The sequence below is a fragment of the Methylococcus sp. S1M genome (assembly GCF_051295855.1).
Classification (GTDB): Bacteria; Pseudomonadota; Gammaproteobacteria; order Methylococcales; family Methylococcaceae; genus Methylococcus; species Methylococcus capsulatus.
The window spans coordinates 227714-285384 of sequence record NZ_JBPDXO010000001.1 but is presented as its reverse complement, the minus strand read 5'-3'; the positions used below and the strand labels follow the sequence as shown (position 1 = coordinate 285384).

General features: G+C 64.8%; 49 protein-coding genes (2 of these 49 running past the window's edge). 26 read left to right on the top strand and 23 right to left on the bottom strand.

Annotation, left to right across the window (positions count from 1 at the left end; all coding sequences use genetic code 11):
* The 4 genes from ACSHWJ_RS01240 to ACSHWJ_RS01225 form a co-directional block, all read right to left on the bottom strand.
* Positions 1-83 carry the 5' portion of an EAL domain-containing protein gene (locus ACSHWJ_RS01240; RefSeq protein WP_017365681.1) on the bottom strand. 2815 nt of this gene lie to the left of the window's left edge, so only the first 83 of its 2898 coding nucleotides appear in the window; its start codon is at positions 81-83; its stop codon lies beyond the left edge, outside the window.
* Between the two features lie 134 nt (positions 84-217).
* Complete coding sequence (locus ACSHWJ_RS01235) at positions 218-796, bottom strand: YggT family protein (RefSeq protein ID WP_010960806.1); 579 nt, start codon at positions 794-796, stop codon at positions 218-220.
* A 3-nt stretch (positions 797-799) separates the two neighbouring features.
* On the bottom strand, positions 800-1624 hold the full coding sequence (gene proC, locus ACSHWJ_RS01230) for a pyrroline-5-carboxylate reductase (RefSeq protein WP_017365682.1): 825 nt from the start codon (positions 1622-1624) through the stop codon (positions 800-802).
* A gap of 70 nt (positions 1625-1694) precedes the next feature.
* Positions 1695-2384: a YggS family pyridoxal phosphate-dependent enzyme gene (locus ACSHWJ_RS01225; RefSeq protein WP_010960808.1), complete on the bottom strand. Its 690-nt coding sequence runs from the start codon at positions 2382-2384 to the stop codon at positions 1695-1697.
* Positions 2385-2439: 55 nt separating this feature from the next.
* Here ACSHWJ_RS01225 and ACSHWJ_RS01220 point away from each other — a divergent pair, with 55 nt between their 5' ends.
* Both ACSHWJ_RS01220 and ACSHWJ_RS01215 read left to right on the top strand, forming a co-directional pair.
* A complete protein-coding gene (locus ACSHWJ_RS01220) occupies positions 2440-3474 on the top strand; it encodes a type IV pilus twitching motility protein PilT (RefSeq protein ID WP_010960809.1) in 1035 nt (344 codons plus the stop codon).
* A 15-nt stretch (positions 3475-3489) separates the two neighbouring features.
* Complete coding sequence (locus tag ACSHWJ_RS01215) at positions 3490-4608, top strand: PilT/PilU family type 4a pilus ATPase (protein WP_218797746.1); 1119 nt, start codon at positions 3490-3492, stop codon at positions 4606-4608.
* 444 nt (positions 4609-5052) lie between these two features.
* On the opposite strand, the gene ACSHWJ_RS01210 is transcribed toward ACSHWJ_RS01215, so the two are convergent.
* Genes ACSHWJ_RS01210 through metH form a run of 7 tightly spaced genes read right to left on the bottom strand, consistent with a single transcriptional unit; the run spans position 5053 to position 13706 of the window.
* Entirely contained in the window at positions 5053-6846 is a 1794-nt protein-coding gene (locus ACSHWJ_RS01210; RefSeq protein WP_432539182.1) for a VWA domain-containing protein, read from the bottom strand.
* A gap of 10 nt (positions 6847-6856) precedes the next feature.
* Positions 6857-7279, bottom strand: a complete 423-nt coding sequence (locus ACSHWJ_RS01205) for a protein YgfX (RefSeq protein ID WP_017365686.1) — start codon at positions 7277-7279, stop codon at positions 6857-6859.
* On the bottom strand, positions 7273-7524 hold the full coding sequence (locus ACSHWJ_RS01200; RefSeq protein ID WP_218800094.1) for a succinate dehydrogenase assembly factor 2: 252 nt from the start codon (positions 7522-7524) through the stop codon (positions 7273-7275). Before ACSHWJ_RS01200 ends, ACSHWJ_RS01205 begins: the two co-directional genes overlap by 7 nt.
* Positions 7521-8303, bottom strand: coding sequence for a succinate dehydrogenase iron-sulfur subunit (locus ACSHWJ_RS01195; RefSeq protein ID WP_010960814.1), 783 nt, complete (start codon positions 8301-8303; stop codon positions 7521-7523). The genes ACSHWJ_RS01200 and ACSHWJ_RS01195 overlap by 4 nt, the downstream gene beginning before the upstream one ends.
* Before the next feature lie 32 nt (positions 8304-8335).
* Positions 8336-9745 (bottom strand): class II fumarate hydratase, encoded by a 1410-nt coding sequence (locus tag ACSHWJ_RS01190; RefSeq protein WP_010960815.1) that lies wholly within the window; start codon positions 9743-9745, stop codon positions 8336-8338.
* A gap of 21 nt (positions 9746-9766) precedes the next feature.
* Complete coding sequence (locus ACSHWJ_RS01185; protein ID WP_010960816.1) at positions 9767-10003, bottom strand: glutaredoxin family protein; 237 nt, start codon at positions 10001-10003, stop codon at positions 9767-9769.
* Positions 9993-13706, bottom strand: coding sequence for a methionine synthase (metH, locus tag ACSHWJ_RS01180; RefSeq protein ID WP_432539181.1), 3714 nt, complete (start codon positions 13704-13706; stop codon positions 9993-9995). The genes ACSHWJ_RS01185 and metH overlap by 11 nt, the downstream gene beginning before the upstream one ends.
* A 204-nt stretch (positions 13707-13910) precedes the next feature.
* Here metH and ACSHWJ_RS01175 point away from each other — a divergent pair, with 204 nt between their 5' ends.
* From ACSHWJ_RS01175 to ACSHWJ_RS01120, 12 genes are all read left to right on the top strand, one after another.
* The gene (locus tag ACSHWJ_RS01175) at positions 13911-14303 is read left to right on the top strand and encodes a hypothetical protein (RefSeq protein ID WP_010960818.1); all 393 of its coding nucleotides are present in this window, start codon (positions 13911-13913) and stop codon (positions 14301-14303) included.
* A 10-nt stretch (positions 14304-14313) separates the two neighbouring features.
* Positions 14314-14754 carry a hypothetical protein gene (locus tag ACSHWJ_RS01170; RefSeq protein WP_017365690.1) on the top strand — a complete coding sequence of 147 codons (441 nt, stop codon included), beginning with the start codon at positions 14314-14316 and terminating at the stop codon, positions 14752-14754.
* A gap of 48 nt (positions 14755-14802) precedes the next feature.
* Positions 14803-15015: a DUF2970 domain-containing protein gene (locus ACSHWJ_RS01165; protein ID WP_041361066.1), complete on the top strand. Its 213-nt coding sequence runs from the start codon at positions 14803-14805 to the stop codon at positions 15013-15015.
* A gap of 95 nt (positions 15016-15110) precedes the next feature.
* Positions 15111-15518: a succinate dehydrogenase, cytochrome b556 subunit gene (sdhC, locus tag ACSHWJ_RS01160; protein WP_228370308.1), complete on the top strand. Its 408-nt coding sequence runs from the start codon at positions 15111-15113 to the stop codon at positions 15516-15518.
* A 5-nt stretch (positions 15519-15523) separates the two neighbouring features.
* Entirely contained in the window at positions 15524-15904 is a 381-nt protein-coding gene (gene sdhD, locus ACSHWJ_RS01155) for a succinate dehydrogenase, hydrophobic membrane anchor protein (RefSeq protein ID WP_010960821.1), read from the top strand.
* 5 nt (positions 15905-15909) lie between these two features.
* On the top strand, positions 15910-17697 hold the full coding sequence (sdhA, locus tag ACSHWJ_RS01150; protein ID WP_432539180.1) for a succinate dehydrogenase flavoprotein subunit: 1788 nt from the start codon (positions 15910-15912) through the stop codon (positions 17695-17697).
* Between the two features lie 123 nt (positions 17698-17820).
* On the top strand, positions 17821-18399 hold the full coding sequence (locus ACSHWJ_RS01145; protein WP_432539179.1) for a DUF2726 domain-containing protein: 579 nt from the start codon (positions 17821-17823) through the stop codon (positions 18397-18399).
* Positions 18400-18401: 2 nt separating this feature from the next.
* Positions 18402-18737, top strand: a complete 336-nt coding sequence (locus tag ACSHWJ_RS01140) for an arsenate reductase (protein ID WP_432539178.1) — start codon at positions 18402-18404, stop codon at positions 18735-18737.
* A complete protein-coding gene (gene dapE / locus ACSHWJ_RS01135) occupies positions 18734-19867 on the top strand; it encodes a succinyl-diaminopimelate desuccinylase (protein WP_432539177.1) in 1134 nt (377 codons plus the stop codon). The genes ACSHWJ_RS01140 and dapE overlap by 4 nt, the downstream gene beginning before the upstream one ends.
* 390 nt (positions 19868-20257) lie before the next feature.
* Positions 20258-21112 carry a 3-mercaptopyruvate sulfurtransferase gene (sseA, locus tag ACSHWJ_RS01130; protein WP_256996449.1) on the top strand — a complete coding sequence of 285 codons (855 nt, stop codon included), beginning with the start codon at positions 20258-20260 and terminating at the stop codon, positions 21110-21112.
* Positions 21113-21123: 11 nt separating this feature from the next.
* Positions 21124-22509: a F0F1 ATP synthase subunit beta gene (atpD, locus tag ACSHWJ_RS01125; protein ID WP_218797755.1), complete on the top strand. Its 1386-nt coding sequence runs from the start codon at positions 21124-21126 to the stop codon at positions 22507-22509.
* Positions 22506-22913: a hypothetical protein gene (locus tag ACSHWJ_RS01120; RefSeq protein WP_017365700.1), complete on the top strand. Its 408-nt coding sequence runs from the start codon at positions 22506-22508 to the stop codon at positions 22911-22913. The genes atpD and ACSHWJ_RS01120 overlap by 4 nt, the downstream gene beginning before the upstream one ends.
* 1 nt (position 22914) lies before the next feature.
* Here ACSHWJ_RS01120 and ACSHWJ_RS01115 read toward each other — a convergent pair whose 3' ends face one another.
* The 4 genes from ACSHWJ_RS01115 to ACSHWJ_RS01100 form a co-directional block, all read right to left on the bottom strand.
* Positions 22915-23208 carry a hypothetical protein gene (locus ACSHWJ_RS01115; protein ID WP_432539176.1) on the bottom strand — a complete coding sequence of 98 codons (294 nt, stop codon included), beginning with the start codon at positions 23206-23208 and terminating at the stop codon, positions 22915-22917.
* The gene (locus ACSHWJ_RS01110) at positions 23192-23470 is read right to left on the bottom strand and encodes a hypothetical protein (RefSeq protein ID WP_041361071.1); all 279 of its coding nucleotides are present in this window, start codon (positions 23468-23470) and stop codon (positions 23192-23194) included. Before ACSHWJ_RS01110 ends, ACSHWJ_RS01115 begins: the two co-directional genes overlap by 17 nt.
* A 92-nt stretch (positions 23471-23562) precedes the next feature.
* Complete coding sequence (locus ACSHWJ_RS01105; protein WP_050738237.1) at positions 23563-24354, bottom strand: class I SAM-dependent methyltransferase; 792 nt, start codon at positions 24352-24354, stop codon at positions 23563-23565.
* A 104-nt stretch (positions 24355-24458) separates the two neighbouring features.
* Complete coding sequence (locus ACSHWJ_RS01100; RefSeq protein WP_256992910.1) at positions 24459-24593, bottom strand: hypothetical protein; 135 nt, start codon at positions 24591-24593, stop codon at positions 24459-24461.
* A 352-nt stretch (positions 24594-24945) separates the two neighbouring features.
* Between ACSHWJ_RS01100 and ACSHWJ_RS01095 the strand changes: the two genes are divergently transcribed.
* The 5 genes from ACSHWJ_RS01095 to ACSHWJ_RS01075 all read left to right on the top strand — a co-directional run bounded on the left by ACSHWJ_RS01095 (position 24946) and on the right by ACSHWJ_RS01075 (position 30216).
* The gene (locus tag ACSHWJ_RS01095; RefSeq protein ID WP_010960831.1) at positions 24946-25884 is read left to right on the top strand and encodes an ABC transporter ATP-binding protein; all 939 of its coding nucleotides are present in this window, start codon (positions 24946-24948) and stop codon (positions 25882-25884) included.
* A complete protein-coding gene (locus ACSHWJ_RS01090; RefSeq protein WP_010960832.1) occupies positions 25881-26615 on the top strand; it encodes an ABC transporter permease subunit in 735 nt (244 codons plus the stop codon). The genes ACSHWJ_RS01095 and ACSHWJ_RS01090 overlap by 4 nt, the downstream gene beginning before the upstream one ends.
* A 13-nt stretch (positions 26616-26628) precedes the next feature.
* Entirely contained in the window at positions 26629-28497 is a 1869-nt protein-coding gene (locus ACSHWJ_RS01085) for a GldG family protein (RefSeq protein ID WP_432539175.1), read from the top strand.
* A gap of 12 nt (positions 28498-28509) precedes the next feature.
* Entirely contained in the window at positions 28510-29670 is a 1161-nt protein-coding gene (locus ACSHWJ_RS01080; RefSeq protein ID WP_218800102.1) for a DUF4340 domain-containing protein, read from the top strand.
* A 147-nt stretch (positions 29671-29817) separates the two neighbouring features.
* Entirely contained in the window at positions 29818-30216 is a 399-nt protein-coding gene (locus ACSHWJ_RS01075) for a group III truncated hemoglobin (RefSeq protein ID WP_017365706.1), read from the top strand.
* Positions 30217-30659: 443 nt separating this feature from the next.
* Here ACSHWJ_RS01075 and moeA read toward each other — a convergent pair whose 3' ends face one another.
* The 3 genes from moeA to ACSHWJ_RS01060 all read right to left on the bottom strand — a co-directional run bounded on the left by moeA (position 30660) and on the right by ACSHWJ_RS01060 (position 34884).
* Positions 30660-31904 carry a molybdopterin molybdotransferase MoeA gene (gene moeA, locus ACSHWJ_RS01070; RefSeq protein ID WP_432539174.1) on the bottom strand — a complete coding sequence of 415 codons (1245 nt, stop codon included), beginning with the start codon at positions 31902-31904 and terminating at the stop codon, positions 30660-30662.
* A 970-nt stretch (positions 31905-32874) separates the two neighbouring features.
* Complete coding sequence (locus tag ACSHWJ_RS01065; protein ID WP_017365290.1) at positions 32875-34407, bottom strand: long-chain-fatty-acid--CoA ligase; 1533 nt, start codon at positions 34405-34407, stop codon at positions 32875-32877.
* A gap of 87 nt (positions 34408-34494) precedes the next feature.
* Positions 34495-34884 (bottom strand): glycine zipper family protein, encoded by a 390-nt coding sequence (locus ACSHWJ_RS01060; protein ID WP_026045943.1) that lies wholly within the window; start codon positions 34882-34884, stop codon positions 34495-34497.
* Positions 34885-35152: 268 nt separating this feature from the next.
* On the opposite strand from ACSHWJ_RS01060, the gene ACSHWJ_RS01055 reads away from it, so the two are divergent.
* Positions 35153-36886: a DEAD/DEAH box helicase gene (locus ACSHWJ_RS01055; protein WP_432539173.1), complete on the top strand. Its 1734-nt coding sequence runs from the start codon at positions 35153-35155 to the stop codon at positions 36884-36886.
* Positions 36887-36900: 14 nt separating this feature from the next.
* On the opposite strand, the gene ACSHWJ_RS01050 is transcribed toward ACSHWJ_RS01055, so the two are convergent.
* On the bottom strand, positions 36901-37968 hold the full coding sequence (locus ACSHWJ_RS01050) for an NAD(P)-dependent alcohol dehydrogenase (protein WP_432539172.1): 1068 nt from the start codon (positions 37966-37968) through the stop codon (positions 36901-36903).
* A 237-nt stretch (positions 37969-38205) separates the two neighbouring features.
* Here ACSHWJ_RS01050 and pbpC point away from each other — a divergent pair, with 237 nt between their 5' ends.
* Positions 38206-40347 carry a penicillin-binding protein 1C gene (gene pbpC, locus ACSHWJ_RS01045; protein WP_432539171.1) on the top strand — a complete coding sequence of 714 codons (2142 nt, stop codon included), beginning with the start codon at positions 38206-38208 and terminating at the stop codon, positions 40345-40347.
* Between the two features lie 6 nt (positions 40348-40353).
* On the opposite strand, the gene ACSHWJ_RS01040 is transcribed toward pbpC, so the two are convergent.
* Genes ACSHWJ_RS01040 through ACSHWJ_RS01030 form a run of 3 tightly spaced genes read right to left on the bottom strand, consistent with a single transcriptional unit; the run spans position 40354 to position 46562 of the window.
* Positions 40354-40929 (bottom strand): DUF4136 domain-containing protein, encoded by a 576-nt coding sequence (locus tag ACSHWJ_RS01040; RefSeq protein WP_432539170.1) that lies wholly within the window; start codon positions 40927-40929, stop codon positions 40354-40356.
* Between the two features lie 14 nt (positions 40930-40943).
* Positions 40944-42296, bottom strand: coding sequence for a GH1 family beta-glucosidase (locus ACSHWJ_RS01035; RefSeq protein ID WP_010960845.1), 1353 nt, complete (start codon positions 42294-42296; stop codon positions 40944-40946).
* Between the two features lie 27 nt (positions 42297-42323).
* A complete protein-coding gene (locus tag ACSHWJ_RS01030; protein ID WP_432539169.1) occupies positions 42324-46562 on the bottom strand; it encodes a DEAD/DEAH box helicase in 4239 nt (1412 codons plus the stop codon).
* Positions 46563-46737: 175 nt separating this feature from the next.
* Here ACSHWJ_RS01030 and ACSHWJ_RS01025 point away from each other — a divergent pair, with 175 nt between their 5' ends.
* The 3 genes from ACSHWJ_RS01025 (at position 46738) to ACSHWJ_RS01015 (ending at position 50187) form a co-directional block, all read left to right on the top strand.
* The gene (locus tag ACSHWJ_RS01025) at positions 46738-47931 is read left to right on the top strand and encodes an ammonium transporter (protein ID WP_432539168.1); all 1194 of its coding nucleotides are present in this window, start codon (positions 46738-46740) and stop codon (positions 47929-47931) included.
* 499 nt (positions 47932-48430) lie between these two features.
* Positions 48431-49849, top strand: a complete 1419-nt coding sequence (locus tag ACSHWJ_RS01020) for a sensor domain-containing diguanylate cyclase (protein WP_017365300.1) — start codon at positions 48431-48433, stop codon at positions 49847-49849.
* Positions 49850-49851: 2 nt separating this feature from the next.
* Entirely contained in the window at positions 49852-50187 is a 336-nt protein-coding gene (locus ACSHWJ_RS01015; protein ID WP_432539167.1) for a hypothetical protein, read from the top strand.
* A gap of 1 nt (position 50188) precedes the next feature.
* On the opposite strand, the gene ACSHWJ_RS01010 is transcribed toward ACSHWJ_RS01015, so the two are convergent.
* Entirely contained in the window at positions 50189-52540 is a 2352-nt protein-coding gene (locus ACSHWJ_RS01010; protein WP_218797768.1) for a fatty acid cis/trans isomerase, read from the bottom strand.
* A gap of 258 nt (positions 52541-52798) precedes the next feature.
* Here ACSHWJ_RS01010 and ACSHWJ_RS01005 point away from each other — a divergent pair, with 258 nt between their 5' ends.
* On the top strand, positions 52799-56209 hold the full coding sequence (locus tag ACSHWJ_RS01005) for a GH36-type glycosyl hydrolase domain-containing protein (protein ID WP_432539166.1): 3411 nt from the start codon (positions 52799-52801) through the stop codon (positions 56207-56209).
* A 151-nt stretch (positions 56210-56360) separates the two neighbouring features.
* A protein-coding gene (locus ACSHWJ_RS01000; protein ID WP_432539165.1) for a phosphoketolase family protein crosses the window boundary here: on the top strand, positions 56361-57671 show its 5' portion. The gene runs 1125 nt beyond the window's last position; the window shows 1311 of its 2436 coding nt (coding positions 1-1311); the start codon lies at positions 56361-56363; the stop codon falls past the right edge of the window.

The following is a 57671-nucleotide window of genomic DNA, read 5'->3' as shown; positions in this document are numbered from 1 at the left end:
GCCCGCTTGGGCTTCAGCAGCAACCCGTAGGCCAGCGCGATCGGAACGAAAGCAACACCCAAAGCAAGGATCAGGTAGTCCATATGCCGCCGCCATTTTCATGCCCGCCCCGCGCCGTCTGCCCCGGCGCGCCCCCGGACACCCAGTTTTCATGCCGGCCTCTTCCGGGAAAGAGGCGTCCTTCATGGCGGCCGGCACGGGGCCGGCCGTTGCCGCCTCAGTTCAAAAGCGCCGCCAAATGCTGGAGCGGCGGGAGGATCAACATCCGGGCCAACTGGATGCCGATCAGCGGCAGGAGGGGCGAGAAATCCAGCCCGCCTGCCGGCGGCAGCAGGCGGCGGCTGAGGCGCAGCAGTGGCTCGGTCAGGCTGGTGAGCAGCGAGGCGGCCGGATGGTAGGGCATCCGCCCGAACCAGCTCAGCAGGGCACGAGCGATGATGCAGAAGAAAAAGATGTTGAATACCAGATCGAGCAGATCGTGAACCGACCATACCGCCAGGGCCGCAACCGATACCGCGGCGGCGCCCTGCAGCAGGAATACCAGATAGCTCGCCACCGTTTGCAACACCAGCATCAGCACCAGCGAGGCGGTGTCGATCCGTCCCATCGCCGGAATGAAACGTCGCAGCAGCCGAAGCGGCGGATGGGTCACCTTGACCAGAAATTGCGATATGGGGTTGTAATAATCCGCCCCGGTCCATTGCAGCAGGAAGCGCAGGAGTACGGCGAAGATATACAGGCCGAACAGTGTTTCCACCAGAAACACCGCGGGATTGACGAGATAGCCCAGGTCCATCGCTCAAGCCCCCAGTTCCCGCGCCAATTCGACCGCTCTGGCATGAGCCGCCGCCACGGCATCTCTCACGATCTCATGCAGCCCCCGCTCCTCGAACACGCCGATCGCCCGCTCGGTCGTTCCCTTGGGAGAGGTCACCCTCTGCCGCAGCTGGGCCGGACCTTCTTCGGACTCGATGGCGATGCGGGCGGCTCCGAGCGCTGTCTGCTGCACCAAGAGGCGTGCGGTCTCGGGATCGAGCCCCAGGCTGGCGGCGGCGTTTTCCATCGCTTCCATCAGCAGGAAAAAGTAGGCCGGTCCGCTGCCGGAAATCGCCGTGACGGCGTCCAGCGCTTCCTCCCGCTCGACCCAGACGGTCACACCGACGGCGCGCAGGATGCTTTCGGCCTCGCTACGTTGGGCTGAGGTCGTCTTGCCGTTCGCATGCAGCGCGGTGGCGGAACTCTTGACCAGAGCCGGGGTGTTCGGCATGCAGCGGACGAGGGCCTGGTCGCCGCCGAGCCAGCGGTCGAGGGAGGACTCTGCGACACCGGCCGCGACCGACAGGATCAGCGGCCGGGTTTCCGCAACGATGTCGGCCAGCCCCTCCGCCACTTCCCGCAGAATCTGCGGCTTCACGGCCAAGATCAGGATTTCCGCCAGTCTCGCCACCTGCCGGTTGTCCCCGCTCACGTTGACTCCGAACTTCAGAGAAAGCGCGTCCAGCTTCGCCTCATCCACGTCCGACACCCAAATGGTCCGGGCCGGATAACCGTCGGCCACCAGCCCTCCCACCAGGCTCGAGGCCATGTTGCCTGCCCCGATGAACCCCAAGGTCTTATGCTTCATTTCCCCTTTTCTCCCGACTGAACAATTCCGATTATCATATTTAACGGTACGCCTTGCCGGAATCCCATGCTCACCCCTTGGCCGGCGGACGCCGGCCGAAAATCGCGGTTCCGACGCGTACCAAGGTTGTCCCTTCCGCCACTGCTGCCTCCAGGTCGTCCGACATGCCCATGGAAAGGGTGTCGAGCCCCGGCATCCCGAGTCCTTCCAGCAGTTCCCGCAGGCGGCGGAACGCGGCGCGCTGCTCCCGTTCGTCGGCGGTCGGCGCCGGAATCGCCATCAGGCCCCGGAGGCGCAGCCGCGGCAAGGCAGCGACCGCTTGCGCCAGCTCGGCCACGGCGGCCGGCGTCACGCCGGATTTGGTCGGTTCCCCGCCGATGTTGACCTGGATGCAGACATTCAAGGGGGCCCTCCCCGGGGGACGCTGATCGTTGAGGCGCTGGGCGATCTTCAGGCGGTCGATGCTATGCACCCAGTCGAAGCGCTCGGCGAGGAGACGGGTCTTGTTCGACTGGATCGGACCGATGAAGTGCCAGACGATGTCGAGATCGGCCAGGAGGTCCTGTTTCTCCATGGCCTCCTGCAGATAGTTCTCACCGAACTCCCGCTGACCCAGGTCGTAGGCCGCACGCAACACCGCGGCGGGCTGGGTTTTCGAGACGGCCACCAGACGCACCGAATCTTCCGGGCGCCCGCAAGCCTGCTCCGCCGCCCGGATTCTCTGCCGCACCGCCTGCAAATTCTCCTGGAGTTCCAGCATTCCATCCACCGTTGGCTATACTTTTGCGGTCTCGGATTTTACCCGACTGCGCCCGATGGATATCGCCGAACTGCTGGCCTTCTCGGTCAAGAACAAATCCTCCGACCTGCATCTTTCCTCTGGGTTGCCGCCGATGATCCGCGTCGACGGCGACATCCGGCGCATCAACGTGCCTCCGCTGGAGCACAAGGAAGTGCACGCCCTCATCTATGACATCATGAACGACAAACAGCGCCGCGACTTCGAGGAATTTCTGGAAACCGACTTCTCGTTCGAGCTTCCGGGCGTCGCCCGTTTCCGCGTCAACGCCTTCAACCAGGATCGGGGCGCGGCGGCCGTATTTCGCACCATTCCTTCCAAGGTCCTGACACTGGAGGAACTGGGCTGTCCGAAATTCTTCCAGGATGTCACCCGCCAGCCACGCGGCCTGATCGTGGTCACCGGCCCGACGGGTTCGGGCAAGTCCACCACGCTGGCGGCCATGATCGATTACATCAACTCCAACGACTATTCTCACATTCTGACCATCGAGGATCCGATCGAGTTCGTCCACCAGAGCAAGAAATGCCTGATCAACCAGCGCGAGGTGCACCGTAACACCTTGGGCTTCAACGAAGCCCTGCGCTCCGCATTGCGGGAGGACCCGGACGTGATCCTGGTGGGGGAAATGCGCGACCTGGAAACCATCCGCCTGGCGCTGACCGCGGCCGAGACCGGCCACCTGGTGTTCGGCACCCTGCACACCAGTTCCGCCGCCAAGACCATCGACCGCATCGTCGACGTATTTCCCGCCGCGGAGAAAGAGATGATCCGCTCCATGCTGTCGGAATCGCTGCAAGCGGTTATTTCGCAGGCTCTGGTCAAGAAGGCCGGCGGCGGCCGGACCGCGGCCTGGGAGATCATGGTCGGCACACCGGCCATCCGCAACCTGATCCGCGAGGCCAAGGTGGCCCAGATGTATTCGACGATCCAGACCGGCCGCAAGGACGGCATGCAGACCCTGGACCAGCACCTGCAGGAGCTGGTGGAGAAAGGGATCGTCACCCGGCAGGTCGCCCGCGAAGTCGCCGTCAACAAAGCCGCGTTCTAGGCGAGGAGCCCGCCCATGGAATTCGAATCGCTGCTCAAGCTGATGGTACTGAAGAAAGCGTCCGATCTCTTCATCACCGCGGCCAAGGAGCCCTGCATGAAGCTGAACGGCGCCATCGTGCCGCTGTCCAGCACCAAACTCTCCACCGACCAGGTGCGCCAGCTCGTCCTCGGGATCATGAACCAGCGCCAGCGCGACGAGTTCGAGAACACCAACGAATGCAACTTCGCCCTCTCCGCGGCCGGACTGGGCCGGTTCCGGGTCAGCGCCTTCGTGCAGCGGAACAGTCCCGGCATGGTACTGCGCAGGATCGAGACCGAGATTCCCACCGTGGAACAGCTCAATCTGCCCTCCGTCCTCAACGACCTGGTCATGACCAAGCGCGGCCTGATCCTGTTCGTGGGCGCGACCGGCACCGGCAAGTCGACGTCGCTGGCGGCGATGCTCAAGTACCGCAACGAGCACTCCAGCGGCCACATCATCACCATCGAGGATCCCCTGGAATTCGTACACCCGCACGCGGGCTGCATCGTCACCCAGCGCGAGGTCGGCATCGATACCGAATCCTACGAAGTCGCGCTGAAGAACACCCTGCGGCAGGCGCCGGACGTGATCCTCATCGGCGAGATCCGCACCCGCGAGACCATGCAGCAGGCCATCACCTTCGCCGAAACCGGCCACCTCTGCCTGAGCACCCTGCACGCCAACAACGCCAACCAGGCGCTGGATCGCATCCTCCATTTCTTCCCGGAAGACATGCATCCGCAGGTGTTCATGGACCTGTCGCTGAACCTGCGTGCCATCATCGCCCAGCAGCTCGTCAGGCGCGCCGACGGCAAGGGGCGCTATCCGGCGGTGGAAATCCTCATCAATACCCCTCTGGTCTCCGACCTGATCCGCCAGGGCGAGGTCCACAAGCTCAAGGACGTGATGAAACAGTCGCGCGAACAGGGCATGCAGACCTTCGACCAGGCGCTGTTCGAATTGTTCAAGGCGGGCAGGATCGGCTACGAGGATGCCCTCTACTCCGCCGATTCCAAGAACGAAGTCCGCTTGATGATCAAGCTCAGCGAAGAAGGCAGCATCGACAAATACGCGCCCAAGGACGACTCGATCCGGATCGTCGACAACTGAGAACGGCGGTCCGGAAATCTGCCGGACGCCTGCCGGACATGCCAGAAACCACACGACCCGTGTGATTTTACCTGCCAGCGGAGGGGTACTCCGCCCGTCCGTGCACCCCCTCCGCTCGAATTGTCTTGAACTCACGCCCGTGGCGCAGGGATTGCGGCGGTGTTGGGCGCCCTTTCACGGGCGGCCGGCACGTTCAGGACAATTCCCTCCGTAACCTGCCTGGTTCTCGCATTGGCAGTATCCCCCGCGGCCCATGCCAAGCCTTCGTTCCAGGGCATTGGCTTCCTCCCCGGAGGCAAACAGTCCGCCGCCGCGTCCGTAAGCCGTGATGTGATTGCCGGTTATGGCACGAATCCGACCGGCAAAACCGAGGGCTGGGTCGCCAAACTCAGGTGATCCGCCGCCGGGGTGGGCAGGGATTCGGGCCTTGGGACCCGGCGCCGGTCATTTGCAATGTTCCGGCTTCTCGGCATCCTTGGCGGCCCGGCGCACCATCTGGTCCAGGCTCATGCCCGATTGGGGGGTGAGCACCTCGCCACCGGTGGCCTTCGCGATGCAGCCGACGGCGCCGTCACCGACGATGTCCACTACGTTGATCTTGAGTTTGGGTTTGGCGGCTTTGACCGCCGCGGCGATGGCGCAGGGGTCCGCGTTACAACTGTCCTTGCCGTCGGATACGACGACCATGACCGCCGGCGCCCGCACACCATCCACCTTGTTCGCCGCCTGCACGATGCCGTTGCCCAGCGGCGTGCCCTTGCGCGGAATCAGGCCGTTGACCCGCTGCAGGAGCTGCCCCCGGCGGGCGCCGTCATACATACCGTAATCGGATGCCTGCGGGCAGTCCTCGAGGACCACCAGGCCGACGTCGACGTCGCCGGGCAGACCGCCGACCACGTTGTTGACGGCCTTCTGGGCTGCCATCAGCCGGGTCGGCCCGCGACCGCCCTGGATGATCGATTCGTAGGCGCCGATGAGGTCGCCACAGACCACGGGGGCGAGCAGCCCGCTGTCCGTCATGCAGCGCTCGAAGCGGGCGATGAGCTGGGCGCCGTTGCCGTCCAGAACAGACGGAATGCGCATGCTGCCGGAAGCGTCCAGCACGATCGCGACGTCCGGCGCATCCTCCGGCGGACGCTCGCCGGGACAGGGCGGCAGACTCCCCGCCGCCTGGGCCGGCCTGGGCGAGGGTTCCGGAATGGGCGAGACGGCAGGCAGCGAGCCCGTTTCGGCAGTGTCGCCGGGCGGCTTCTTGCCGCAGCGGTTCAGTTTGACGGCGAGCTGGGCTTGCAGAGCGGTCAGCTTGGCGCGCAGCCTGGCCGACTTGGCCCGTTCGCCGCTCAGTCTGGCGCCGCCGCATTTTTCCAGCGCGGCTTCCAGGTCCCGCTGCAGACCGGCGAGCCGGCCGCTCAATGCGTCGCGTTCCTTCGACAAAGCGTCGAGCGCCGCCTCACCCTGGCAGGTATCCAGACCTGCAGCCAGCTCGGCCGTCAGTGCTTCCAGTTTTCCAGCCAACAGCTCTCCCTCCCGCGCCAGAGCATCACGCTGTGCCTCGAGCGCGCATCGCCCCAGGGCCAGCGCCAGATCGGACTGGCGTGCGAGCAGGACACGCCGCAGCTCGTGACCGGTCTCCTTTTCAGCCGCGAGCATGGCGGCATGATCCGGCCCCCAGGGTGGCCAGCGCCACAGGTCGAAGAGAAAACCGGCCCATCCCAGACCGGCGGCCAAGATCAAGCCGGCCAGAACCGGCCACGGCTGGCGGAAAAGCTTCGCCGACGACCGGCCTGCAGGCGAAGAAGCGGCAGGCTCGGGCCATGTAGCTGTACCGTAGCCCCAGAAGGTCATTACCGGTTGGCCGTCGACCACGTAGATCGCGGACTGGTCCGGGAAACTCGCCGCCCGGCGCATCGCATCAGCCAGTTCCGGATCGGCGGCCGCCAGCCGCCCTGCCAGCGCCACCATGGCCTGGAGCCGGTCCTCCAGCAGGTTGCGCGCACGCCGTGAGGCCTCGCCGGACAGAGAAGTCAGTGGAATGGGCTGGCCCGCCAGCGAGGTGTACCACTCGATCCATGCGCCATCCTCGCTCGGCACGGGCTCGGCCAGGAGGGCCGCGGCCGCGGGCGAGAGATGGCGCCGCAGCGCCTCGCACAGCCGGGCGTGCCATGCCGCATCCGTCGGGCCCGCGGGCGGAAGCGGATAGGCGAAGGCCGGGGTACGGCAGATGCGCAGACGGCTCATCGGTGTCGTTTCAATGAAGAAGGCCGGCATTCCGGCCTCGCTGCGAAGCCACGCGGCAACGCAGATGGACGCGGAGGCGACGATAGGTTTCGGCGTCGACGCTGTCCCTGAATACAGGAACCGTCACCTTGCCGAACGCCGTCGAGAAATGCAGCACCACGCAGAAGGGAGACGAGAAACCCGATCCCTTCAGCTTCGCCGGGAATGCCTCTCCACCGGCCGTGGTCACGCTCCAGGCGCCCACGCCGTCGAGACGGGCGCCAAAACGCCGCTGGCTCCTAAGGAACGCGAGGTATCCCGCCAAACACAGAGTGAGTCCCAGTCTGACCGACAACGACATGCCCGCGCCCCAGATGCCGGCCAAAGCCAGCAGCCCGACGGCACAGACAGCCAACGAATGAATCCGCGAGGAGGCCGGCTCCACGATCAGCATGCTGCCTGTCCGACCAGAGTCCGGAGTTTGGCCGCCAGGGCGGCCAGCGCCGGGTCTTCGGGGCGGGCGAGGCCGGTCAGGCAACGCCAGAGGTCGGCGTCCTGCAAATCCAAAAGGCGCTCGAACGCCTGCCGTTCGGAAACGTCTGCCTCCTGATAGGCACCGTGCACATAAAGGGCGAGCACGCGGTCCAGTTCGGCCATTCCCCGGCGGCAGCTCCACAGCAGCCGGCCCCGTTGGCTCATTTTTGTCGCTCGACCAGTAGTTTTTTGATTTCGGCGATCGCCCGCGCCGGATTGAGGCCCTTCGGGCAGGCATCGGTGCAGTTCATGATGGTGTGGCACCGGAACAGTTTGAAGGGGTCTTCCAGCGCATCCAGCCGCTCGCCAGTGGTCTCGTCCCGGCTGTCGGCTATCCAGCGGTACGCCTGGAGCAGGGCGGCCGGCCCCAGGAAACGATCCCCGTTCCACCAGTAGCTGGGGCAAGCGGTGGAACAGCACGCACATAGGATGCATTCGTGCAGACCGTCCAGTTCGGCACGCTCCGCCTTGCTCTGGAGGCGCTCTCGATCCGCAGGTGGTGGGGTCTGTGCCTCGATCCACGGCTTGACCGAGGCATACTGGGCGTAGAAATGGGTCAGATCCGGCACCAGGTCCTTGATGACCGGCTGGTGAGGTAGCGGATGGATCCGGACCGGATCGCCGCAGTCGCTCAGCGGCTTGATGCAGGCCAGCGTGTTGCGGCCGTCGATGTTCATCGCACAGGAACCACATACGCCCTCGCGGCAGGATCGCCTGAACGCCAGGGTGCTGTCGATCTCGTTTTTGATTTTGATCAGGGCGTCCAGCACCATCGGACCACAGCGGTCCACGTCGACGTGGTAAGTATCCAGGCGGGGATTGCCTCCGGCATCCGGATCCCAGCGGTAGACCTGGACGATCTTCACGCGCCGCGCGCTTTCGGGCGCTGGATGGGTCTTGCCGGTCTGGACGACCGAATTCTTGGGCAGGGTGAACAGTCCCATGGTGCGGCCCTTCATGCCATCGAACGTGACGATCAGCCCGCCGCGCCGGCGGGTACACCGTGGATGCCGCCGGTGGTCAGGGCCGCCGGATCGAGCAGTCGCTCCAGTTCGGCGCGGTCCAGACCGCTCATTTCGATGGCCACCTCCAGAATCGGCCGCCCCGTCCGGTAGGCGGTCTTGGCGATTTCCGCCGCCTTCAGGTAGCCGATCACCGGGTTGAGTGCGGTGACCAGGATCGGATTCGTTGCCAGAGCCCGGCGCAGATTGTCCTCACGCACCCGGAAGTCGGCGATGGCCTTGTCGGCCAGCAGACGAGCAATGTTGGCCAGCAACTCGATGCTCTGCAGCAAGTTGTAGGCGATCACCGGCAGCATCACGTTGAGTTGGAAAGAACCCGACTGACCAGCCACCGTGATGGCGGCGTCGTTGCCGATGACCTGCGCCGCGACCATGCAGGCGGCTTCGGGAATCACCGGATTCACCTTGCCGGGCATGATGGAGCTGCCGGGCTGGAGCGCGGGCAGCTCGATCTCCCCCAGGCCAGCCAGGGGACCCGAATTCATCCAGCGCAGGTCGTTGGCGATCTTCATGATGCCGACGGCGATGGTCTTGAGCTGGCCCGACAGTTCGACTGCCGCGTCCTGGCAACTCAGGCTCTCGAAGAACGAATCGTTGGGGCGAAAAGGCAGGCCCGTGGCATCGGCCAGAGCTTCGGCGAAGGAGGAAGCGAAGGCCGGATCGGCGTTGATGCCAGTGCCCACGGCCGTGCCGCCCTGCCCCAATTTGTAAAGCCGCGGCAGACTCGCCCGCAGGCGGTCGACGCCGTTGGCGACCTGCAGCGCCCAGCCCGAGAGTTCTTGCTCCAGCCGCACTGGCATGGCGTCCATCAGATGGGTCCGCCCGGTCTTGACCGCCTTCGGATGCGCCAAGCCCTTGTAGCGTATCGTCGCCGCCAGGTGTTCCAGCGCCGGGATCAGATGTTCGTTGACTGCCAGCGCGGCACTGACGTGAATCGCCGTGGGGATGACGTCATTGCTGCTCTGCCCCATGTTGACGTCGTCGTTGGCGCTCACGGGCGTTCCCGCGCGCCGGGAAGCCAAAGTCGCCAGCACTTCGTTGACGTTCATGTTGGTGCTGGTGCCGGAACCGGTCTGGAACACGTCGACAGGAAACTGGTCGGCGTATGCCCCGCCGATGATCTCCTCGGCCGCCGCCATGATCGCCTCGCCCTTGCCTGCATCCAGATGCCCCAGCGCCACATTGACCCGGGCCGCGCACTGCTTGATCCGGGCGATCGCGCGGATGAACGCCGGCGGCAAAGCCAGCCCGCTCACCGGAAAATTGTCGATGGCACGCTGGGTCTGAGCCGCGTAGAGCGCGGAAACCGGAACCCGCAGCTCACCCATGCTGTCTTTTTCGATGCGATAGTCGTCTTGGCTCATTACCCTGTGTCCCCCTTCGATTCAGTCGTGCCCCAAAAACCGCCGCGCGGCCGCGGCGTCGAACGGCCAGTCCAGCTCGCGCCCGGCGCCATCCCGCAGCACCGGAATCCGGAGACCGTACCGCTGCAACAGATGGTCGTCGCCGAGGATGTCCACTGCCGTCGCCACCACCCCCAGCCCCGCCAGCAGCTCCCCGGCTTCCTCGCACAGATGGCAACCGTCCGTGCCGTATAGAACGAGGTCGGACTCAATCGGCATCGTAGCCGAGACTCGACGCCAGCCAGCGCTCGACCTCGCGTACCGTCATCCCCTTGCGCCGAGCGTAATCTTCGACCTGGTCGCGGCCGATCTTACCGACGTTGAAGTACTTTGCCGAAGCATGCGAAAAATACCAGCCGCTGACCGAGGAAGCCGGATACATGGCGAAGCTTTCGGTCAGTGAAATGCCGGTGTTGGCTTCGGCATCCAACAGGCGGAACAGCGTGGCCTTCTCGGTGTGATCAGGACAGGCCGGGTAACCCGGGGCCGGCCGGATGCCGCGATACGCCTCGGCGATCAGCGCCTCGTTGTCCAGCGACTCCTCCGGCGCATAACCCCAGAACTCACGCCGCACCCGCTGGTGCATCCGTTCCGCGAAGGCCTCGGCCAGCCGGTCGGCAAGCGCCTTCAGCATGATGCCGCTGTAGTCGTCATGGACCCGGGCGAACCGCTCCAACGGCGCCTCGATGCCATGGCCAACGGTCACGGCGAATCCGCCCAGGTAGTCGGCCACCCCGCTGCCGACCGGCGCGACGAAATCCGCCAGACAGTATGCGGGCTGCCCCCCCGGCTTGTCCTGCTGCTGACGCAGATGATGCAACACCGCCAGCCGCTCGGTCCGGCTTTCGTCGGTCCACAGCACGACGTCATCCCCTTCCGAATTGGCTGGAAAAAATCCAATCACGCCACGAGCGGTGAGCCAGCGCTGTTCGGTCAAGAGCGCCAGCATGGCACGGGCATCCTGCAGCAGTGTGCGGGCGTGTTCCCCTACCACCTCGTCGTCCAATATCCTTGGATAGCTGCCGGCCAGCTCCCAGGTATGGAAGAACGGTGACCAGTCGATGTATCCGGCGATCTCTTCCAGGGGGTAGGCGTCGAACACTTCCAGACCCAGCAGATGCGGCGCCGGCGGTACGTAATGCGCCCAGTCCGTATGGAAGGCCCTGGCCCGCGCCTGCTGCAGGCTCAGCAACGTACCCTGGATGCGGCGTCCGGCATGATGCCGCCGTACCTCTTCGTATTCCTTGCGCACCCGGGCCGTGAATTCGTCCTTCAGGTCGGCACTGAGCAGACTGCCCGCCACGCCGACGCTGCGCGAGGCGTCGGTCACATAGACGGTCGGCCCATGGTAATTGGGCTCGATCTTGACGGCCGTGTGCGCTCGGGACGTCGTGGCGCCGCCGATCATGAGCGGAATTTCGAAACCGAGCCGCTCCATTTCCCTGGCGACATGGACCATCTCATCCAATGAGGGCGTGATCAGCCCGGACAAGCCGATGATGTCGACGTTTTCCTCACGGGCGGTCTGCAAAATCTTGTCGCAGGGTACCATGACGCCCAGATCGATCACTTCGAAACCGTTGCACTGGAGCACCACGCCGACGATGTTCTTGCCGATGTCGTGCACGTCGCCCTTCACCGTCGCCATGAGGATTTTGCCGTTGGTGCCGACCTCGGTTCCAGCCTTCTCGGCGTCCATGTAAGGCATCAGATAGGCCACGGCCTTCTTCATCACCCGCGCCGATTTGACCACCTGGGGCAGGAACATCTTGCCGGCGCCGAACAAATCGCCGACCACGTTCATACCGGCCATCAGCGGTCCTTCGATGACGTGCAGCGGCCGTTCGAACTGCCGGCGCGCTTCTTCCGTATCGACCTCGATGAACTCGTCGATGCCTTTGACCAGCGCATGTTCCAGGCGCTTGTCCACCGGCAGCGAGCGCCAGGCCAGATCGGCCTTGCGCTCGCTGCCTGCGCCCTCCTCGCCCCGGTAACGGTCGGCAATGGCGAGCAGGCGCTCGGTGGCATCCTCACGGCGGGCGAGGATGACGTCCTCCACGGCGTCGCGCAGTTCCTCCGGCACTTCCTCGTAGATCGCGAGCTGACCGGCGTTGACGATCCCCATGTCCATCCCCGCGCGAATGGCGTGGTATAGGAACACCGCGTGGATGGCCTCACGCACCGCATCGTTGCCGCGGAACGAGAAGGAGACGTTCGACACCCCCCCCGAGACCAGCGCATGCGGCAGCCGAGACTTGATTTCGGCCACGGCCTCGATGAAATCGAGACCGTAGCGGTCGTGTTCCTCGATGCCGGTCGCCACCGCGAAGATGTTGGGATCGAAGATGATGTCCTCGGCCGGGAAGCCGGCCTTTTCAGTCAGCAGCCGGTAAGCCCGCTCGCAGATCTCGACCTTACGCTCGCGGGTGTCGGCCTGGCCCTGTTCGTCGAAAGCCATGACGATGACAGCCGCGCCGTAACGCCGCACCAACCGGGCATGGTGGAGAAAAGCCGCCTCCCCTTCCTTGAGCGAGATCGAGTTGACGATACCCTTGCCCTGGAGGCACTTGAGGCCAGCCTCCAGGATCTCCCACTTGGAGGAATCGATCATCACCGGCACGCGGGCGATGTCGGGTTCCGCGGCGATGAGGTTGAGAAACTGCACCATCGCGGCCCTCGAATCGAGCATGCCCTCGTCCATGTTGACGTCGATGATCTGGGCTCCGCTCTCGACCTGCTGGCGCGCCACTTCCAGGGCTTCATCGTACTTCGCCTCCCGGATCATGCGCCGAAATGCCGCCGAACCCGTCACGTTGGTACGTTCGCCGACATTGACGAACAGTGAGCCCGCCGTGATGTTGCAGGGTTCCAGGCCGGCCAGACGGCAGGCCGGCGGTATCTCCGGGATGCGCCGGGGCGGGAAATGCTGGACCGCGTCGTGGATTGCCTCGATGTGTGCCGGCGTGGTACCGCAGCAGCCACCGATGATGTTGAGGAAACCCTGCTCGGCCCAGTCGGCGATCTCGCGGGCCATCGCTTCGGGTGATTCGTCGTATTCGCCGAACTCGTTGGGCAGGCCGGCATTGGGATGTGCGGAGACGTACGTGTCGGCGATGCGCGAGAGTTCCTCGACGTGCTGGCGGAGCTGTTTGGCCCCGAGTGCGCAATTGAGGCCGATCGAAATCGGCCTGGCGTGGCGCAGTGAATTCCAGAAGGCCTCGGTAGTCTGCCCCGACAGCGTGCGGCCCGAGGCATCGGTAATGGTGCCGGAGATCATCACCGGCAGGGTATGGCCCTCTTGCTCGAAGAACCGCTCGACGGCGAATACGGCCGCTTTGGCATTGAGAGTATCGAAGATCGTCTCGATCAGAATGATGTCGGCACCACCATCGACCAGGCCGCGTACGGCCTCGTCGTAGGACGCCACCAGTTCGTCGAAGCCGATGTTGCGGAAACCTGGATCATTGACCGAGGGCGATATCGAGGCGGTCCGGCTGGTCGGTCCCAGGACCCCGGCGACGAAACGCGGCCGGTCCGGCGTCTGCCGGCTCATACGGTCCGCCACCTGCCGGGCCAGCCGGGCCGAAGCCACGTTGATCTCGTAGACCAGCGGCTCCATGCCGTAATCCGCCATGCTGATGCGGGTGGCATTGAAGCTGTTGGTTTCCACGATGTCGGCCCCCGCTTCCAGATAAGCCCAGTGGATGGCCTCGATCACGTCCGGACGGGTCAGCGACAAGAGGTCGTTGTTGCCCTTCAGGTCCCGCGGCCAATCGGCGAAGCGCTGGCCCCGGTAGTCGGCCTCCGCCAGCTTGTAGCGTTGAATCATCGTACCCATGGCGCCATCGAGAAACAGGATGCGTTCCTTGAGCAGACGTTTTAGGAGCGACGAACGCTCCATGGCAGTAACGGGGAGATTCATGGTCCGACGCCGGAAAGAAAAGCGCTCCATTGTATTCGCTTGGGCGCCATGGATAAACTTGGCGGGTTCCTTGCCAGATGCGAGTCAACCGGGAGACAATTCACCGGTCACTTGGGAACAGACCCGAGCGCCTCCCTCCGCCTCGCAGACGAACGGAAGGAGAGCCGCCACCCTGCAACGGGCACTTGAATGAGGAGGATCGGAATGAAGCGTTTTTCCACCCTGGCGGGCATCGCGCTGCTCGCGGGACTTTCGGCCGGCACCGCGGCCGCCGATGTTTACCTGAAAGATGCGAGCGAGATCGTGGGAACCTGGCAGCTCGAAACGGTGTCTTCCTCGCTGAAGGGCCCCAGGATCGAGGAGAACCGCACCTGGGAGTTCCGTCCCGACGGCGTCATCGTGACCTCGGGTTACAACCGGCATCTGAAGATGAACGACGTGCACGAATGGAAGTACCAGATCGTGGACGGCAAGATCTCCGCCGACGATCCCGGCCGTCCCGGCAAGACGATCGACTATGCGGTTCAAGAAAAAACCGCCGATAGCATGATATTGAGAGGAGGAATAGAAGGTTTCTATTTCTTCAAGAAACGCTAGGAGAAAAACAATGAAAATCAGCGACTTTTTGGAATTCGGTGAAGTAGACAAGAAACTTTGGATCGGTATCGCCGGGGTGAGCGCCGTCGTCATCATCCTGCTGTCGGTGTTCGCCACGACATCGCCGTTCTACTGGGTGGAACGATTCGTGATCACCATCCTGGAAATGTTCGTCCCGGGTTATCTGATCACCAAGCTCTTCTTCGACAAAGTGGCTTTTTCGGAGTACCCGGTCGCCGACAAGTTCATCGTCTCTCTCACGCTGTCCATCGCCACGGTTCAAACCCTCTACTTCCTGAGCACCTATGTGCGCACCTATGGCCTGAACGTGGACGAAGACGTGATCAGCAGTGACAAAATCGCCGTGGCCCTGGTGCTGCTGGTGATCGCCGGCGCTTTCGGGATCAAGTACTATCTGCTCCGGAAAAAAACTTCCACGCCCGCATCCTGACCGACGGTCCGAACAGGGACGTTCCGCCGCGAACCCGACGACACACCCATGTCCGAAAACTTCGACAAACCCAACCTGCTGCAAGTGATCGTCAGCACGCTTGCCGGCGCTTTCGGCGTACAGAGCGAAAAGAACCGGCTCCGGGATTTCCAGCACGGCTCGGCCAAGGCCTACATCGTGACTGGCATCATCGGCACTGTCGTTTTCGTCCTGACGGTGTACGGTGTAGTGAGGCTGGTTCTGAGCGGCGTTGGAAAGTGACGCCGGCGCCATGGATCTCCGGCACGTTCCCGAGCGATCCGCACGGAAACGGCTGCGCCTGAACCGGTGAGGCCATCGCGTCGTCCATGGAGAGAATGAACACCGAGCCGCCCCGCCCGTCCGTCCGCGAACGTCCGCTTTCTCCTCACCTCCAGGTCTATCGCCTGCCGGTCACGGCCCTGCTCTCCATCAGCCACCGGATCACCGGCGTCCTGCTTGGCATCGGCTTGATCGGGCTGGTGCTGGTGCTCATGTCAGTGGTCCAGGGGCCGTCGGCCTATGCACCGGTCCATGCCTTCCTGTCCGGCATCGCCGGCAGAAGCCTGCTTTGGATCTGGATCACCGCCCTGCTTTTCCACCTTTCCCATGGCATTCGCCACCTCGTCTGGGACACCGGCCATGGTTTCTCGCGGGATTCCCTCCTGTATTACGCGCTGGGCGAATTTGCGGCGGCTCTGGTACTGGTCCTGGCCGTCGCCATCGCCACCCTCGCCCGGAGCTGAGCCCGATGAAAAACTACCGGACTCCCCTCGCTCGGGCCCGTGGCCTCGGCTCCGCCCGCGAAGGACTGCACGACTGGTGGCGGCAGCGAGTGACGGCGGTTGCACTGGTCCCGCTGGGACTCTGGTTCGCCTTCAGCGTAGCCTTGCTTCCTTCCGCCAGCCATGCCGAGCTGGTGGCCTGGATCAACGTCCCCTGGAACACTCTGCTGCTCCTTTCCTTCATCCTGATCGCCTTCTACCACACGATGCTCGGCTTGCAGGTCGTCATCGAGGACTATGTCCATCTCGACTGGCTCAAACTGGTCGGTATCCTCGGTGTCAAACTGGTAGTCTCCTTCCTCACGCTGGCAGCTGTCTACGCCATCCTCCGCATCGTCTTCACGTAGCAGAAATGGGCAAGGCCTACGAAATCATCCGGCACACCTACGATGCCGTCGTGGTCGGCGCCGGCGGTGCGGGCCTGCGCGCCACGCTGGGGATGGCTGAGAAGGGCCTCAAGACCGCTTGCATCACCAAGGTGTTTCCCACCCGCAGCCATACCGTGGCGGCGCAGGGAGGCATCAGCGCCGCGCTCGGCAACATGGGCGAGGATGACTGGCGCTGGCACATGTATGACACGGTCAAAGGCTCGGACTGGCTGGGCGACCAGGACGCGATCGAATATATGTGCCGCGAGGCCATGCAGGCAGTCATCGAACTGGAGCACTATGGTGTTCCATTTTCGCGCACAGAAAGCGGCAAGATTTACCAGCGCCCCTTCGGCGGCATGACCACGCGCTATGGCAAAGGCGTAGCCCAGCGCACCTGCGCCGCCGCAGACCATACCGGCCATGCAATCCTGCAGACCCTCTACCAACAGTCGCTGAAACACGAAGCCGAGTTCTTCATCGAATATTTCGCCCTCGACCTCGTCATGGACGAAGGTGAATGCCGCGGTGTGCTGGCCTGGCGTCTTGATGACGGGACGCTGCACCTGTTCCGGGCACACATGACCGTGCTCGCGACCGGCGGCTACGGACGGACCTATTTTTCTTCCACCTCGGCCCATACTTGCACCGGCGACGGCAATGCGATGGTGCTGCGGGCCGGCCTGCCCTTGCAGGACATGGAGTTCGTCCAGTTCCATCCCACCGGCATCTACGGTGCCGGCTGCCTCATCACCGAGGGCGTGCGGGGTGAAGGCGGCTATCTCACCAATTCCGAAGGTGAGCGCTTCATGGAGCGCTACGCCCCGCATGCCAAGGATTTGGCCTCGCGCGACGTGGTCAGCCGCGCCATGACGATCGAGATTCGGGAAGGCCGCGGTCTCGGGCCGGAAAAAGATCACCTGCATCTGCATCTGGAACATCTCGACCCGGCGGTCATCCAGGAGCGGCTTCCCGGCGTCGCCGAGACCGCCCGGATCTTCGGCGGCATCGACGTGACCCGGGAACCGATCCCGGTGTTGCCGACCGTGCATTACAACATGGGCGGTGTTCCCACCAATTACCGTGCAGAGGTGTTGACTCTCAAGGACGGAGATCCGGAAACCGTGGTGCCGGGCCTGATGGCGATCGGTGAAGGTGCCTGTGTCTCCGTGCATGGCGCCAACCGGCTGGGTTCAAACTCATTGCTGGATCTGGTCGTGTTCGGGCGTGCTGCCGCGTTGCGCTGCGCCGAACTGATCCGGCCGCGCCAGATGCACAAACCTCTGCTCGAGGGCGCCTGTGATACCACCCTGGCCCGCTTCGACCGCCTGCGTCATGCCTCTGGCAGCCGTCGGACCGCCGACATCCGGCTGGACATGCAGCGCACGATGCAGAGCCACGCCAGCGTATTCCGGACCGGCGAGGTGTTACGGGAAGGGGTGAAAGCGCTGAAGCGGATCATGGACTCCTTCAGCGACGTGTGCATCCGGGACCGCTCCCTGGTCTGGAACACCGATCTGCTCGAAACCCTGGAGCTAGAAAATCTGCTTCAGCAGGCCATGGTGACCGTCGCCGCCGCACTTAACCGGGAGGAAAGCCGCGGCAGCCATGCCCGCGAGGACTTCCCGGAGCGGGATGACGTTCACTGGCTCAAGCACTCGCTGATTTGGCTCGACCAGCGGCACGAAACGACCATAGCGTACCGGCCCGTCCACCTCCATACTCTGACCTCCGACGTGGAGCCGATACCGCCACAGAAGCGTGTCTATTGATCCGCCATTCGCTCGGCGGAAAAACACTGCTTCACGGATTTTCCCTCTGCAACGGGAAATTGCGCACTGGCTCTGATATCTTTACTCGTCCCACCGATCGTTCCGCTTCCAATCGACATCCCGATGAACTGGCTCTGGTACCTCTATGGCGCGGCGGCTGTCTTGGCCGTCGGCGGGCTGCTACGCACTCTCCCCCGGCGTAAGCTCAGACGCGCCCGTACCCTCCCCTGCCAGATCAAACGGATCCTGTTTTCCCCGGAAGAGCATGCCCTGTTTGCCGTCTTGAAGAGCGCGATCGGGGACGAGTTCGAGGTCTTCGCAAAAATCCGGGCGAGCGACATCCTGTCTCCGCATCGCGGCAGTGGCCGCAGGGAAGCGGGCGAGCTTTACCAGTCGATGGCCGGCCGCCGCTTCACGTTCGTGCTCTGCCACAAGCCGGACCTGTCCGTCGCCGGAATCGTGGAGCTGGCCGAGCACGGCGCGGGACGCAAAGCTCAGGAAGCGGATGAGCCGGTCGCGCTGCTGTGCCACGCCGCCGGACTGCCTTTGATCCGCATCCCGGCCAGTCCCTATTACGACAGGGGAGAAATCGCCCGGCAGATCAGGGACGAAATCCGCCGGGAACCCGTGTTCGTCCACGGCGACGGCGAGGGCGGCCGGATCGAGCCGCGGATATCCAGTCTCGAAGACCTCAAGTTCTGAACATGACGACCCTCACCCTCTACGGCATCGCCAACTGCGAAGCCTGCCGCAAGGCGCGCCAGGCCTTGGAAAGCCGAGGATACAGCTCATGTTTCCACGACCTTCGTCGCGACGGCCTGGACCGGCTCCTGCTCGAACGCATGGTGACGGACTTGGGTTGGGAAAATCTGCTCAACCGCCGCAGCGCCACTTGGCGCGCGCTGCCGGAACCCATCCGGACACCGCTCCAGCGGGAACACGCGCTGGAACTCATGCTGAAACACCCGACACTGATCAAGCGCCCGGTCGTCGAACACGCGGGCCGATTTTTCCTCGGTCTTGCCGACCTCCTCCCATGAGCGATACCCTCGATCTCGCCGTCGAGCTGATCCGGCGCGAATCCGTGACCCCCGAAGATGCGGGCTGCATGGACCTGGTGATCGAACGGCTGGCGCCCCATGGCTTCCAGGCCGAGTGGCTGAATTTCGGTGACACCAAGAACCTCTGGCTCCGACGCGGCGAAGCGGCGCCCCTCTTCGTGTTCCTGGGCCATACCGACGTGGTGCCGCCGGGTCCCCTGGAAGACTGGTCCTCCCCCCCCTTCGCGCCCGAAATCCGCGAAGGCCGACTGTACGGACGTGGCGCGGCCGATATGAAGGGCAGTATCGCAGCCATGACCACGGCCTTGCAGCGGTTCGTGGTCCACCACCCCGGGCACCCGGGCTCCCTCGCCGTCCTGCTGACCAGTGACGAAGAGGGCTCGGCCTACGACGGCGTGGTCAAGGTGGTGGATGTCCTGAAGTCGCGAGACACGGTGATCGACTGGTGTCTGGTCGGCGAGCCGTCGAGCTTCGCCCAGCTGGGCGATGTGATCCGGGTGGGCCGCCGAGGCTCCTTGGGCGGCGTGCTGCGGATCCTGGGCGTGCAGGGCCACGTCGCTTATCCCGACAAGGCCGACAACCCCATCCACCGCTTCGCTCCCGCGCTTCACGAACTCACTACCGAAATCTGGGACGGAGGCAACGAATTCTTCCCTCCGACCAGTTTTCAGGTCTCCAACATCCGGGCGGGAACCGGCGCCGACAACGTCATCCCCGGCAAACTCGAGGTTCTGTTCAACTTCCGTTTTTCGACCGAACTGACCGTGGAGGCCATCCAGCGCCGTGTGGAAACCATCCTCGACCGCCACGGCCTCCACTATGAATTGAGCTGGCGACTCTCCGGTCTGCCGTTTTTGACCCGGGAAACGGAGCTGGTGAGCGCGACCCGTGCTGCCATCGCCGCAGTCACCGGCCTCCAGCCGCGTGCCGATACCGGCGGCGGCACTTCCGATGGTCGCTTCATCGCCCCGACCGGTGCCCAGGTCGTGGAGCTGGGACCGCTCAACGGCAGCATCCACAAGATCGATGAGCACGTTGCGGTCGAAGACCTGGAAGCACTGTCCGCGATCTACGAACGCATCCTCGGCAATCTGCTGGCGGTCCTCTGAACCGTCCGAAGCGTGACAACGGTGAGACCACTTTGTTCAGTTAACAATGAATTGCTAAATAGCCGCATTGTCAACACAATTACATCTCTATAACCTAGCACCGTGTTCCACATTCAAGGGTCGAGGTATTTCTTATGACTGCTCTCGAACTCGTTCTGTTCACGGCGCTCTTTGCCACCTTTGCCGGCAGCGTCGGCTATTGCTGGAACCATTACCGCTCGCTCGGCAAATGAGCCGCGGGCCCGATTTCACCTTCAGCGACGATCTCCTCCTCGTGTGCCATAGAGCTCACGCTTGACCTGCCTTTCCGGCGGGTCTTTTTTTGTCCGCCGGAAGGACGGACGGCAATGGTATCATGCCAGTCTCTCCCGAGATTTCAGGTCGGTACCCATGCCCGAGACCGCTTTCCCTCCACTGGTCGATGTCCGCTGGCTGGCCGGGCATCTGCACGATCCCCAGGTCGTGGTCGTCGACGCCAGTTTCTTCATGCCGGCTCAGCGCCGCGACGCCAAGACCGAATTCGGTGCCGCCCATATTCCGGGCGCCCGGTTCTTCGACATCGATGCGATCGCCGACACCACCTGTCCTTTGCCTCACATGCTGCCCGCCCCTGCGTTCTTCGCGGAGCAGGTCGGCCGGCTGGGGATCGGCAACGACACCCATGTCATCGCCTACGACGGCAATGACTTCATGGCTTCGGCCCGAGTCTGGTGGACATTCCGGGTATTCGGCCACGATCGCGTGTCGGTGCTCGACGGTGGGTTACGGTGCTGGCGGGAACAAGGTCTGCCGTTGTCGTCCGAGGAGGCGGCACGGACCGAATGCGAATTCCAGGCCCGGTTCCGCCCGGAACTGGTGTCGAACCTCGAGGACTTGCGGAAGGCGGCAGCGGAACGATCCATTCAGATCTTGGACGCCCGCTCGCCCGGACGGTTCGCCGGCACGGAGCCGGAGCCCAGGCCCGGCCTTCGCTCCGGCCACATCCCCGGCAGCCGCAACCTGTTCTTCCAACGGCTGATCGATGAAACCAGCCATTGCTTCAAATCCGTCGCCGCTTTGGCGGCACTCTACCGCGATGCTGGTATCGACCTCGACCGCCCGGTGACCACGACCTGCGGAACCGGTGTGACGGCCTCGATCTTGGCGCTCGGACTGTATCTGCTGGGGCGCACCGATACCGCGGTCTACGACGGCTCATGGAGCGAATGGGGCGGGCGGACCGATACCCCCGTCGAAACCGGCTGACCGCTTCCCCCATGCCGGCCATGCAGGAGCGAGCCCCCGTCATCGGCAGCATCGCCGAGGTCCACGGACCGGTGGTGGTGATTGCCTGCCAGACGCTGCCGCCGCTCCGACAGGCCCTGTACAGCCGGATCGATCATGAAACCTATCTATTCGAGGTCCACCAGCATCTCGATGAAAGCCATGTTCGGGCCGTGACGCTACACCGTACTACGGGTCTCAAACGCGGCATGGTGGTTCACGATCTTGGGGCGCCGCTGCAGATCCCGGTGTCCACAGCCTGCCTGGGCCGCCTGGTGAACCTTTTCGGCGAACCGCTGGACAACGGCCCGCCGCTACCCGACTCCGAGTACCGCGACGCCCACCGTCCGCCGGCACCGCTGGCCGAATCGCGCGCTGCCGGTGAAACGCTGGAGACCGGCATCAAGGTCATCGACCTGCTCTGCCCTTTCGCCCGCGGCGGCAAGACCGGCCTGTTTGGCGGTGCGGGCGTCGGGAAAACGGTGTTGATCATGGAATTCATGCACGCCGTCAGCGCCCTGCACCGGGGAGTCTCGGTCTTCGCCGGTGTGGGTGAGCGCATCCGCGAGGGCCACGAACTGTGGCGCGAACTGGCCGAGGCCGGCGTCCTCGACAAGTCACTGCTGGTGTATGGCCAGATGGACGAGTCGCCCGGCGTCCGCTTCCGGGTCGGATTGACGGCCCTCACTTATGCCGAATACCTCCGCGACACGCTGCACACCGAAGTGCTGTTCCTCATCGACAACGTGTTCCGCTTCGTTCAGGCCGGCAGCGAGATTTCCAGCCTGCTGGGCCGGATGCCTGCGACCGTGGGTTACCAGCCGACCCTGGCCACCGAGGTAGCGGAAATCGAGGAACGCATCACTTCGACCGCCGCCGGTGCGATCACCTCCGTACAGGCCGTGTACGTACCCGCCGACGACATGACCGACCCGGCCGTGGCCGCCATTCTCAGCCACCTCGACACCACCGTAGTGCTGTCGCGCGTCCAGGCAGGCAAGGGCATCTATCCGGCGATCGACCCGCTGGCCTCGACCAGCCGGCTGATGGACCGCCATGTGATCGGTGACCGTCACTACGGGATCGCCCAGGGGGTGCGGGAACATCTGGCCCGCTATCGGGAGCTGGAAGACATCATCACCATGTTGGGAATCGAGGAACTCTCCCCCCAGGACCGGCTCCTCGTGCTGCGGGCACGCAAGCTTCAGCGCTACCTGACCCAGCCTTTCTTCGTCACCGCGCAGCACACTGGGCTGGCCGGCGTCAGTGTCCCACTCGACGCCACGCTCGGCGATTGTGAAGGATTTCTGACCGGGCGCTACGACGACCTGGCGGAAGAAGACTGCTACATGCGCGGCACACTCGGCCGCGGTTCATGAGAACCTTTGTTCTGAGCCTCAGGGACACCCATCGCTGCGAGGAAATCGAGGGCATCGAAACCTTCGTCGGCGCCGACGACACCGGCAGTTTCGCCATCCGCGCCGGGCACGCCCCGCTGATCGCCGCCTTGGGATTCGGCCTGGCTCGCTTCAAGCCCGAAGACAGCCACTGGCGCTACCTCGCGGTGCCCGGTGCCATGCTGAACTTCGTCCAGAACCGGCTCGAAATCCTGACGCGACGGTTCTATCTCTTCGATGACTACCGGATCGCGGCGGCTGCATTGCGCGAAGAGCTGGAAGCCGAAGAGCGGTCGCTGGCTGAAACCCGGGCCAGCATCCGCACCCTGGAAAGGCACATGCTGAAGCGGCTGTGGCAGCTGCGGCGCGAGGGGATCAGGCTTTAGCTCACCAGGGCCCTCCCCAGTAGCCGCCGCTCGCAGATCCGGCGCTCATGTATCCGCCGCCCACCCCATATCCATAAGGTCCCACATAGGGCATTCCATAATAATAGTAGGGGTTGCCACCGTAGAAGCCACTCCCGCCCAGCGGGTTGCCCGCTTGGCCGGCATAATAACCCATGGGCTCACCGTCCTGCGTCAGATAGGCCTCGGCTCCCGGCCCACAGCCCGCCAATGCCCATACGGACAGACCCGCAAGCAGGCGTGGTAGCGGAGAACCTGGCTCAGCGGTGATGCTCATCGACGACGCCCACGTACGGATCGCCCCAGTAACCGCCCATACCATACGGCATACCATAGTAATAATAGGGGTCACCGTAGAAACCACCATAGCCGCCGTAATAGCCCATGCCGGCGTACGGATTGCCGGCTCCCACCGAATAGTACCCGAACGGCTCGTCCTTGTTCAGATAGCCCTGATAGCCGGGATCGCCGCAGCCAGCCCCGAGGGCCGCCAAGCCGCCCACCATGACCCTGTTCAAAACCTTTTGCCCGAATTTCAAGACGGTTCCCCACTGTCGCTGCAAATGGGCAGAGGATAGCCGGTTTGGCGACTGGGAGCACGCGCCGTTCACGGGCCGTACCGATTGCCGGCTCAGTCGCCCGGCTTGCGGAAGGCGAGGATACGATAGCGCAGGAGCCCCAGCCGGCTGGCCAGCTCGGCAAACAGCGTTTCCATCGTGGCGGACAACCGCAGATTCCCCAACCGCGGGCTCAAGCGGCGCAGGAACGGGTAAGTCGGCAGTGTGTGGCGGGTGATGTCGCGATCGAATGACGGTACAAACCCGGCTTCCGCGGCGAGCTTCGCGTAACGGCGTGCGGTGCAGCGCATGTCGACCTTGCCATAGAACCCGCGGGAACCCGGCCACAGTCCCGCGGCCGCGGTCGCCGGCAAAAGCACTCCGACCGGCACGAAATCGGACAATGCCAGCCGGCCACCGGGTTTCAGCACCCGCCAGGCTTCGGCGAAAAAGCGCCGCCGATCGGGGAAATGAAAGATGCACTCGACCGCGAGAACGACGTCGCAGACTGCATCGGCGAGGGGGAGTGCGCAGGCGTCGGCACACAACCATGCCAGCGTGTTTCCGGCACGGGTGGTTTTCGTCAGCCGGGCGGCGCGGGTCAGCTGACGGTGATCGATGTTGACACCGGTGAGGGAGACGCCGCTGCGTTGCGCACCGATGCTGGCCAGCGTGCCGCCGAAGCCACAGCCGACATCCACCACACGGTCGCCGTCACGGATGGCCGCAGCCTCCCAGACCTCTCGGGACAAACGCTCGGCCGCCCTTGCGAACTCGGCCGACGTCGGCGCCTGCTCCGGTTCCCGATCCCAGTAGCCCCAATGGACATGGCGACCGAAAGCCTCGCAAATCTCCGTGTCTTCCATTTCGAAACCATCCAACAAGGCGTCGAAATAAGGAAGCCTGGAATCCTGGGACGTGCCTGCTTCCTTCTGCCGGAGGGGAGCCCGGTGATTTATTTTGCCTGCTGTCAGATCAATGCCGTCAAGACGATCAGTGAAACGAAACCGACCAGGACAAAGGTGAGGGCACGTTCGTGATGCCCCGTTTCCTGGTCCGAAGAAAAATTCTCTAGCTCATCGAGCGCCTTGTCCAGAAATTTCATGGTGTTTGCATCCCCGATGCCGTACACGGAATGAGCCGTGCCTCGGAAAAAATTCAAGCACGATTCGAGCCAGACAACCAATCCCGTGAAATCACAAGGTTACGCGACAAATGGCTGGCATGTCTGGCGGTTCTTCGGTTGCTGACAACCAGGCTGGTGGCTCCCGCAACCAAGATGGAACCCCGCGCCCACCCTGCCGCGGGACATTTTCCTGACCGCCTCCCGCTGCCTTGAAAAACCCGGCTCCGTCCCTATGAATCGACGCGGACTCTCAAGCAACTGCAACCCATGAGGAGGTAGAACGCATGCTTGCTCCGTTGGCCCCGTCCCCCCAACCACCGAGGTACCCGTCATGATCGAAGCCTCGGCGCTCACAAAACGCTATGGCCGTTTCACAGCCGTCAACGCCGTCACCTTCGAGGTCCGAGTCGGACAGGTGCTCGGTTTCCTCGGTCCCAACGGTGCCGGTAAATCCACCACCATGAAGATGATCGCCGGCTTTCTCTCCCCTACGGCCGGCCGCGCGAAAGTCTGTGGTTTCGACGTCGAGACGCACCCGATCGAAGCCAAGAAGGCATTGGGCTATCTCCCGGAAGGCGCTCCCAGCTATGGCGAAATGACGGTCCGCTCGTTTCTCGAATTCATCGCCGGCATTCGGGGACTCACGGCAGAGTCGAAACGACGCCGGCTGGACGACGTGATCGGACGTCTGCGCCTGGAAGGCGTGCTGGAGCAAACCATCGACACGCTCTCCAAGGGCTTCAAGCGCCGCGTCGGTCTGGCGCAGGCCATACTCCACGATCCCCCCGTCCTGATCCTCGACGAACCAACCGACGGCCTCGATCCCAATCAGAAGCACGAAGTCCGGCGTCTGATCAACGATATGGCTGAGAACAAGGTGATCGTCATTTCCACCCACATCCTTGAGGAGGTGCACGCGGTCTGCAACCGCGTCGTAGTGATCGCCGGCGGTACACTCCTGGCCGATGCCACGCCGGGCGAGCTGGAGGCCCGTTCCCGCTACCACATGGCGGTGTCCCTGACCACCGATGAAACCGCGAAAGCCAGGGAGACTCTGACGGCCATCCCCGAGGTCGAGACCGTCGAAATCGATCCTCAGAACCAGCGCATCACCGCCTTCCCCCGCAAAGGCCAGCAGATATTGATGGCCGTCGGCGACGCCCTGAGAGCGCAGGGCATCGCCGTCCGCGAACTCCAGCTCGAAACCGGACGTCTGGATGAGGTGTTCCGGAACATCACCCAGTCGCACCTGCGAGAGGCCCACGCATGAAGCCGATCCTGACCCTCTTCCAGCGCGAATTGCGCAGCTATTTCGCCACGCCCGTGGCCTACGTCTTCATCGTCATCTTTCTGCTGCTGTCCGGCGCCTTCACATTTTACCTGGGCCGGTTCTATGAACGCGGCCAGGCCGATCTCGAGCCGTTCTTCCAGTTCCATCCCTGGCTTTATCTGTTCTTGGTGCCGGCGGTGGCAATGCGGCTTTGGGCCGATGAACGCAAAAGCGGCACCATCGAGCTGCTGCTGACGCTGCCCGTCACCATGGGGCAGGCCGTGCTGGCCAAATTCCTGGCGGCTTGGTCCTTCGTCGCCTTGGCCTTGGCGCTGACCTTCCCCATCTGGATCACGGTCAATTATCTGGGCGATCCGGACAACGGAGTCATCGTTACGGGCTATCTCGGCAGTCTGCTCATGGCAGGGGCATATCTCGCCATCGGCGCCTGCCTGTCGGCGGCCACGCGCAGCCAGGTCGTCGCTTTCATCCTCAGTGTGGTGGTGTGTTTCCTGTTCCTTCTGGCCGGTTTTCCGCTGGTGTTGGACCTGTTCCGCGCCATCGCCCCCCAAAGCCTGGTGGATGCGATCGCCGGCCTGAGCTTCCTCAGCCATTTCAACGGTATTTCCCGTGGCGTGATCGATCTGCGCGACCTGATCTATTTCCTCCTCACCATCGGCTTCTGGCTGTATGCCAATGCCGTCGTCATCGACCTGAAGAAGGCCGATTAAGGAGCAAAGGACCATGACCCTGAATCGCAAGACCCTGAGCGGCAGCGCGCTCGCCGTCCTGGCAGTGCTTTTCGTGTCCCTGACACTGATTTCCAATGCCCTTTTCCGCGGCGTCCGGCTCGATCTGACGGAAAACTCGCTGTACACCCTGTCTGATGGAAGCCGTAACATCCTGGCGAAGCTGGATGAGCCCATCCACCTGCGATTGTACTTCTCCGACAAAGCGACCGCCGAAAGCAATCGCCCCGATGTACGGGGACTCCGGCTGTACTTCGACCGGGTTCGGGAAATGCTGGAAGAGATGAGATCGCGCGCCGGAGGCAAAATCGAGCTCGAGGTGATCGATCCCTTGCCCTATTCAGAAGCGGAAGACCGGGCGGCAGCGGCCGGACTCCAGGGTATTCCGCTCGGACCCTCCGGGGAAAAGGTATTCCTCGGCCTGGAAGGCAGCAACTCGACCGATGGGCGGGCCACCATCCCGTTCTTCGAGCCCGGTAAGGAAGCGTTTCTGGAATACGATCTGGTCAAGCTCGTCCATGATCTGGCCACGCCGAAAAAACCGGTGGTGGGACTCGTTTCCAGTCTGCCTTTGGCGGGCGGCTTCGACCCGCAACGCGGAGACATGGGCGCACCCTGGACCGTCTACGAACAGCTCTCGCAATCGTTCGACGTCAGGTCCCTGGACGCCGACAGCCTCAAGGCCGTCGCCCCCGAAATCGAAGTACTGGTCGTCGTCCATCCCAAAAGGCTCGGCGAGGACGCCCAGTACGCCCTGGACCAGTTCGTTCTGCGAGGCGGGCGTCTGATGGTGTTCGTCGATCCCCATGCGGAGAACGACGGCGTGGGCGATCCCCGCGATCCGATGGCGGCCATGGTGACTCCCAAGGCTTCTGACCTTCCCGTCTTGTTCAAGGCCTGGGGGGTGGAGTACAAACCCGATGAAGCGGTGCTGGACCGCGCCCGTGCGGTCACGGTCAATACCGCCCCTGGCGCTCCTCCGAGCCGGCATCCAGCGATCCTGCGGTTGGGCAAACCGGATCTGAACGCCGCCGACGTGATCACCGCCAACCTCGACACCATTCATCTCGCCAGCGTCGGCCACTTCAGGCCGACGACGGACGGCGGGAGCCGGCTGACTCCCCTGCTCCAGACCAGCGACCAGGCCATGGTCGTCCCCGCAGACCGCATCCGCTTCCTCGGCGACCCCTCCAGCCTGCTGCAGGACTATAAGCCGGGTGGCGAGCGCCTGATCGTCGCCGGCAGGCTGGAAGGCAAGTTCAAAACCGCCTTTCCGCAACGCGGCGATCCGGGCCACTTGGCCGAAGCCAAGGGAACCGGGGAGATACTGCTGATAGCAGATACGGATCTGCTCAGCGACCGGCTGTGGGTCAGGTCTTCCAGCTTCTTCGGCCGGAAGCTGCTCACCACCTTCGCCGGCAACGGTGACCTGTTCGTCAATGCGGTCGACAATCTCGCCGGCAGCTCGGATCTGATTTCGATACGGGGACGAGGCACCTCGGCACGTCCATTCACCAAGGTCGAAGAACTCAAGGCAGCAGCGGACGACCGCTTCCGCAGCAAGGAGCGGGAGCTCCAGCAGGAACTCGGCGAAACCGAACGGAAGCTGGCCGAGCTGCAAAGGGGCAAAACCGGCGACGACACCTTCGTCCTCAGCCCCGCACAGCGGAAGGAGCTGGATGACTTTCTCAGGCGCAAACTCGAAATCCGCAAGGAACTGCGCGAAGTGCGGCGTCAACTGGATGCGGACATCGACGCACTGGGAGCCCGGCTGAAGTTCATCGACATCGCGCTCGTGCCCCTCCTGCTCACCCTGGGCACGCTGGGTTTCATCGCCTGGAACGCCAGGCGAGAAAAGGCTTGAAGGAGACAAACGATGACTCATCTCGATGCCAGGGCGGTGCTGGGACTCGGCGCCGCCGCCGTTCTCGCCGTTATCGTCGCCCTGACGATAGCCTCGGGCCGCCAGCCCGTCAGTGAACCCAAGGGCGGGGGCTATGCCCTCCCCGAACTGCGGGATCATCTCAATGAGATCCGATCCATCACCATCATGGGTCCGGAAAACAAGACCTTGGTCAGCTTGCTGAAGGAGGAGCAAGGCTGGAAGGTCCGGGAGAAGGACGGTTACCCCGCGGACGGCGGAAAGTTGCGGGAAATGCTGATCACGCTGGCAGACGCAGAACTGCTTGAGCCTAAGACTGTCAACGTCGAGCGTTACGCCAGCCTGGGCGTTGAAGACGTCCAGGCCAAGGAGGCCCGCGGCGTCGAGCTGCGGCTGGAAGGACTGAACCAGCCCGCCCGTCTCATCGTCGGCAAGGTCGATGACGACAATGGCGCCACTTTCATCCGGAGACCGGAGGAGAAACAGAGCTGGCTGGCGAAGGGGGTGTTGCACATCGAGCGGGACCCGCTCCGGTGGCTGGACAAGGCACTCACCGACATTCCTTCGAGCAGGATCATGGAAATCAAGCTATCCCGGCCGGGAGGCAAGAGCCTGCGCCTGTTCAAATCGAAACCCGAAGACAGCACCTACAACGTTGCCGATCTACCGCCCGGACGGGAAGCCGATTCCACCATCAGCGGGCTCGCATCGACGCTCGCGGGTCTGAACCTGGTCGACGTCTTCCCGATTTCTGCGGTCGCCATTCCTCCGGAAAGCAATCTGCTCAAAGCCCAATACCGGACCTTCGACGGACTGACGATCGAGGTAAAGGCCTGGAACCAGGACGGCAGGCACTACGCCCAGTTTTCGGCGAAACTGGATCCCCAACCGGCCCAAAGCCGCCTCCCGTCCGAAGGGGACACGCCTTCTCAGGCACCGGCCGCCGGAAAGACCCCAGGTTCCCCGGCCCAGGCGACGCCCGCTCCCGATCCGGGGCAGCGGCTGGAAGCCTTGGACAAGGAGGTGGAACGGCTCAACCGGCGTTTTGCCGGCCGTGTCTTCGCCATTCCGGCGGACAAATACGGCAACATGGACAAATCGTTGACGGACGTTTTGCAACCGGCTGCGACCGGAACGAGACAAAAGAAGAAATAGCGTCGGACGCGGTCCCTAAAGAGCGCATTCCCCGCTCGGAGAAACACCGGCCGGATCGCCTCTGGTCGGTGTTTCCACAACCGCAGCGCGATGAGGTGACCGTGTGATAGATTGTCGCCAACCATGGCGACTCGCTGCACCTCATCCATGAGCACTCACCTTCCCACCGAAGAGCAGATCGCCGAAATGGTCCGGCGCTTCTACCGGCAGGTCCTCGCCGACGACAGGCTGCGGCCCATCTTCGATGCCGCCATAACGGACTGGGACACGCATCACCGCGTGGTCCAGGATTTCTGGTCGCGGACCCTGTTGGACACGGACAGGTACCGCGGGCATCCCTACCCCGTCCATGCGCAGCTTCCGCTGCAGCCGGAGCATTTCGACATCTGGCTGGAGCTGTTCCGCAAAGCGGCGCGGGAAGTGCTGCCGGCCGATTCCGCAGCCAGAGCCATAGCGCGCGCCGAGCACATGGCCGAGAGTTTCAAGGCGGGCATGTTCAGCTTTCCTCGCTACGATGGCCCGAAACTGTGGAAGCCGGCGCGGTAGAGTCGCGCACGGGTGCAGCCCCGTTTCCAGATTTGTCCCTCCATCCCCTCGGTTCGCCCCGCTGTTCGTGCGCCACGCCCCGGGCAGCGTATCGACTCCGCATCCCTCCCGTTGCCGTCAAAGAAGACGGCACCGATCAGGCGCCAGATACCGTCCTGCGATTGCGCCTTGGGCATGCAGGCGCACGCCGGCCTGGGGATTCGGGTCCGGAACGCCGGCGGTGGCACGGAAATTCCCGCGCCGGGCGGAATTCCGAGGACAGGGGTGAACATCATCGAACCCGCTTCACCACCCTCGACCCGGCGCATGAGGAAGCAGGCACGGAAGGCGGCTGGTGTCGCCCCATCACGGAGCTCCACGGTGATCATCCGGTGGAAACGGTCATACTCCTTTGGGCTCGAGAAGCCCTGCTCGGCGGTCGAATCTTCCTCGATCCGACGAAATCAGACCAGGCCGAAGAACGGTTGTACGTCCACCAGGCTGCCCGGTTCCACCGGCCCGCTATCCAGTGGCAGTACGATGAAACAGTTGGCCTGGCTCATCGAGGTCAGAATGCCGGAGCCCTGCTGGCCCGTCTTGCGGACCACCATCCGGCCCTCGCCGTCCAGCTCGACGATGCCGCGCTGGAATTCCACCCGGCCCGGTCGCTTCCTGAGTTTCGACCGACAGACGGCCTTGAACACGACCGGGGCCGACAACGGCCACTCGCCCGTCATCCGGCGCAACGCCGGCTGCACGAACTGGTAGAACGCCACCATGACCGCTACCGGATTTCCGGGCAGGCCGAAGAACGCGGTGCGGCCGATGCTGCCGACCGTGATGGGCCGCCCCGGCTTCATCGCGATTTTCCAGAATTGGATGCGTCCGACCCGCTCCAGCGTCTCTCGCACCAGGTCGAATTCGCCGACCGAAACACCGCCGGTCGAAACGATTGCGTCCGCTTCGGCGGACGCCCGTATCAACACGGTTTCCAGTCGCTGGCCGTCGTCAGGAATGGCACCGAATTCACGTACTTCGATTCCGAGGCGCTGCAGCATGCCGAGCAACGTGTACCGGTTGCTGTCGTACAGGCAGCCCTCCTCCAGCGCTTCACCGGGCTCCCGCAACTCATCCCCGGTGGTAAACAGCGCAACCTTCAGCCTGCGGTAGACCCACACCTGTGCCTGTCCCTGCCCGGCCAGCACCCCCAGATCGGCGGGCGTCATACGACGCCCGCGCGCCAGTACGACTTGGCCGACGGCGACATCCTCCCCCCTCTCCCGAACGTTCTGGCCGGACTTTTCCCCGGCGCCGATGACCACCCAATCGCCTTCGGCTTCGGCACGTTCCTGCATGACGACGGTATCGGCCCCTGCCGGCATCACGGCGCCAGTGAAAATCCGCACGCACTGTCCCTTCCCGACAACGCCGCGGTAGGGCGCACCGGCACGCGACACGCCGACGACCTTCAGGCGGTTCGTTCCCGACGGCGGCAAGTCCGAGCCTCGCAAAGCGTAGCCGTCCATCGCTGAATTCGGCGCCGAAGGGACGGCAACCGTGGCGCGGACATCCGCCGCCAGCACCCGGCCCAGCGCGGACCGCAGACCTACGGTCTCGGCTTCGGCCAAGGGAGACACGGCGTCGAGAATCCGCGTCCGTGCCATCTCAACCGTCAGGGCACTGGGATCGTAGTCGTCTTCACAGGTCATGGCTCGGGTGGCGGAGTTCATGGGAAGGCGGAGGGACTGAGTCTTCGTTCAAATCGGCCGCACTGCCGGTGGCTGGGACGGGAATGATAGCGCTGCCATCCCCTCGCCCGAAAGGCGGCTAGGTCGTCGTCTTGAGCCGGTCCTTCTCCTCCCGTTGGACAACGGTCGCTCGAGTCGCGCATTCGCTGCCGCCTGCTCCGCATCCAACGCCCCAGGTCCGGATCGCTGACGATGGCGCGCCCGCCCGCTGGGAATCAGCCCGGCGCCAACCCCCGACTCCCACGCCACCGTCGCCACGGGATGCCACCCAAAGCATGCGTTTGACCGGCAGTTCCTCGAACTCCGCCGTATATCGCCGCCGGCTCGGTTTCTGTCGGCCACTCATCGACCACCCCCCAAGGGCTTGACCCGCATAAATGGGGGCTACGCAGGCGTAGCGAGATCAGCGCCACGCACGTTGGATTCCGCGGACTTGCACTCGCCGAAGGCCGGCCTGTCCACCAGCAGCGGTCGCGTTTCCAGGAAGCCAGCCGTTTCGTTCTTGGTCTACCCCACGATGATCCGAGGCTCGGTGTACCTCGGCATCTCCTGCAGAGCAGGAGGGGCCGGACGGTCGGCATAGCGGGCTCGTTTGCGGCCATGGCCGCTCCAAAAGCCGTTGCAAGACTGTCGTATTTCACGATATTCCCGGCGCTCCCGAGGCAGAACGAACCGGTGACGCATCACCCGCCCGGCGCTCAGAGAGCGTCGTAAAGTTTACGACCGGCCCAGTTTGACCACGACTGGCAGGGTTTGCGGCTCTGGGAGAAAGTCATCGAACTGCCTCGGGCGCACGCCCCCTCAAATTCCTTCAAGGCAGCAGGCGGCAGTGCAACGACGCCCCCCGACCGCGGGGACCTGGACCGCGACGGGAATCAGGGACCGTTCCCGCCTGGAACGGGGGCATCGGAGCGCTTCAGAGGATGCCCTGTCAGGCATCCACCCCGCGCTCCACTTCACCCTGCCGCCGCAGCTGCCGCTTCACTATTTTGCCGGCGGCATTACGGGGCAACTGCTGGAGAGCCTTGACCTGGCGTGGAATCTCGTGCCGCCCCAGATAAGGCTTGCACCAGGCGCGGATTTCGGCTTCGCTGGCGGGCGCGTCCAGTACGACATAGGCCACCACCCGTTCACCGTGCAACGGATCCGGGTCGCCGACCACGGCGACCTCCCGGACCGCAGGATGCCGGCACAGGACCTCTTCGATCACCCTCGGATAGACGTTCATGCCGTTGACGATGATCAGATCCTTCTTGCGGTCGACGATGCTGAAATAGCCGTCGTCGTCCACTTGGCCCAGATCCCCGGTGAGGAACCAGCCGTCGCGGAAGCATTCCCGCGTCGCCTCCGGTTGATTCCAGTATCCTTTGAACACATTGGCGCCTCGCACCGCGATTTCGCCCAGTTCGCCCCTGGGAAGTTCGGCGCCGTCCTCGCCGAGGATCTTCATTTCGACTCCCGGTACCGGCAGACCGACCGTGCCACGTTTGACGGGGCCGGCTACCGGATTGACGCAGGTCACCGGCGAACATTCGGTCGGACCATCGCCCTCGTGTATGGGCAAGCCGAAACGTGCCTGAAACTGCTCCATCACGCTGGGCGGCAAGGCCGCGCCGCCGGACACGCAGAGCCGGACGGTTCCGAACCGGGCGATCCGCTCCTCCCCGAGCCGGCACAGCAGGGCATACATGCTGGGCACGCCGAGGAACAGAGTCGCGCGGTGGCGGCCGATGGTGTCGGCCACCCGATCCGGCTCGAATTTCGCCAATGGTATCAGGGCACAGCCGTGGAGGAGTGGCGTGAGCATGCCGACGGTGGCCGCGAAGGCATGAAACATCGGCAACACCACCAAGACCCGGTCCTCGCCAGGGCGCCAATCCAGGGCCTCCCGCACGCTCGTGGTATTCGCCAACAGGTTGCCGTGGGTCAGCATTGCGCCCTTGGGATGCCCGGTCGTGCCGGAGGTGTAGAGGATCGCCGCCAGGTCTTCCCCTCCATCGAATTCGATGCAGGGGGGCGCTGCCGATTCTTCCAAGAGGGCCCGCCAGACATCTCCATCCGGACCATCGAGGCCGATGCCGGCACGGACCTTGAGTCCGGAAAGCCGGTCCGCCACGGCGGCCGCGTTTGCCGAGACCTGACCGTGATAGATCAGCCCGCTGACCCCGGCGTCGGCGAGGTTGTAATGCACCTCTTCAGCGCTGAGCAACAGGTTGATGGGCACGACGACGGCGCCGGCCTTGACGATGCCGGCATAGGCCAGGGCGAACTCCACCGAATTGATGCAGTAGAGACCGATGCGCTCACCCTTGGCGACGCCCCGGACGGCGAGTCCGGCGGCGATGGCATCGGACGCGCGGTCGAATTCGGCGAAATCGACGCGTCGCTCGTCGGTCAAGATGGCGGGAAGGGACGAAAAACGGTCGGCCGCCAGCCGGAGCGCCGCCGGGAGCGATGCTTGCATCGTCTGAACTCAAAACGTTTCGTGGTCTGCGCCCGAGCCGGGCACGAGCGGTGATCCCTCTCCGGGCAGAAGAAGGGGGCCTGAACGTCAATTGATGACGTTGTGGCCGCGTCCGCGCATGCAGTTGATGAAAGCCCGCTTGTACTGCTCATCGCCGGAGACGCCCTGCTGGGTGGCACCGCCGATGCCGCCGGTCGCCGCCCCGATGGCTGCCCCCGTTCCCGGACTTCCCACCGCCGCGCCGATGGCCGCGCCAGCCGCCGCGCCGACCAAACCTCCCACCGCGCCGCCTTTGAGGGCTTCCGTACCGGCGCTGCCGGCTTCCTTGGCCAGCATCCGGCATTCTTCCTCGTCGAGGGAAATGCGGGCTGCATTGGGGTCCTTATACGTGTCGTAGGTCGGTTTCCATCCGGTATAGGTGGCGCAGCCCGAAACGGCCACGGCGGACATCAGCAGTATCGGTATGCTTTTCAACATGGTCATGAATTCCTCGCTCGAAAATTCCGTCCTTACAGTCCCCAGCCCAGATCCGGGGACAGGAAGACGCAGCCACTATATCAAAACCGGGTTCATGCCGAACACTTCGCCGATTCGGGAATATCCGGTGCTTCTGTTATGATCGCATCCTCCGATGAGCGGGATGGCCCGCCGCCCTCCCCCGAACGACCGAATCCCTGCGCCGGTCGACGTCCCGGCACGCGGTCACCCTCATCAGACATTTTTCACTCTTTGACTCCCCATCCTGATGCAATCGACCGAAACTCCCTTTTCTTTTGCCGATCTGGCGATCTCAGCCCCCATTCTCCAGGCCATCCGCGAAATCGGCTACGAGACTCCCTCTCCCATCCAGGCGGCGAGCATTCCCCCTCTCCTCGCCGGCCATGATCTTCTGGGCCAGGCGCAGACCGGCACGGGCAAAACCGCCGCTTTCGCCCTGCCGATCCTGAACGGTATCGACCTCGAGCGCCGCGAGCCGCAAGCGCTGGTGCTGGCTCCGACCCGCGAACTCGCCCTGCAAGTGGCCGAAGCCTTCCAGAGCTATGCCCGCCACCTGCCCGATTTCCATATCCTGCCGATCTATGGCGGCCAGTCGATGGACGCACAGTTGCGTCATCTGCGCCGGGGGGTCCACGTCATCGTCGGCACCCCCGGCCGGGTGATCGACCACCTGCGCCGCAAGAGCCTCAATCTGGATGGCCTGCGCACCCTCGTTCTGGACGAAGCCGACGAGATGCTGCGAATGGGCTTCATCGAAGACGTCGAGTGGATACTCGAGCACACCCCGCCCGAGCGCCAGATCGCACTGTTCTCCGCCACCATGCCGGAAGCGATCCGCAAGGTCGCCAAGCGCCACCTCCGCCACCCCAAGGAGGCCAAGATCGAGGCCAAGACCACCACGGTCGAGGCAATCACCCAGCGCTACTGGCTGGGTTCGGGCGCGCACAAACTGGACGCGCTGACCCGCATCCTCGAGGTCGAGGACTTCGACGCCATGATCATCTTCGTCCGCACCAAGGTGCTGACGGAAGAACTGGCGGAGAAGCTGGAGGCCCGCGGCTATTCCGCAGCCGCGCTGAACGGCGACATGAGCCAGGCGCTGCGCGAAAAGGCGGTCGACCGGCTGAAGAAGAATACCCTGGACATCCTGGTCGCCACCGACGTTGCCGCCCGCGGCCTGGACGTGGAGCGCATCAGTCACGTGGTGAACTACGACATCCCGTACGATACGGAGAGTTATGTTCATCGCATCGGCCGCACCGGGCGCGCCGGACGCAAGGGACAGGCCATCCTGTTCGTCACGCCGCGGGAAAAGCGGATGTTGAGCGCCATCGAGAAGGCCACCCGCCAGCGCATCACCGAGATGCGCCTGCCCACCCACCAGGACATCGCCGAGCGCCGGGTCGAACAGTTCAAAGCCCAGATCATGACGACGCTGGAAGAGGAGGATCTGGAGTTCTTCCGTCGGCTGGTGCAGCAGATCGGTCGGGAACGGAGTCTCTCGCCCACCGACATCGCCGCAGCGCTCACCTACCTGGTGCAGAAGGACCGTCCGCTGGTCCCGGCGGAACGGACCGCCCCGGCGGAATCCCCCGCCGAGAGCCGCGGACCGCATAAAAAATTCCGCGATCGCGACGCAGAACCCGGCGAAAAGAAACGTAAGCGCAAGGATCGGGAAGAAACCGGCGTACTCTACCGTATCGGCGTCGGCCGCAATGACGGCGCCGCCGCCAAGGACATCGTCGGCGCCATCGCCAACGAGGCGGACATCCCCGGCCGGGCCATCGGCCACATCAAGCTTTACGACGACTTCAGTACGGTGAGCCTCCCCGCGGACCTGCCGAAGAAATCGCTCAAGCGCCTGGAAAAAATCTGGATCGTCGGCAAACCCATCGACATCCGGCTGTGGACCGGCGGCACCACCGGGCCGCAGGCCGTCGAGAAGCCGAAGAAGAAGGGTTATCCGAAAAAGGACGGTTGAGCTTCACGCCGTCCTCATCGCCCTCCGGACGACTCCCCGTTCAGCGTCGCCATGTCGATCACGAACCGGTATTTCACGTCGCCTTTGAGCATGCGCTCGAAGGCGTCGTTGATTCCTTGGATCGGAATCAGCTCGATGTCGCAGACGATGCCGTGTTCGCCGCAGAAATCCAGCATCTCCTGGGTTTCCCGGATGCCGCCGATCAATGAACCAGCCAGTCGCCGGCGCCCGCCGATCAGGCTGAAGGGCATGACCTGTACCCCTTGCGGAGGTACGCCGACCAGGGTCAGCGTGCCGTCCCGCCTCAGCAGGTTCAGATAGGCATCGATGTCATGGGGCGCCGAGACGGTGTCGAGGATGAAATCGAACCGGGCGGCCTGCCGCGCCATGGCGTCGGGATCCCTCGACACGACGACCTCGTCCGCTCCCAGCCGCCGGGCATCCGCCGCCTTGTCCGGCGTCGTCGTGAACAGCACCGTTTCGGCGCCGAAGGTATGCGCGAACTTGAGCGCCATGTGTCCCAGTCCACCCAGACCGACGACCCCGACCCGCTGACCCGGCCCCACCTTCCAGTGCCGCAGGGGCGAATAGGTGGTAATCCCGGCGCACAACAGCGGGGCGGCGGCCGCGAGGTCCAGTCCGTCCGGTATCCGCAGCACGAAGGCTTCGTCGACCACGATGCTGTCGGCATAGCCACCGAAGGTCATGCCGCCGCCGTGCGGATCGGGGCTGTTGTAGGTGAAGACGGGGCCGTGCTCGCAGTGCTGTTCCAGGGCGTCCACGCAGTTCGGGCAGGTCCGGCAGGAATCCACCATGCAGCCCACCGCGACCGTGTCGCCGGGCTTGAACTTCGTCACGCTGCGGCCGACTTCAAGGACCTTGCCGACGATCTCATGGCCTGGCACACAGGGGTATGTGGTCGCATTCCATTCATTGCGTGCCTGGTGCAGGTCGGAATGGCAGACACCGCAGTACAGGATTCCGATGCGGATGTCCTGGGGCAGCGGGTCGCGCCGCTGCAGGACGAACGGCGCCAGCGCCGAGTCTGCGGAAAAAGCGGCATAGGCTTTGGCTGTAGGCATGGGAGCGGCTCCTCGTTCGGCAAAGCGCAGGGAGGGACGTCAAACGACCCCGAGTATACCAAGCGCGGTCGGTGTGAAAACACGGCCGGTGCCATCCCGTGCGCGACGACGGCCGCGGCCGGCTCGGGACGGCCGGACCGACCGCCAGGACAGGCCTTCGCTTCCTCATGCAAGGTATCGGTGAGACCGACACCCGTATCCTTGTGGGTCCCGGCGCCGGCCTGATACTGTTGGCCCATGTCTGGTCGATCCTCCAGCATCAAACCTTGGGGAGCGGGTGTCGCCCTGCTGCTGTTCGCGGCGGGCGGCGCCGTTTTCTGGAGCCTGCCTCGATCCGCCATCCCGGAATTCCGCTCCGTCCGGGCCGAATGGATTCCATCGGACGCCTACCTGCTGGACCGCAACGGCGAGGTCATCCACGAGCAGCGGGTGGATTTTTCCGCCCGACGCAGCCCTTGGATGCCCTTGCGCACGTTCTCGCCCGCTCTGGTGAAAGCCATCCTCGCGGCGGAAGACCGGCGATTCCACGATCATGGGGGCGTGGACTGGCGGGCCATGGCCGTGGCGGCATGGGAAACGCTCGGCGGACGCAAGCGCGGCGCCAGCACGATCACCATGCAGCTTACTGCCCTGTTGGACCAGCGGCTGGCCAGGCATGGCGGCGGGCGTTCCGTCCGGCAGAAGCTCGGCCAAATCGGAGCGGCACGGAAGCTGGAGCATCGTTGGAGCAAGGACGAGATTCTCGAAGCCTATCTCAACCGGGTCCGGTTCCGTGGCGAACTGGAAGGCGTGCCGGCCACCGCCCTGGGGCTGTTCGGCAAAGAGGCTTCCGGTCTGGATGAGGCCGAGTCGGTACTGCTCGCAGCCATCCTTCCTTCCCCCAATGTCGGGGCTGCCCGAATCGCCCGTCGGGCATGCGCCATCGCCAAGGCCGCCGCCTTCCCGCTTGACTGCGGCGACCTGGAACGGCGGGCGGAGATGGCTCTGAGCCATGTCGAGCGCCCGCCGCCGCCAATCGCGCTGGCGCCGCACCTCGCCCGCCAATCGCTGAAAAAACGTGGTGAGAAGGTCAGGACCACGCTCAGCGCGCCCATCCAGCGCCGCGCCATTCAGGCGCTGGAACAACAGCTTCGGGGGCTCAAAGGCCGCAATGTCCGCGACGGGGCCGCCCTGGTCGTGGACAACCACGGGGGCGAAGTGCTCGCCTACGTGGGATCGGCGGGTCCAGACAGCCGCGCGCGCCAAGTCGATGGCGTCCGCGCCCGGCGCCAAGCCGGCTCCACCCTCAAACCCTTCCTTTATGCGCTGGCGCTGGAAAAGCGCTATCTCACCGCCGCCTCCATCTTGGACGACTCGCCGCTCGACCTGGAAACCCGCACCGGCCTTTACGTCCCGCAGAACTACGACCGCGACTTCAAAGGCCGGGTCAGCGTCCGCACCGCGCTGGCCGCCTCACTCAACATTCCCGCCATCCGCACGCTGATCCTGGTCGGCCTGGAGCCCTTCCACGAACGGCTTTGGAACCTCGGCTACCGGGGGCTGACCCAGGACGGCGAGTATTACGGCTATTCGCTGGCCCTGGGTTCGGGGGAAGTCAGCCTATGGGAGCAGGTCAATGCCTTCCGTACCCTCGCCAACGGTGGCCTCACATCGCCGTTACACTGGCTGGCGGACGATGCCCCCGGTGAACCCCGCCCTCTCATCGACCCACGCGCTGCCTACATCGTGGGAAGCATCCTCAGCGATCGCTCCAGCCGCGCCCTCAGTTTCGGTTTGGACAATCCGCTTACCACCCGCTACTGGAGCGCGGTCAAGACCGGCACCAGCAAGAACATGCGCGACAACTGGTGCATCGGCTACAGCGAGCATTACACCGTGGGCGTGTGGGTGGGTAATTTCGAAGGCGATGCCATGCATGAGGTGTCCGGCGTCACCGGCGCCGCCCCGGCCTGGCTGGAGATCATGAACGGCCTGCATGCAGACCTTCCGAGCCGGCCGCCCGCGCCGCCGGAAGGCGTGATCGGGCGCCGCATCCGTTATGCCGACGCCCTGGAACCCGAACGTGAAGAATGGTTCGTCGCCGGCACCGAGCTTGCGGAAGTGACGGCTCCGGAGGCGCCGACGCCCCGGATAGAAACGCCCGCCGACGGCATGATCATCGCCCTCGACCCCGACATCCCTGCCCGCAACCAGAAACTCATCCTCCGGGCAAGGCCGGCCCGGGCGGGCATGTCCTTCCTCCTCGATGGCAGGCCGGTCGGCCCTGCGGAGACTCCCGTGAAATGGCCACCGGAGCCCGGCGGCCATGTGCTGAAACTCATGGACGATCGGGGGAGAACGCTGGACCTGGTGAAGTTCCAGGTCCGGGGTATGCGCTGACACAAACTATCGCCCCGGCGGAAACGCCTGAAACGCTCGTTCGACGGCTTCCCTGATTTCCGTCCGTTGGACGTCGGGGGCGTAGCCGAAGTCCCCGGCGTCCTCCACGCTGGCATGCCAGACCACGCGGCGGCTGCTGCCGTCGACGACCACCAGATCCAACTTCGCCTTTTCATGGGACGAGCCGTAAGGATCGATACTGGGTGGCAGAGCCCGTCCTTCCGGTGCCTTCGGCGCGGGCACGGCGTGCATGCCGGGATAGAACAGACCGACCGCGCCCCACTCGCTGCCCGACCGCGAGCGACGGTCGATCTTCCATTCGCCGAACGACCAGCCGACCAGGAAATCGGCCCCGGTTCCGCGCCGGGTGTAGCCTTTGGCCGCCAGCAACGGTTCCAGCGTGTCCTTCATCAGGGTATCGAGCCGGAGCCTGTCGGCAGCCGCCTTGTCGGAACCGGGCATCTCGGCGTAGCTCCAGGTCTTGGTCCCGCCGAAGTGGTAATTTTCGTCGAACCCGATTTTCAATCCCGGTCCAGCGCAGGCGGCCAGCAGCATGGCACCCATCGCAAACGTTGGTTTCATCCCGGCCTCCCTCGTCAATAGTCCCGATCCAGGACGGCACCGTTGGTCTGGGCCACTTCGGCGTAAAACCCGGCGCTGGCTTTGGGGATACGCCGCTGGGTCAGGGGATCGACCTGCACCAGACCGAAACGCCTGGCGTAACCGTAGGTCCATTCGAAATTATCGAGCAGCGACCAAGCGAAATAGCCCCGGACGTCCACCCCTTGGGCGATGGCCTCGTGCAGCGCGCGCAGATGGCTGCGGTAATAGGCGATGCGGCGCGTGTCGTCGATCCGGCCATTCTCTCCCTCAGGATCGGCGAAGGCCGCGCCGTTTTCGGTGATGTAGAGAGGGATGTCCCCGTAGCGGGCCTTGACCCACGCCAAGACGTCCTTCAGCCCTTGCGGATAGACCTCCCAGCCCATCTCGGTATGCTCGACGCCGCGCTGGGGCACGGCGGTTACCTCGAGCGGCCCGCCCGACGGATCGTGTCGGACTACGGCGCGGGTGTAGTAGTTGATGCCCAGGTAATCGATGGGCTCCTGGATCACGCGCAGGTCTTCGCTCTCGAAGCTGGGCCAGTGGAGAGCGGAAATTTCCGCCAGCTCGTCGGGATAGGCACCGTGCAAGACCGGATCGAGATACTGGCGATTCATGTAGGCGTGGGCGCGCTCGGCGGCGGCCCGGTCGTCCCGGCTGTCGGTCAGGGCATATTTGGGCTCGAGATTGACCACCAGTCCGATCTGCCCCCGGCCGTCGGCGCGAAACGCCTGTACGGCCAAGGCGTGGGCCCGCAGCAGGTTGTGCGTGACCCAGGGCGCATCCTTCAGGGACCTGTGACCCGGAGGATGTACGCCCGAGACATAACCCGCGTCCATGATGACCCAGGGCTCGTTCAGCGTCGCCCACAAATCGATCTCGTTGCCCAGCGCTCTGATGACGGTGTGCGCATAATCGGCGAACCAGCCCGCGCTGTCGCGGTTCGCCCAGCCGCCGAGGTCCTCCAGCGCCGCCGGCAGGTCCCAGTGATGGAGCGTCGCCATCGGCCGGATACCGTGCTCCAGCAGGGTCTCGACCAGCGCCTGATAATGGGCGATTCCGCGCCAATTGATCCTGCCCTTCCCTTCCGGGAAAATCCGGCTCCAGGCGATCGAGAACCGGTAAGCCGAAAGCCCCAGCGCCTTCATGAGCGCAACGTCTTCCCGGAAACGCCGGTAGTGGTCGCAGGCGGTGTCACCGGTGTCGCCGTTGAGGATGCGCCCCGGCTGGCGGCAGAACCGGTGCCAGTTGCTCGGTCCCGCACCGTCGGCCAGGGGCGAGCCTTCGACTTGGTAGGCTGAAGTGGCCGCGCCCCAGAGGAATCGCTCTGGAAACTCGTATCTGCTCATGCAACGTCCTGTCTGTGGAAAAGGCGATTATCGCCGCCTGCCCAGGTAAGCCCGCAAGCCCGGCGCCACGGCCGGGCGCGCCAATGCCTGACGCGGGTCGATGGGACCGCTTCCGTCGGCGAGGTACACCACGCCCCGTGCCGTTGCCACCGCCACCGGCACGCCGTCCCGCAGCACCAGCCGCTTGCCGCTGTTGGCGGCGATGCGCTCACCGGGCAGCACGGTGCCGGCGAGGTTGAGCGGATCGGCCCCGTCGACGGAGACGATGATGCCTTCGGGTGCCTCTTTCCGGATCTTGCGCAGAGACTCGACGGCCTCCCGCAGGGCGAACTGCTCACCGTAGCGTCCGGCGACGAACCGCCCGCCGAGGATCTCCCCCCGCGCCTCCAGCCGCCGGAACACCCGCACCAGATCCAGCCAGGACGGCACGGCCGGCTCCCGCTCTAGCAGGCTGCGGAACACCACCCCGTAACGCTTGAGCAAGACCCGCGCAGCGTGTTCGATCCGGTCCGGGTGCATCCCGGCGACCGGCACCAGACTCCAGCGTCCGGCCTCCTCGATTCCGGTCACACCGCGGTAGCGTCGTTTGCGCTGCTCCGGCATCAACAGCGCCCGTAGCCCCAAGAAACCGTCCGAGGTCACCCGCCCTTTCGCCGCGAGTTCGCTCAGGGCTTCTTCCGCCTGTGTCTTGAGCAGCCCGCTCGATGCCACCAGTTCATCGAAGAACTGCGCGCCATGCCTTTCCAGGCTCTCGGCCAAGCGGGCCGCAGTACCCGAAATCCCGCCGGCCACCGCAGCCGACCAGCGGCACTGATGGCTGCGCGGCAACAGGACCAGAGGCGCGACCCGCAGCGATCCGCCACCGGAACCTTCGCACACCAGCCGCCGCCAGGTGATCCGGCCGGAAACGCAGAGCGTATCCAGCCAAACCGGGTCGTAATCCACGACCCGCGCCGGCAGTATCTCCCCCTCCCAGGCGGCGGCGGTGGCCTGAAAGCCTTCGAGCTGCTCCAGCACCAGGGCGAGGCCGTCCTTGCCCCGGACCTTCGCCGCCGGATGCACATGCTGCCAGTGCAGGAGGAAACGCATGAAATCGGCGGCCGTGACCGGCTCGACCGCCTGCCGCAGGCGGCCCAGGGTGTAGCGGTGGATACGCGCCAGGATGCTGCGCTCGCACCATTCGGTCTCGCCCGATCCCGGAGTGAAGGCGCCCCGCAACACCGTGCCTTCGCTTTCCAGGGCACACAAGGCCGCTCCGAGCGTCCCGGCTGCCAGCCCGGTCTCGGCGACGAGCCGCGCCACGGTCACCGGCCCCGTTACGCCGAGACGGGCGCGGAGAACCTCGACCAGGGCCGGCCCGGATTCCCAGAGCTCGGCATCCAGGGCCGGCGGCAAACTCAGCGCCGGTTCGGTCGCGGTGTCGGGATAGACGGCCCGGAACTGCGGCCAGCGTTCGGCGGCGAGCCACAATCCCGCGCCGCCCCGGGACAGACGGGCGGCGCGGCCGGTAGCCGCGAGTTCCGCCAGGAAGCGCATCCAGCCGTTTTGGGCGACCTCCTGCACCGTGACGTAACCCGAGACGCTCAGCGCGTCGTGTACCTCTTCCACCGCCCCGCCCTGCGGCCCGATCTCGTCGAGGACGCGGGCGATCGCCGCCGCGTCGAGCCGGCCCAGGTCGTCGGCGGCACGGGGCTCCAGCCAGCGGCGCATGGCCACCGCACGGGTACGCCGCTCTTCCAGCGGCGCACCGTCGAGAAAGGTGTAGACCTTGGAATTGACGATCTCGGCGGCCAGCGGCGAAGGCTCGTTCAGGTCGCGACATTCGACCCGGATCGTCCCCTCGCGGATGCCGCGGATCACCTCGATCAGCCGCTCCAGGTCCATGGCCTCGGTCAGGCAATCGTGCACGGTCTGCTTGACCAGGGGATGATCGGGAACTTCGCGGTCGCCGACGATGTTTTCGAAACAGGCGAGCTGGTCCGGGAACACGCAGGTGACCAGGTCTTCTGCCTGCATCCGCAGCAAATAGGGCGGGGTCTTGCCGCCCCCTTGGAACCGCTTGAGCGCCAGGGCACATACCGCATTCCAGCGCCAGCGCACTTTGAACATCGGCGCATCGAGCAGGGCCTGGACCAGGAGGGGCCGCACCGTGTCCGGGCCCAGAAACCGTTTGACTTCTTCCAACGCGAAGCTCTGTGCCACGCCGAGCGACAGGATCAGCGCGTTTTCGGTCGCCGCCGCCTGCAGCTCGAAATTGAAGGTGCGGCAGAAACGTTTGCGCAGCGCCAGACCCCAGGCGCGGTTGACCCGGCTGCCGAAGGGCGCGTGGATGATGAACTGCATGCCGCCGGATTCGTCGAAGAAGCGCTCGAACACCACCGTGTCGAAGGTCGGCAGCACGCACAGCACCGCCTTCGCGGCGGCCAGGTAGTTGACCGCCTGTTCCACCGCCCGCGGCGCCAGCGCCAGTTCGGCGGCCAGCTCTGCGGTGACTTTCTCCGGCGCCATCCGCTCCAGAGCGTCTCCGATCCGCGCGCGCAGGCGCGACACCGCCAGCGAAAGCTCGTACGAGCGGCCCGGCGCCTCGCCGAACCAGAAGGGAATGCTGGGCGGGATGCCGGCAGCATCCTCCACCCGCAGCGCACCCCCTTCCAGCCGCAGAACACGCCAGCTCGTATTGCCGAGCTGGAACACATCGCCCGCCATGCTCTCGATGGCGAAATCCTCGTCCACGCTGCCAACCACCTCCCCGCCGGGCTCGACGACCACCCGGTATTCGGCATTGTCGGGAATGGCGCCGCCGCAGGTGACCGCGGTCACCCGTGCGCCTTTGCGCGGCCGCAGCCGGCCGTGGATGCGGTCGCGGTGCACATAGGCCCCGCGGATGCCGCGGCGGGTACTGTAGCCCTCCGCCAGCATGGCGACTACGGCGTCGAAATCGGCGCGCCCGAGATCCCGGTACGGATAGGCGCCGCGCACGGCATCGTAGAGCTCGTCCTCGCCCCATTCCTCGCAGGCCACCATGGCGACGATCTGTTGCGCCAGCACATCCAACGGCCGAACCGGGATGGGAATGCGGTCGAGTTCACCCCGGCGCAGTGCATCCGCCAGCGCGAGGCAGTCGATCAGATCGTCACGGCTGGTCGGGAACAACCGGCCTTTGGGCAGTCCGCCAGCGTAATGGCCGGAACGGCCCACCCGCTGCAGGAAGGCGGCGATGGTCCCGGTCGCCCCGAACTGGCAGACCAAGTCGATGTCACCGATGTCGATACCCAACTCCAGCGACGCCGTCGCCACCAGAGCCTTCAGCCGGCCGGCCTTGAGCCGGGTTTCCGCCTCCAACCGCTGCTCCTTGGACAGGCTGCCGTGATGCGAGGTGACGCCTTCCTCGCCGATCCGTTCGGCCAGAGCGCGCGCCAGCCGCTCCGCCAGGCGGCGGGTGTTCACGAACACCAGGGTGGTACGGTGCTGGCGAACCAGTTGCGCCATGCGGTCGTAGACTTGCCCGGCTGCCTCGTTCGACAGCACGGCCTCCAGCGGGAAATCCGGCAGCTCGATGTCCAGATCCAGCCGCCGCCGGTGGCCCTCGTCCACGACCACACAGTCGCCGCGCCCGCCGGTGAGAAAACGCGCGACTTCCTCGACGGGACGCTGAGTGGCCGACAGCCCGATGCGTCGCATGCTTCGCCCGGTGAGTCTTTCGAGTCGCTCCAACGACAGCGCCAGATGCGACCCGCGCTTGCTGCCCAGGACGGCGTGGATCTCGTCGACGATCACCGTCCGCACCGTCCCCAGCATCCGCCGCCCGCCGGCGCTGGTCAGCAGGATGTAGATGGATTCCGGCGTAGTGACCAGAATGTGCGGCGGCTGACGGGTCATGGCGGTACGCTCGGTGGCAGGCGTATCGCCGGTGCGGACCCGGGAGCGGATCGTCAGCGCGGTCCGGCCGGATTCGAACAGCATCCGCTGTATACCTTCCAGCGGCAACTGCAGGTTCTTGTGGATGTCATTGCTCAAGGCCTTGAGCGGCGAAATGTAAAGGATACGGGTTTCGTCCGGCAGGCCGACCACCTCCCCTTCCCGCACCAGCTCGTCGATCACCGCCAGGAATGCCGCCAGGGTCTTGCCCGAACCGGTGGGCGCGGCCACCAGCACGTTATGGCCGCCCTGCACCGCGGCCCAGGCCCGGGTCTGAGCAGGTGTCGGTGTGCCGATGGCCGCCTCGAACCAGGAACCGACGATGGGATGGAAGCCCTCTATCGACATCTATTTGCACCAACTGATGACACAGCCGTCACGGGTCGCACCATTACGAGTCAGACGAATCCTGCCCCACGGTCGACAGGTCGCGCCAAAACAAGGCACTGGCGCCGTGAGCCACGATGGCTCGCAATTTGCCTTCGCAAAGATACCAAAGAAATACCGCGATTTAGGGAAAAGAATGACAAAAAGTGCTGACGTCCTGTTCGTCCTGCTCGGCGCCATCATGGTGCTGGCCATGCATGCCGGCTTCGCCTTTCTCGAAGTCGGCACGGTACGGCGCAAGAACCAAGTCAACGCGCTGGTCAAGATCCTCAGCGATTTTGCGATGTCCACCATCGCCTATTTTTTCATCGGCTATGAGCTCGCCTATGGCGTCGATTTCTTCGACAGCGCCCTGGCGCTCACGGTGGACAACGGTTACGGCCTGGTCAAGTTCTTTTTCCTCCTGACCTTCGCCGCCGCCATCCCGGCCATTGTCTCCGGCGGCATCGCCGAACGTTCGAAGTTCAATCCCCAGCTCGCCGCGACCTTCCTGCTGGTCGGCTTCGTCTACCCGCTGTTCGAAGGCATCGCCTGGAATTCCAATCTCGGCTTCCAGGGTTGGCTGCAAACTCGTTTCGGCGCGCAGTTCCATGATTTCGCCGGGTCCGTCGTGGTCCATGCCGTCGGCGGCTGGATCGGCCTGGCCGCGGTGCTGCTGCTGGGACCGCGGCGCGGACGCTACCACCGCGACGGCATGATCGCCGCCCACCCGCCGTCCAGCATCCCCTTCCTTGCGCTGGGCGCCTGGATCCTCACCGTCGGCTGGTTCGGCTTCAACGTCATGTCCGCGCAGAATCTCAACGGCATCAGTGGCCTAGTCGCCGTCAACTCGCTCATGGCCATGGTCGGGGGCACCCTCGCCGCCCTGCTCGCTGGCCGCAACGATCCCGGCTTCGTCCACAACGGCCCCCTGGCCGGTCTGGTCGCCGTCTGCGCCGGCTCCGACCTGATGCACCCCATGGGTGCCCTGGCCGTCGGCGCAGTCGCCGGCTTCCTGTTCGTCTACCTGTTCACCCTGACCCAGAACCGCTGGAAAATCGACGACGTGCTCGGCGTCTGGCCCTTACACGGCCTCTGCGGCGCCTGGGGCGGCATCGCCGCCGGCATATTCGGCCAAAGCGCGTTGGGGGGCATCGGCGGCATCAGTTTCATGGCGCAGGTCCTCGGGACGGGGCTCGGAGTGGCAATTGCCTTGGCGGGGGGTCTCGCGGTCTACGGCGCCGCGAAAACGCTGATCGGTCTGCGCCTGACACCGGAAGAGGAATTCGACGGCGCGGATTTGACGCTGCACAGGATTTCGTCCAGCCCGGAGAAGGAAGCGGGCTGGTGACCTCCCGCGGGAAAAGGCGGTCGTAGACGGATGAAACACCGTCACGGCCCCCATGCGGGTCGGTCCCGCCACGTTCCCCCCTTCCTCCTCTGCCATGCATCCCTGTGATCCGGCCATGGCCGAGATGTCATCGACCCCGTCCGGGACACCACGGGTCTTGGACGGCACTCCGGATTCAGGGTGGATGACGGGACAGGTCGATGATGCCCGCCATGGCGGCGATGTTCATTTCCCGTGACAGCGGCACCGCCGCCGCAGCCGCCGACGATTCCATCGGACGGTGGGAACCGTAACCTTCGGTTGGGTCGAGCGATGGGCAGGCGAGATAGAGGTGTCGGCGAGAAGCCAGCCGGGACCGATCTGGGTCGGGATGGGTTGCTTTCGGTCTCCTCCGGTCTTGACGCGACCCACACTCCTTCGGTACCCCTATCGACGACCCGGCACCGGCTGGGGGTATCCTTCTTGCCAATATTCGCCGATCATCTGCCGGCCCGTCACGATGCGCATCGAATTACAGAATCTAACCGTCGCCCTGGCCTTTGCCGCGGCCGGGTTCGGCACCTCGGCGCTGCTTGCGGGCTACAGCTTTTTCCCCTCGCCTTTCTGGCCGCCGGCCGGCATTGCGCTGGCGGCAGCGTTGCTGAGCGGTAACCGGGCATGGCCCGGGATCTTCGCCGGGGCCTTCTTCGTCAATTGGCGACTGTTCGGCCTGCCGCTCCCGCTGGCGACGGCCATATCCCTGGTCAACGTCGCCACCCCGGTCCTCGGTGCCCTCCTCGTCCGATGGACGACTCGCTCCAAACAACCGTTCTTCCGACTGCGCCACGTGGTCTGCTTCATCGTCTTTGGCGCGCTGGTGCCGGCGTGCCTGGCCGCTTCCACCGGGGTTGCGCTGGCGGTCGCCTCCGGCCTCGTTCCGCCGCAGGGCATCGACAGCGCTTGGTGGCGCTGGACGCTTTCAGAGGCGGGGGGCATTTTTCTCCTGGGACCCACGCTGATCCTGTGGTGCAGTGTCCGCCGGCGCCAACGGCAGCCGGGAAACTTCTGGGAGGCATTCACCGTGGCAGCCGCGACGCTGTCCTTCGCCGCGGCGGTGTTTTTGGGCATCCGTGCCTCCGTGCATCCGTTCGAAGGACTTCCTTACCTGCTGTTTGCACCGGTGCTGTGGCTGACGGTGCGCTGTTCCCTGCAGGCAGCCACCGCGCTGTTGTCCGCCGTGGCACTCATCGCGATCGGGGGGACGCTGCTGGGGCTCGGACCGTTCCATCTCTTGGGCAGCACTCAACCCCTCCTGAACGTGGGCTTGCTGCTGGTCGTCCTGGGAACCTCCACGCTGGCCATGGGGGCGCTGGTCAGCGAACGCCGCGCCGCCGAGGAAAAATTGCGGCGAATGAACGAAACCCTGGAACGACGGGTGGCCAGGCGCACGGAGGAGCTGCACTATCGCGCCACCCGCGACGGCCTCACCGGGATGGCCAACCGCGCTTATTTCTTCGAGCGGGGGGAAGCGATGCTCGCCGAAGCGCAGGATACCGGCCGCCCCCTGGCGGCACTGCTCATCGACGTCGATGGCCTGAAAGTCATCAACGACAGCTATGGCCATCACATGGGCGATTCCGCCATCTCCCGTGTCGCGGGAGCCTGCCGAGCCGTGTTGCGGAAGGACGACCTGGGGGGCCGGATCGGCGGTGACGAATTCGCCGCGCTCCTGCCGGATACGGATGAAGCCGGGGCCCGCGGGGTGAGCGCCAGGATCGCCGACGCGTTGCGATCGGCTTCGACCGAGGGACTGGAAGTCGGGGCCAGCATAGGCGTGGCAGTGAGCGAATCATCGGACGGCGGGCTGGATGCCCTGCTGCGCCGGGCCGATGCCGCCATGTATGCGGAGAAACAAAGCCGTTCCGGCGGGGGGAGGTAGCGATGCCCCAGCCCCATGCCGGCCGTCGCACGCTCCGCCTGGCCTGCAGGGTGGAGTTTGCCGGGTGTCCGGCGATCAGCGGTAACACACGGGACCTGTCGCCCGTGGATGTCTCTCTGCAAAGCGCCGCCTTGCTGACACCGGGTCCACGCCGCCCCAGGCCGGGAGACCGGGGCGTACTCACCCTCACCATCCGTGGTCCCGGCCTGCCCAACGCCTTGCTGAAAATTCCCTGCCGCGTGGCCTTCGTCAACGGCAACATCCTCAATTTGCAGATCACGACCGCGGGCCTGGACACCCGCCAGCAGGAAACCTTCGATCTGCTGTTCCAACGCTGAGCTAACGGTTTTCGAGGCGATTGAAATCGAACAGGGATGCCTCCACCGGGTCGGCCTTGCGGAAGGCTTCGTGCACCGCGTCGCTGTGCGCCCAAAACCGCGGATCGGTGCGGCGGACCGCGAAACGGGCGGCGAACTCCGCATAATCCTGCTCCGACCGGAGACGGCCGAGTTGGTCGATGAAAGCCGCCAGACGGTTGCTCCGGAGCCGGTAGAAAGCGTTCGGATAGGCGCCGATGAATCCGCGCGCCACCAGCAGGGTGTCTTCGTCCGGCAGGCGCCGGTCTTCCTCAAAAAACAGCTCGGAAATGTTGCTGTGGGCGCTGTTACGGATCAGGGTGTAATGGCGGTCGACACCGTCCTCGCCCTGGACGGTCAGGAAACTGGATTCGGGCAGGATGGAGAGCATCCTGCCCCGCAGACCCGAGAGTGTTTTCAACAGACCGGCGTTCGGATCGTCCTGCGTGCTTTGGGCATACTCGTGACGGTGATCCAGCACCGGCGCCAGATGGGCTTTCCAAAGGCCGAACAGTTCCGTCAAGGGATCGCCGGTCCGGTATTCGACACCCGTGCGCTGGGTGAAATAGGCTTTGCTGCCGTTCAGGTAGGTCTTGACTTCATCCCCGGCGCCGCGGTACCAGAAATCGCGCACCGCGTTGCGGTCGCCGGCCGGCAACAGGGCCAGGAAGTTCATCTCGCCCTCCATCCGCAGAAAATCCATGTACAGCCGGGCCTCCAACTGGTGCGCGGTGTTGCCGTAGACGTCGAAGCCCGCCACCAGCAGGTAATGGATGCGCTCCAGCAAGGTGTAACCCATGATTAAAGCCGTCTGCGGCCGATCGCCGAGCAGCCCCTTGACGACGCTGGCACTGTCGAAATGGCGGAACACGGTGAGGGCGGCGTTCGGGTTGTAGCCGTCACCATCCCACAGCATGGACAGGCTCGGGCTATTGCGGCCGGTGAAGCGCCGGTTCACCAGTTCCGATTTGCGCCGCAGGTAATCGGTCTGTCCGCGCGAATACAGCAGCCATTTGGTGAGCAGCGCATTGCTCTGCTGTTCCGTCGGCAGACCGACTTCCTTCAGTACGTCGGCCAGGAACGCGGAGGTCTCGTTGAATACCGGGTTGTCGGGATGGATGAACCCGATCCAAAAGTGATCGTTGATCACGTTGAGCGCCACCTGCCCCCGGCACACCGGTCCCTTGATGAAATTCATGATGGTGAACTGCGCCTCGTCCAGCAGCAGGCGATAGCGCGAGCGCACCGGAATCTGCTCGAAAGTGATGAACGGATTCGCCGAGACCTTCGGTTCGTAGGACGGCAGCGCCTTGACGGTGTAGGGCTCATCCAGGAACCAGGTCTTGATACGCGCCATGCGTGCCGTGTTGAGGGCGTAGGGCATGTGGGTCTTGGAGACCAGGGCCGGGCGATGCGGCCGCAGGCGATAGTAGACCCGCGCTACGCCCGGATCGTCGTAGGGGCGGCGGGTCGCGATGGCATCGATGGGCTGGCCCGGCGCGGTGCGGGAGCGGACGAGTTCGAAGTAGCCGCCCGGCGGAAGCTCGTCGAAATACAAGTGGGCCAGAAACCAGTGTTCGTACAGGTAGCGGCTCATCAAGCGCATCTTGGGATCGGCGCCGTTGAGGAATGCCTCCCAGCGGCTGATCTGGTCGCGCTCCGCCGCGGAGAGGGCAGGCTCCGGAGCGGCGGGAGCGCCGCCTTCCAGCCACGCCATGAGCGTGCGGTTTTCCCGCTCGGAGAGCGGCGGCAGACCATAAGGCATGCCCCATTCCGGATGCTCGGCTTCGAAATCGCCGATCTCTTCGATGGCAGGACACTGCTGGCTGCGGTCCAAGGAAAAATCGTAGCGATCCCGGGGCAGCAGGCCATAGGAGGGGAACTCGAACCGGCGCTTGAGTGCCAAGAGATTCGCCATCACGCCCGCCTCACGGTTGGCCTCGGTGGTGGAGTTGCGCTCGTTGAGCACGGGATGGAATCCTTTGCTTCGCCATTCGGCCGTACTGCGGGCGTCCAAAAACAAACGGGTGGGATCGGCCGCGAGCAGGCGGGCGGCATCGTAGACCTGCTCGCCGTTGGCGCCGCGCGTCACCCCTTCATAGCTGCCAAGTTGCAACTGGCAGGGCGCATCGTAGCAGGCATGGCAAACCACGCAGCGGCTGTCCAGGATGGGTTTGACATCGCGCCGGTACTCGACGGGAAGTGCCGCCGTGCTCCGGGGCCGATCGAAACGGCGGGGGTCGGGTGCGCCATAGCGCTGATCCAGCCGATATTGGCCATAGACGGCACAGCCCCCAACGAGGGTGAGAAGGAAAAGCGCGATGAAGGGACGCATTCAGAAATCTCCAGAAGCAAGGCAAGACGCTGCGGCGGCTGCGCCGGGGGGCGCCCCCGGCTAAGGTAGCAAATACACCGCCGCGGAGCGAACGCGGCTTGGTTTGCCCCTTGCGATCCACTATCCTCCGCCGGAAGCGGTTACGCCACCGTACCCAGCAGCCGAATTCGGAAATATCCCCCGCATGCGCCTTCAGATTACGCAGCCTTTTCATCCCGGCCTCCGGGGCCGGATCATTTGCAACGGCCGGTGTGGACCATGAACCCAAAGCATCCGATGACGGCGAGGCCGGCGATCCGCCTGGAAAGCCCTTCCGGCCTGATCTTCCAGCTCACATCCAAGGGTTCGGTCCGGCGCATGGATCACCGCGACATTCTCTTGAACCTGTTCCCCGGCTCGGAGGCCGAGGGCGGACCGGCCAACCTCTATCTGCGCCGCCTCTCGGAGCCTCCCCTGGGCGTGCCCGAAGGTCCCGCGGAGGCCATGCCGCTGCTCGGTCCGCGCAGTCCCGGTCGCATACGGTGCGACGGACGAGGGCTATCGATCGAGGGCGAATGGGCGGGCATCCGGTTCGGCGTCTTCCTGGCGCTGGCCGAAACCGCGCCCGCCTGGTTCTGGCACGTGGCCCTGGAGAACACCGGCGGTACCGGAGAGACGGTGGAGTTGCTCTATGCCCAGGACCTGGGACTGGCGCACTATGGCGCGGTGCGGCTCAACGAGTACTACGTCAGCCAGTACCTGGACCACACGCCGCTCCCTCACCCCTCACGGGGTACGGTGCTGGCTACCCGCCAGAACCAGGCGATGGGCGGCCGTTTTCCCTGGGTCATCATCGGTTCGCTGAACCGGGCCGGGAGTTTCGCTACCGACGCACTGCAGTTCTACGGTCTGGAGCGCCGTGCCGGCCGACCACCGCGGGGCCTGGTGGAAGGACTTCCCGGCTCGCGCCGCCAGCACGAACACGCCATGGCCGTGATCCAGGACGCCCCGCTGAAACTGGCGCCGGGCGAGGCAGCGGCGGTGGGTTTCTTCGGCTGGTTCGAACCGGATCACCCGGAGGCGATATCCGCCGCTGACCTGGCCTTCGTCGATCGGGCCCTGAACCTGCCGGAAGCGGCGCCTCCGCCGGCAAGACGAAATCGGTCCGAAGGTTTCACGCCACCCGCCAGTCTGTTCAGCGCCGCACCGCTCCTCGATGCCCTCGACCTCGGCGATGCCGAGGTCACCGGGCTGTTCGGCGGCGAAAGACGGGAGCCGGAGCTGGAGCATGGCCGCCTGCTGTCCTTCTTCACCGGCGACCGCAGCCACGTCGTGCTCAGGGCCAAGGAACTCGAAGTGCTGCGTCCCCACGGCCACATCCTCCGCACCGGCAACGGCCTGGTGCCCGACGAGGCCGGCCTGACCTCCACCGTCTGGATGGCCGGCGTGTTCCATTCGATGGTGACCCAGGGGCATGTGAGCATCAACCGCTTCCTGTCCACCACCCACGGTTACCTGGGCCTGTTCCGGGGGCACGGCCAACGGCTGTTCGTCGAGATCGACGGTCGCTGGCATCTGTTGGATGTGTCTTCCGCCTTCGAAATGCGGCCGGAGGGTTGCCGCTGGATCTACAAACACGCCGGCGGCATGCTGCAGGTGCGCAGCGAGGCCGCCATCGGGAGCCATGAACTCTCGGTAACCCTGGACGTGCTGGAAGGGCCGCCCGTCCGCTGCCTGCTCAGCAACCACGTGGCCCTCAACGGCGACGACGGCGCCGAGGCCGTGCCGGCGCGATTCGTCCGCGACGGAATGGGAGTGTTCGTGCACCCTATCCCTGAGTCCGACGTCGGCCGCCGTTTCCCGAATGGCGGCTTCCGCATCGATCCGCTGCCCGGCACTCCGCTCGAGACCGTCGGGGGGGACGAGCTGCTGTACGCCGATGGGCAGTCCCGGGGAGAACCCTTCCTGTGCCTGGTCACGGCCCCGGTCTCGTCGGCCGGCTTCCGCATCACCGGCTGTCTGCTGCCGGCGGCTCCGGCCACGGCCGAAGCCGGCACGGACCGGTATTGGCGTGAAATGACCGCAGCCTTGCGGGTCTGTCCGCCGGCCGGCAGTGCATTGGGGGGAGACATCGAGCGCCTGCGGGAGATTCTGCCATGGTTCGCCCATAACGCCCTGATCCATTATCTCAGCCCGCGCGGGCTGGAGCAGTATTCCGGCGGCGGCTGGGGCGTCCGCGACGTATGCCAGGGGCCGGTGGAAATGCTGCTGGCGCTGGGCCGGTTCGAACCGGTCCGCGACCTGCTGTGCCGGGTGTTCAAGAACCAGAATCCAGACGGCGACTGGCCGCAGTGGTTCATGTTCTTCGAGCGCGAGCGCAACATCCGCCCCGGCGACTCCCACGGCGACATCGTGTTCTGGCCGGTCCTGGCCCTCGCCCAATACCTGCTGGCCTCCGGAGACGGTGCGCTGCTGGATGAGGTTCTGCCCTTCTTCCATCCGGAAGGCGGCGACAAGACCGGGCGGGCGACGCTCTGGGGGCACGTTGAGCGCGCGCTGGGGGTGGTGGCGGCGCGGACGATTCCCGACACCCGGCTGGTCGCCTACGGCCATGGCGATTGGAACGACTCGCTGCAGCCGGTGGATCCGGCCATGCGCGAACGGCTGTGCAGCGCCTGGACCGTGACCCTGCATTACCAGACGCTGACCACGCTGGCCGAAGCGCTGCGCCGCCTGGGGCGCGATGACCAGGCCGGGGCCTTCGAGGCCGCGGCCGCGGGAGTGCGGGAAGACTTCCAGCGCCTGCTGATGGCCGACGGCGTCCTCGCCGGCTACGCCCATTTCGGCGAGGACGGACGAATCGCTCTTCTGGTGCATCCGCGCGACCGCGCCACCGGGCTTTCCTTCAGCCTGCTGCCGATGATCCACGCCATCAGCAACGGCCTGCTGACGCCGGAACAGGCGTCACGGCACCTGAGACTCATCGAAAACCATCTGCTCGGACCCGACGGTGCCAGGCTGTTCGACCGGCCTCTGACCTACCGCGGCGGGCCACAAAAGTATTTCCAGCGCGCAGAGAGCAGCAGCTTCTTCGGCCGCGAAATCGGACTGATGTACACCCACGCCCATCTCCGCTATGCGGAAGCACTGGCCCGTTACGGCGATGCAGAGGGCTTCTTCGAAGCGCTGTGCAAAGCCAATCCCATCGGTCTGCGCGCCCGGGTTCCCTCCGCCACCCCGCGCCAGGCCAACTGCTATCACTCCAGTTCCGATGCCGCCTTTGCCGACCGCTATCAGGCGCAAGCCGAATACGAACGGGTCCGGACAGGGGAAATCGCCCTCGACGGCGGCTGGCGGGTTTATTCGAGCGGCGCGGGCATCGGGCTGGGACTCATCTTGCGCGGCTTGCTGGGGTTGCGGCTGGAAAGCTCGAAGCTGGTGATCGACCCGGTCATACCGAAGGCATTGGATGGCCTCCGGGTGGAGCTGGAACTCGCCGGCTCCGCCTTCGAAGTGGTCTACTCCATCCAGAGTTGCGGCTGCGGCCCCCTTTCCGTCAGCCTGAACGGCACCGAACTGCCGTTCCGCCGGACACCGAATCCGTACCGGGTCGGCGGCGCCGAAGTCGCCCTGGACACACTGACGACATCGCTGGAATGCCGCAACCGGCTGACCGTGAACTTGCGTTGACACACCCTGGCGGCGGTGGGACCGTTCCGGAGCCGCCGCGGACCGCCGGAGTCCTTACGCTGTCATGATGGGACGGCATAATAGGCGGAAGCCCCGTGGACCCGGCCCAAGCGATCCTTAAGCCACGAAGCCCACTTCAGGAGATTGACCGATGGCAACCCAATTCCCCCTGTCCTCCGAATTCGAACGGCTCACCGTCTACGGGCCGACCCGCGCCACTGTCAGCGGAACACCGCTGGATGCCGAAGAAGTCCGCAAAATCCATGCGTTCTGGCGAGCCTGCAATTACCTGGCGCTGGGCATGATCTACCTGCGGGGGAATCCGCTGCTGCGTGAACCGCTCAAACCCGAGCACATCAAGCACCGTCTGCTCGGCCATTGGGGCTCCAGCCCCAACCTTGCGTTCGTCTACACCCATCTGAACCGGGCCATCCGGAAACACGACCTGGACATGATCTTCATGGCCGGCCCCGGCCACGGCGCCCCCGGCGTGCTGGGCCCGCTCTACCTGGAAGGCAGCTACTCCGAAATCTACCCCGACAAGGACCTGAGCGAAGAAGGCCTGCTGAACTTCTTCAAGCAGTTCTCCTTCCCCGGCGGAATCGGCAGCCATTGCACCCCCGAGACACCGGGCTCGATCCACGAGGGCGGCGAGCTGGGCTACGTGCTGTCGCACGCCTGCGGCGCAGCCTTCGACAACCCGGACCTGATCGTGGCCGCCGTGGTCGGCGACGGCGAGGCGGAAACCGGCCCCCTGGCCACTTCCTGGCACATCAACAAATTTCTCAACCCGATCCGCGACGGCGCGGTGCTGCCGATCCTCAACCTCAACGGCTACAAGATCAACAACCCCACCCTGCTGGCGCGCATCAGCCACGAAGAATTGGAAAATCTGCTCAGGGGTTACGGCTACACGCCTTATTTCGTGGAGGGCTCGGAACCGGAAAGCATGCACCAGGCGATGGCCGCGACGGTGGACCGCAGCATCGAAGACATCCGCGCCGCCCAGACCGAGGCCCGCGGCAGCGGCATCGCCCGACGGCCGCGCTGGCCGATGATCGTGCTGCGCTCGCCCAAGGGCTGGACCGCGCCACGCCAGATCGACGGCCACAACGTCGAGGGCTTCTGGCGCGCTCATCAGGTGCCGGTAGCCGACGTCGCGAAAAATCCCGAACACCTGAAGCTGCTGGAAGGCTGGATGCGCAGCTACAAGCCGGAAGAACTGTTCGACGCCGAAGGCCGCCCCATCGCCGAAATCCGGGAAATGGCGCCGGCCGGTCTCCGCCGCATGGGTCTCAACCCCCACGCCAACGGCGGCCATCTGAAAAAGGCCCTGCGCATCCCTAATTTCCGCAACTACGGCATCGAAGTCGCCAAACCGGGCCAGATCGAAGCGCCGAACACCCAGCCGCTGGGCGTGTTCCTGCGCGACGTGATGAAGGAGAACGCGCACAACTTCCGG

Coding starts and splice junctions, on each gene's coding strand:
- ACSHWJ_RS01050 (WP_432539172.1), bottom strand. CDS start 37,968: ATGCCTACAGCCAAAGCCTATGCCGCTTTTTCCGCAGACTCGGCGCTG.
- ACSHWJ_RS01170 (WP_017365690.1), top strand. CDS start 14,314: ATGAAAATCAGCGACTTTTTGGAATTCGGTGAAGTAGACAAGAAACTT.
- ACSHWJ_RS01195 (WP_010960814.1), bottom strand. CDS start 8,303: ATGGGACTGTTCACCCTGCCCAAGAATTCGGTCGTCCAGACCGGCAAG.
- ACSHWJ_RS01215 (WP_218797746.1), top strand. CDS start 3,490: ATGGAATTCGAATCGCTGCTCAAGCTGATGGTACTGAAGAAAGCGTCC.
- ACSHWJ_RS01115 (WP_432539176.1), bottom strand. CDS start 23,208: ATGAGCATCACCGCTGAGCCAGGTTCTCCGCTACCACGCCTGCTTGCG.
- ACSHWJ_RS01210 (WP_432539182.1), bottom strand. CDS start 6,846: ATGAGCCGTCTGCGCATCTGCCGTACCCCGGCCTTCGCCTATCCGCTT.
- atpD (WP_218797755.1), top strand. CDS start 21,124: ATGCCGGCCATGCAGGAGCGAGCCCCCGTCATCGGCAGCATCGCCGAG.
- ACSHWJ_RS01060 (WP_026045943.1), bottom strand. CDS start 34,884: ATGTTGAAAAGCATACCGATACTGCTGATGTCCGCCGTGGCCGTTTCG.
- ACSHWJ_RS01090 (WP_010960832.1), top strand. CDS start 25,881: ATGAAGCCGATCCTGACCCTCTTCCAGCGCGAATTGCGCAGCTATTTC.
- ACSHWJ_RS01085 (WP_432539175.1), top strand. CDS start 26,629: ATGACCCTGAATCGCAAGACCCTGAGCGGCAGCGCGCTCGCCGTCCTG.
- ACSHWJ_RS01165 (WP_041361066.1), top strand. CDS start 14,803: ATGTCCGAAAACTTCGACAAACCCAACCTGCTGCAAGTGATCGTCAGC.
- ACSHWJ_RS01055 (WP_432539173.1), top strand. CDS start 35,153: ATGCAATCGACCGAAACTCCCTTTTCTTTTGCCGATCTGGCGATCTCA.
- ACSHWJ_RS01100 (WP_256992910.1), bottom strand. CDS start 24,593: ATGAAATTTCTGGACAAGGCGCTCGATGAGCTAGAGAATTTTTCTTCG.
- ACSHWJ_RS01065 (WP_017365290.1), bottom strand. CDS start 34,407: ATGCAAGCATCGCTCCCGGCGGCGCTCCGGCTGGCGGCCGACCGTTTT.
- sdhA (WP_432539180.1), top strand. CDS start 15,910: ATGGGCAAGGCCTACGAAATCATCCGGCACACCTACGATGCCGTCGTG.
- ACSHWJ_RS01105 (WP_050738237.1), bottom strand. CDS start 24,354: ATGGAAGACACGGAGATTTGCGAGGCTTTCGGTCGCCATGTCCATTGG.
- ACSHWJ_RS01010 (WP_218797768.1), bottom strand. CDS start 52,540: ATGCGTCCCTTCATCGCGCTTTTCCTTCTCACCCTCGTTGGGGGCTGT.
- ACSHWJ_RS01235 (WP_010960806.1), bottom strand. CDS start 796: ATGGACCTGGGCTATCTCGTCAATCCCGCGGTGTTTCTGGTGGAAACA.
- moeA (WP_432539174.1), bottom strand. CDS start 31,904: ATGACCTGTGAAGACGACTACGATCCCAGTGCCCTGACGGTTGAGATG.
- proC (WP_017365682.1), bottom strand. CDS start 1,624: ATGAAGCATAAGACCTTGGGGTTCATCGGGGCAGGCAACATGGCCTCG.
- ACSHWJ_RS01175 (WP_010960818.1), top strand. CDS start 13,911: ATGAAGCGTTTTTCCACCCTGGCGGGCATCGCGCTGCTCGCGGGACTT.
- ACSHWJ_RS01185 (WP_010960816.1), bottom strand. CDS start 10,003: ATGCCGATTGAGTCCGACCTCGTTCTATACGGCACGGACGGTTGCCAT.
- ACSHWJ_RS01035 (WP_010960845.1), bottom strand. CDS start 42,296: ATGAGCAGATACGAGTTTCCAGAGCGATTCCTCTGGGGCGCGGCCACT.
- ACSHWJ_RS01030 (WP_432539169.1), bottom strand. CDS start 46,562: ATGTCGATAGAGGGCTTCCATCCCATCGTCGGTTCCTGGTTCGAGGCG.
- dapE (WP_432539177.1), top strand. CDS start 18,734: ATGAGCGATACCCTCGATCTCGCCGTCGAGCTGATCCGGCGCGAATCC.
- ACSHWJ_RS01040 (WP_432539170.1), bottom strand. CDS start 40,929: ATGAAACCAACGTTTGCGATGGGTGCCATGCTGCTGGCCGCCTGCGCT.
- ACSHWJ_RS01145 (WP_432539179.1), top strand. CDS start 17,821: ATGAACTGGCTCTGGTACCTCTATGGCGCGGCGGCTGTCTTGGCCGTC.
- ACSHWJ_RS01020 (WP_017365300.1), top strand. CDS start 48,431: ATGCGCATCGAATTACAGAATCTAACCGTCGCCCTGGCCTTTGCCGCG.
- ACSHWJ_RS01025 (WP_432539168.1), top strand. CDS start 46,738: ATGACAAAAAGTGCTGACGTCCTGTTCGTCCTGCTCGGCGCCATCATG.
- ACSHWJ_RS01075 (WP_017365706.1), top strand. CDS start 29,818: ATGAGCACTCACCTTCCCACCGAAGAGCAGATCGCCGAAATGGTCCGG.
- pbpC (WP_432539171.1), top strand. CDS start 38,206: ATGTCTGGTCGATCCTCCAGCATCAAACCTTGGGGAGCGGGTGTCGCC.
- ACSHWJ_RS01225 (WP_010960808.1), bottom strand. CDS start 2,384: ATGCTGGAACTCCAGGAGAATTTGCAGGCGGTGCGGCAGAGAATCCGG.
- ACSHWJ_RS01080 (WP_218800102.1), top strand. CDS start 28,510: ATGACTCATCTCGATGCCAGGGCGGTGCTGGGACTCGGCGCCGCCGCC.
- ACSHWJ_RS01015 (WP_432539167.1), top strand. CDS start 49,852: ATGCCCCAGCCCCATGCCGGCCGTCGCACGCTCCGCCTGGCCTGCAGG.
- ACSHWJ_RS01200 (WP_218800094.1), bottom strand. CDS start 7,524: ATGAGCCAACGGGGCCGGCTGCTGTGGAGCTGCCGCCGGGGAATGGCC.
- metH (WP_432539181.1), bottom strand. CDS start 13,706: ATGAATCTCCCCGTTACTGCCATGGAGCGTTCGTCGCTCCTAAAACGT.
- ACSHWJ_RS01005 (WP_432539166.1), top strand. CDS start 52,799: ATGAACCCAAAGCATCCGATGACGGCGAGGCCGGCGATCCGCCTGGAA.
- sdhC (WP_228370308.1), top strand. CDS start 15,111: ATGAACACCGAGCCGCCCCGCCCGTCCGTCCGCGAACGTCCGCTTTCT.
- ACSHWJ_RS01205 (WP_017365686.1), bottom strand. CDS start 7,279: ATGCTGATCGTGGAGCCGGCCTCCTCGCGGATTCATTCGTTGGCTGTC.
- ACSHWJ_RS01095 (WP_010960831.1), top strand. CDS start 24,946: ATGATCGAAGCCTCGGCGCTCACAAAACGCTATGGCCGTTTCACAGCC.
- ACSHWJ_RS01120 (WP_017365700.1), top strand. CDS start 22,506: ATGAGAACCTTTGTTCTGAGCCTCAGGGACACCCATCGCTGCGAGGAA.
- ACSHWJ_RS01190 (WP_010960815.1), bottom strand. CDS start 9,745: ATGAGCCAAGACGACTATCGCATCGAAAAAGACAGCATGGGTGAGCTG.
- sdhD (WP_010960821.1), top strand. CDS start 15,524: ATGAAAAACTACCGGACTCCCCTCGCTCGGGCCCGTGGCCTCGGCTCC.
- ACSHWJ_RS01140 (WP_432539178.1), top strand. CDS start 18,402: ATGACGACCCTCACCCTCTACGGCATCGCCAACTGCGAAGCCTGCCGC.
- ACSHWJ_RS01220 (WP_010960809.1), top strand. CDS start 2,440: ATGGATATCGCCGAACTGCTGGCCTTCTCGGTCAAGAACAAATCCTCC.
- sseA (WP_256996449.1), top strand. CDS start 20,258: ATGCCCGAGACCGCTTTCCCTCCACTGGTCGATGTCCGCTGGCTGGCC.